At 62.2% G+C, this 55,342-nt stretch carries 58 protein-coding genes, 1 tRNA gene and 1 pseudogene (1 of these 60 only partly in view); 30 read left to right on the top strand and 30 right to left on the bottom strand.

The window, feature by feature from the left end:
- Window positions 1–4,016 carry the 3' portion of a magnesium chelatase subunit H gene (locus tag WH5701_RS01760; RefSeq protein WP_006170174.1) on the top strand. Its footprint begins 7 nt before the window's first position, so the window shows 4,016 of its 4,023 coding nt (coding positions 8–4,023); the start codon falls outside the window, past its left edge; it ends in the stop codon at window positions 4,014–4,016.
- A 4-nt stretch (window positions 4,017–4,020) separates the two neighbouring features.
- Here WH5701_RS01760 and WH5701_RS01755 read toward each other — a convergent pair whose 3' ends face one another.
- The gene (locus WH5701_RS01755) at window positions 4,021–4,974 is read right to left on the bottom strand and encodes a glutathione S-transferase family protein (protein WP_006170173.1); all 954 of its coding nucleotides are present in this window, start codon (window positions 4,972–4,974) and stop codon (window positions 4,021–4,023) included.
- Window positions 4,975–5,053: 79 nt separating this feature from the next.
- Here WH5701_RS01755 and WH5701_RS01750 point away from each other — a divergent pair, with 79 nt between their 5' ends.
- The 3 genes from WH5701_RS01750 (at window position 5,054) to katG (ending at window position 8,920) form a co-directional block, all read left to right on the top strand.
- Window positions 5,054–5,659 carry a nitroreductase family protein gene (locus tag WH5701_RS01750; protein ID WP_006170172.1) on the top strand — a complete coding sequence of 202 codons (606 nt, stop codon included), beginning with the start codon at window positions 5,054–5,056 and terminating at the stop codon, window positions 5,657–5,659.
- A gap of 39 nt (window positions 5,660–5,698) precedes the next feature.
- Window positions 5,699–6,529 carry an SDR family NAD(P)-dependent oxidoreductase gene (locus WH5701_RS16525; RefSeq protein ID WP_083781798.1) on the top strand — a complete coding sequence of 277 codons (831 nt, stop codon included), beginning with the start codon at window positions 5,699–5,701 and terminating at the stop codon, window positions 6,527–6,529.
- 186 nt (window positions 6,530–6,715) lie between these two features.
- Window positions 6,716–8,920, top strand: coding sequence for a catalase/peroxidase HPI (gene katG, locus WH5701_RS01745; protein ID WP_006170170.1), 2,205 nt, complete (start codon window positions 6,716–6,718; stop codon window positions 8,918–8,920).
- A gap of 75 nt (window positions 8,921–8,995) precedes the next feature.
- Here katG and WH5701_RS17910 read toward each other — a convergent pair whose 3' ends face one another.
- Both WH5701_RS17910 and folP read right to left on the bottom strand, forming a co-directional pair.
- The gene (locus tag WH5701_RS17910; RefSeq protein ID WP_006170169.1) at window positions 8,996–9,454 is read right to left on the bottom strand and encodes a hypothetical protein; all 459 of its coding nucleotides are present in this window, start codon (window positions 9,452–9,454) and stop codon (window positions 8,996–8,998) included.
- 277 nt (window positions 9,455–9,731) lie between these two features.
- Entirely contained in the window at window positions 9,732–10,559 is an 828-nt protein-coding gene (gene folP, locus WH5701_RS01735) for a dihydropteroate synthase (RefSeq protein ID WP_006170168.1), read from the bottom strand.
- A 231-nt stretch (window positions 10,560–10,790) separates the two neighbouring features.
- On the opposite strand from folP, the gene WH5701_RS01725 reads away from it, so the two are divergent.
- The 4 genes from WH5701_RS01725 (at window position 10,791) to WH5701_RS01710 (ending at window position 13,191) form a co-directional block, all read left to right on the top strand.
- Window positions 10,791–11,255, top strand: a complete 465-nt coding sequence (locus WH5701_RS01725) for a hypothetical protein (protein ID WP_006170166.1) — start codon at window positions 10,791–10,793, stop codon at window positions 11,253–11,255.
- 85 nt (window positions 11,256–11,340) lie between these two features.
- Window positions 11,341–11,425, top strand: a tRNA-Ser gene (locus WH5701_RS01720).
- An 83-nt stretch (window positions 11,426–11,508) separates the two neighbouring features.
- Window positions 11,509–12,672, top strand: coding sequence for a glycoside hydrolase family 10 protein (locus WH5701_RS01715; RefSeq protein ID WP_006170165.1), 1,164 nt, complete (start codon window positions 11,509–11,511; stop codon window positions 12,670–12,672).
- Between the two features lie 84 nt (window positions 12,673–12,756).
- Window positions 12,757–13,191, top strand: coding sequence for an Rrf2 family transcriptional regulator (locus WH5701_RS01710; protein ID WP_006170164.1), 435 nt, complete (start codon window positions 12,757–12,759; stop codon window positions 13,189–13,191).
- 7 nt (window positions 13,192–13,198) lie between these two features.
- Here the strand turns inward: WH5701_RS01710 and WH5701_RS01705 are convergent, their stop codons facing one another.
- The 5 genes and pseudogenes from WH5701_RS01705 to WH5701_RS01690 all read right to left on the bottom strand — a co-directional run bounded on the left by WH5701_RS01705 (window position 13,199) and on the right by WH5701_RS01690 (window position 15,615).
- The gene (locus tag WH5701_RS01705; protein ID WP_232201829.1) at window positions 13,199–14,173 is read right to left on the bottom strand and encodes a cation diffusion facilitator family transporter; all 975 of its coding nucleotides are present in this window, start codon (window positions 14,171–14,173) and stop codon (window positions 13,199–13,201) included.
- A 72-nt stretch (window positions 14,174–14,245) separates the two neighbouring features.
- Window positions 14,246–14,465, bottom strand: a pseudogene (locus tag WH5701_RS18295) (IS5/IS1182 family transposase); the annotation flags it as partial.
- Window positions 14,466–14,813: 348 nt separating this feature from the next.
- Entirely contained in the window at window positions 14,814–15,140 is a 327-nt protein-coding gene (locus WH5701_RS18750) for a CsbD family protein (protein ID WP_006170162.1), read from the bottom strand.
- 114 nt (window positions 15,141–15,254) lie between these two features.
- Window positions 15,255–15,419: a DUF1328 domain-containing protein gene (locus WH5701_RS16520; RefSeq protein WP_006170161.1), complete on the bottom strand. Its 165-nt coding sequence runs from the start codon at window positions 15,417–15,419 to the stop codon at window positions 15,255–15,257.
- Between the two features lie 10 nt (window positions 15,420–15,429).
- Complete coding sequence (locus tag WH5701_RS01690) at window positions 15,430–15,615, bottom strand: CsbD family protein (protein WP_006170160.1); 186 nt, start codon at window positions 15,613–15,615, stop codon at window positions 15,430–15,432.
- Between the two features lie 389 nt (window positions 15,616–16,004).
- Here WH5701_RS01690 and WH5701_RS01685 point away from each other — a divergent pair, with 389 nt between their 5' ends.
- Entirely contained in the window at window positions 16,005–17,084 is a 1,080-nt protein-coding gene (locus tag WH5701_RS01685; RefSeq protein WP_037979394.1) for a glycosyltransferase family 4 protein, read from the top strand.
- Window positions 17,074–19,194: a glycogen debranching N-terminal domain-containing protein gene (locus WH5701_RS01680; protein ID WP_006170158.1), complete on the top strand. Its 2,121-nt coding sequence runs from the start codon at window positions 17,074–17,076 to the stop codon at window positions 19,192–19,194. Before WH5701_RS01685 ends, WH5701_RS01680 begins: the two co-directional genes overlap by 11 nt.
- Before the next feature lie 496 nt (window positions 19,195–19,690).
- Here WH5701_RS01680 and WH5701_RS18745 read toward each other — a convergent pair whose 3' ends face one another.
- Both WH5701_RS18745 and WH5701_RS01675 read right to left on the bottom strand, forming a co-directional pair.
- On the bottom strand, window positions 19,691–20,095 hold the full coding sequence (locus tag WH5701_RS18745) for a sigma factor-like helix-turn-helix DNA-binding protein (protein WP_367279707.1): 405 nt from the start codon (window positions 20,093–20,095) through the stop codon (window positions 19,691–19,693).
- A gap of 13 nt (window positions 20,096–20,108) precedes the next feature.
- The gene (locus tag WH5701_RS01675; protein ID WP_006170153.1) at window positions 20,109–21,089 is read right to left on the bottom strand and encodes an IS5 family transposase; all 981 of its coding nucleotides are present in this window, start codon (window positions 21,087–21,089) and stop codon (window positions 20,109–20,111) included.
- Between the two features lie 129 nt (window positions 21,090–21,218).
- Here WH5701_RS01675 and WH5701_RS01670 point away from each other — a divergent pair, with 129 nt between their 5' ends.
- The 10 genes from WH5701_RS01670 (at window position 21,219) to WH5701_RS01625 (ending at window position 35,626) form a co-directional block, all read left to right on the top strand.
- Window positions 21,219–22,202, top strand: coding sequence for an IS5 family transposase (locus WH5701_RS01670; protein WP_006170118.1), 984 nt, complete (start codon window positions 21,219–21,221; stop codon window positions 22,200–22,202).
- Window positions 22,203–22,375: 173 nt separating this feature from the next.
- Window positions 22,376–24,481, top strand: coding sequence for a site-specific DNA-methyltransferase (locus WH5701_RS16510; RefSeq protein ID WP_071934176.1), 2,106 nt, complete (start codon window positions 22,376–22,378; stop codon window positions 24,479–24,481).
- A 2-nt stretch (window positions 24,482–24,483) separates the two neighbouring features.
- Window positions 24,484–26,409 (top strand): ATP-dependent helicase, encoded by a 1,926-nt coding sequence (locus tag WH5701_RS01660; protein ID WP_006170156.1) that lies wholly within the window; start codon window positions 24,484–24,486, stop codon window positions 26,407–26,409.
- 105 nt (window positions 26,410–26,514) lie between these two features.
- Window positions 26,515–27,276: a 3'-5' exonuclease gene (locus WH5701_RS16505; RefSeq protein ID WP_156776491.1), complete on the top strand. Its 762-nt coding sequence runs from the start codon at window positions 26,515–26,517 to the stop codon at window positions 27,274–27,276.
- A gap of 52 nt (window positions 27,277–27,328) precedes the next feature.
- Window positions 27,329–29,404: a 3'-5' exonuclease gene (locus tag WH5701_RS01655; RefSeq protein WP_006170154.1), complete on the top strand. Its 2,076-nt coding sequence runs from the start codon at window positions 27,329–27,331 to the stop codon at window positions 29,402–29,404.
- Window positions 29,405–29,577: 173 nt separating this feature from the next.
- Window positions 29,578–30,558 carry an IS5 family transposase gene (locus tag WH5701_RS01650; RefSeq protein ID WP_006170153.1) on the top strand — a complete coding sequence of 327 codons (981 nt, stop codon included), beginning with the start codon at window positions 29,578–29,580 and terminating at the stop codon, window positions 30,556–30,558.
- A 13-nt stretch (window positions 30,559–30,571) separates the two neighbouring features.
- A complete protein-coding gene (locus tag WH5701_RS01645; RefSeq protein WP_232201762.1) occupies window positions 30,572–32,410 on the top strand; it encodes a hypothetical protein in 1,839 nt (612 codons plus the stop codon).
- 828 nt (window positions 32,411–33,238) lie between these two features.
- Window positions 33,239–34,255, top strand: coding sequence for an ArdC family protein (locus WH5701_RS01635; RefSeq protein ID WP_232201761.1), 1,017 nt, complete (start codon window positions 33,239–33,241; stop codon window positions 34,253–34,255).
- Between the two features lie 59 nt (window positions 34,256–34,314).
- Window positions 34,315–34,635: a hypothetical protein gene (locus WH5701_RS01630; protein ID WP_232201760.1), complete on the top strand. Its 321-nt coding sequence runs from the start codon at window positions 34,315–34,317 to the stop codon at window positions 34,633–34,635.
- Between the two features lie 307 nt (window positions 34,636–34,942).
- Window positions 34,943–35,626: a sigma-70 family RNA polymerase sigma factor gene (locus tag WH5701_RS01625; protein WP_156776489.1), complete on the top strand. Its 684-nt coding sequence runs from the start codon at window positions 34,943–34,945 to the stop codon at window positions 35,624–35,626.
- 11 nt (window positions 35,627–35,637) lie between these two features.
- Here WH5701_RS01625 and WH5701_RS01620 read toward each other — a convergent pair whose 3' ends face one another.
- The 7 genes from WH5701_RS01620 to WH5701_RS01590 all read right to left on the bottom strand — a co-directional run bounded on the left by WH5701_RS01620 (window position 35,638) and on the right by WH5701_RS01590 (window position 40,009).
- The gene (locus WH5701_RS01620) at window positions 35,638–35,832 is read right to left on the bottom strand and encodes a hypothetical protein (RefSeq protein ID WP_006170147.1); all 195 of its coding nucleotides are present in this window, start codon (window positions 35,830–35,832) and stop codon (window positions 35,638–35,640) included.
- 3 nt (window positions 35,833–35,835) lie between these two features.
- Window positions 35,836–36,885: a hypothetical protein gene (locus WH5701_RS01615; protein ID WP_006170146.1), complete on the bottom strand. Its 1,050-nt coding sequence runs from the start codon at window positions 36,883–36,885 to the stop codon at window positions 35,836–35,838.
- 12 nt (window positions 36,886–36,897) lie between these two features.
- Entirely contained in the window at window positions 36,898–37,575 is a 678-nt protein-coding gene (locus WH5701_RS01610) for a hypothetical protein (protein ID WP_006170145.1), read from the bottom strand.
- Window positions 37,576–37,615: 40 nt separating this feature from the next.
- A complete protein-coding gene (locus WH5701_RS01605) occupies window positions 37,616–37,858 on the bottom strand; it encodes a hypothetical protein (RefSeq protein ID WP_006170144.1) in 243 nt (80 codons plus the stop codon).
- 77 nt (window positions 37,859–37,935) lie between these two features.
- Window positions 37,936–38,622, bottom strand: coding sequence for a hypothetical protein (locus WH5701_RS01600; RefSeq protein ID WP_006170143.1), 687 nt, complete (start codon window positions 38,620–38,622; stop codon window positions 37,936–37,938).
- 10 nt (window positions 38,623–38,632) lie between these two features.
- Window positions 38,633–39,067, bottom strand: coding sequence for a hypothetical protein (locus tag WH5701_RS01595; protein WP_006170142.1), 435 nt, complete (start codon window positions 39,065–39,067; stop codon window positions 38,633–38,635).
- Window positions 39,068–39,100: 33 nt separating this feature from the next.
- Window positions 39,101–40,009, bottom strand: coding sequence for a major capsid protein (locus WH5701_RS01590; protein WP_037980005.1), 909 nt, complete (start codon window positions 40,007–40,009; stop codon window positions 39,101–39,103).
- Between the two features lie 103 nt (window positions 40,010–40,112).
- Here WH5701_RS01590 and WH5701_RS01585 point away from each other — a divergent pair, with 103 nt between their 5' ends.
- Window positions 40,113–40,331, top strand: coding sequence for a DUF433 domain-containing protein (locus WH5701_RS01585; RefSeq protein ID WP_037979383.1), 219 nt, complete (start codon window positions 40,113–40,115; stop codon window positions 40,329–40,331).
- Window positions 40,328–40,684: a DUF5615 family PIN-like protein gene (locus tag WH5701_RS01580; protein WP_006170139.1), complete on the top strand. Its 357-nt coding sequence runs from the start codon at window positions 40,328–40,330 to the stop codon at window positions 40,682–40,684. Before WH5701_RS01585 ends, WH5701_RS01580 begins: the two co-directional genes overlap by 4 nt.
- A 121-nt stretch (window positions 40,685–40,805) precedes the next feature.
- On the opposite strand, the gene WH5701_RS01575 is transcribed toward WH5701_RS01580, so the two are convergent.
- Entirely contained in the window at window positions 40,806–41,969 is a 1,164-nt protein-coding gene (locus WH5701_RS01575; RefSeq protein WP_037980002.1) for a Fic family protein, read from the bottom strand.
- Between the two features lie 288 nt (window positions 41,970–42,257).
- Here WH5701_RS01575 and WH5701_RS01570 point away from each other — a divergent pair, with 288 nt between their 5' ends.
- From WH5701_RS01570 to WH5701_RS18285, 5 genes are all read left to right on the top strand, one after another.
- The gene (locus WH5701_RS01570; protein WP_006170137.1) at window positions 42,258–42,455 is read left to right on the top strand and encodes a hypothetical protein; all 198 of its coding nucleotides are present in this window, start codon (window positions 42,258–42,260) and stop codon (window positions 42,453–42,455) included.
- Window positions 42,456–42,550: 95 nt separating this feature from the next.
- Window positions 42,551–43,294, top strand: a complete 744-nt coding sequence (locus tag WH5701_RS01565; protein ID WP_006170136.1) for a L,D-transpeptidase — start codon at window positions 42,551–42,553, stop codon at window positions 43,292–43,294.
- Entirely contained in the window at window positions 43,291–43,572 is a 282-nt protein-coding gene (locus WH5701_RS01560; RefSeq protein ID WP_006170135.1) for a hypothetical protein, read from the top strand. Before WH5701_RS01565 ends, WH5701_RS01560 begins: the two co-directional genes overlap by 4 nt.
- 114 nt (window positions 43,573–43,686) lie before the next feature.
- Window positions 43,687–44,022 (top strand): hypothetical protein, encoded by a 336-nt coding sequence (locus WH5701_RS15575; RefSeq protein ID WP_006170134.1) that lies wholly within the window; start codon window positions 43,687–43,689, stop codon window positions 44,020–44,022.
- A 91-nt stretch (window positions 44,023–44,113) separates the two neighbouring features.
- Window positions 44,114–44,515 (top strand): hypothetical protein, encoded by a 402-nt coding sequence (locus WH5701_RS18285; protein ID WP_006170133.1) that lies wholly within the window; start codon window positions 44,114–44,116, stop codon window positions 44,513–44,515.
- A 9-nt stretch (window positions 44,516–44,524) separates the two neighbouring features.
- Here WH5701_RS18285 and WH5701_RS17900 read toward each other — a convergent pair whose 3' ends face one another.
- The 5 genes from WH5701_RS17900 to WH5701_RS01525 all read right to left on the bottom strand — a co-directional run bounded on the left by WH5701_RS17900 (window position 44,525) and on the right by WH5701_RS01525 (window position 49,578).
- Complete coding sequence (locus tag WH5701_RS17900) at window positions 44,525–44,722, bottom strand: hypothetical protein (RefSeq protein WP_006170132.1); 198 nt, start codon at window positions 44,720–44,722, stop codon at window positions 44,525–44,527.
- 338 nt (window positions 44,723–45,060) lie between these two features.
- Window positions 45,061–46,197 (bottom strand): IS5 family transposase, encoded by a 1,137-nt coding sequence (locus WH5701_RS01540; protein WP_006170130.1) that lies wholly within the window; start codon window positions 46,195–46,197, stop codon window positions 45,061–45,063.
- 57 nt (window positions 46,198–46,254) lie between these two features.
- Entirely contained in the window at window positions 46,255–47,862 is a 1,608-nt protein-coding gene (locus WH5701_RS01535; RefSeq protein WP_037979994.1) for an FAD-dependent oxidoreductase, read from the bottom strand.
- A 468-nt stretch (window positions 47,863–48,330) separates the two neighbouring features.
- Window positions 48,331–48,606 carry a hypothetical protein gene (locus tag WH5701_RS01530; RefSeq protein ID WP_006170128.1) on the bottom strand — a complete coding sequence of 92 codons (276 nt, stop codon included), beginning with the start codon at window positions 48,604–48,606 and terminating at the stop codon, window positions 48,331–48,333.
- 18 nt (window positions 48,607–48,624) lie between these two features.
- Entirely contained in the window at window positions 48,625–49,578 is a 954-nt protein-coding gene (locus WH5701_RS01525) for a hypothetical protein (protein ID WP_006170127.1), read from the bottom strand.
- Window positions 49,579–49,657: 79 nt separating this feature from the next.
- Here WH5701_RS01525 and WH5701_RS01520 point away from each other — a divergent pair, with 79 nt between their 5' ends.
- Window positions 49,658–49,963, top strand: a complete 306-nt coding sequence (locus WH5701_RS01520; RefSeq protein ID WP_006170126.1) for a cupin domain-containing protein — start codon at window positions 49,658–49,660, stop codon at window positions 49,961–49,963.
- Between the two features lie 23 nt (window positions 49,964–49,986).
- Window positions 49,987–50,223 (top strand): hypothetical protein, encoded by a 237-nt coding sequence (locus WH5701_RS01515; protein WP_037979377.1) that lies wholly within the window; start codon window positions 49,987–49,989, stop codon window positions 50,221–50,223.
- On the opposite strand, the gene WH5701_RS01510 is transcribed toward WH5701_RS01515, so the two are convergent.
- The 6 genes from WH5701_RS01510 to WH5701_RS01485 form a co-directional block, all read right to left on the bottom strand.
- Window positions 50,207–50,431, bottom strand: coding sequence for a hypothetical protein (locus WH5701_RS01510; protein ID WP_006170124.1), 225 nt, complete (start codon window positions 50,429–50,431; stop codon window positions 50,207–50,209). The genes WH5701_RS01515 and WH5701_RS01510 overlap by 17 nt on opposite strands.
- Before the next feature lie 78 nt (window positions 50,432–50,509).
- On the bottom strand, window positions 50,510–50,746 hold the full coding sequence (locus tag WH5701_RS01505) for a chlorophyll a/b-binding protein (RefSeq protein ID WP_006170123.1): 237 nt from the start codon (window positions 50,744–50,746) through the stop codon (window positions 50,510–50,512).
- A gap of 247 nt (window positions 50,747–50,993) precedes the next feature.
- Window positions 50,994–51,137, bottom strand: coding sequence for a chlorophyll a/b-binding protein (locus WH5701_RS01500; RefSeq protein ID WP_006170121.1), 144 nt, complete (start codon window positions 51,135–51,137; stop codon window positions 50,994–50,996).
- A 103-nt stretch (window positions 51,138–51,240) separates the two neighbouring features.
- Window positions 51,241–52,425 (bottom strand): LysM peptidoglycan-binding domain-containing protein, encoded by a 1,185-nt coding sequence (locus tag WH5701_RS01495; protein ID WP_006170120.1) that lies wholly within the window; start codon window positions 52,423–52,425, stop codon window positions 51,241–51,243.
- Window positions 52,426–52,428: 3 nt separating this feature from the next.
- Window positions 52,429–52,926: a hypothetical protein gene (locus WH5701_RS01490; RefSeq protein WP_006170119.1), complete on the bottom strand. Its 498-nt coding sequence runs from the start codon at window positions 52,924–52,926 to the stop codon at window positions 52,429–52,431.
- A 296-nt stretch (window positions 52,927–53,222) separates the two neighbouring features.
- Window positions 53,223–54,206, bottom strand: coding sequence for an IS5 family transposase (locus WH5701_RS01485; protein ID WP_006170118.1), 984 nt, complete (start codon window positions 54,204–54,206; stop codon window positions 53,223–53,225).
- Between the two features lie 223 nt (window positions 54,207–54,429).
- On the opposite strand from WH5701_RS01485, the gene WH5701_RS17380 reads away from it, so the two are divergent.
- Window positions 54,430–55,056, top strand: coding sequence for a hypothetical protein (locus WH5701_RS17380; protein WP_156776488.1), 627 nt, complete (start codon window positions 54,430–54,432; stop codon window positions 55,054–55,056).
- Between the two features lie 51 nt (window positions 55,057–55,107).
- Here WH5701_RS17380 and WH5701_RS18275 read toward each other — a convergent pair.
- Window positions 55,108–55,342 (bottom strand): transposase (locus WH5701_RS18275; RefSeq protein WP_037979374.1); only part of this gene is annotated, 235 nt, incomplete at its 5' end.

Raw genomic sequence — 55,342 nt, 5'->3', positions numbered from 1 at the left:
CGCAGGTCCGCTCCGCCAACCGCCGGGTCAGCCCTGGCAAAGGCGAGGCCCCAGCCGGCAGTGAAGGTCGGGCGGTGATGCGTGCGGTGTACGTGGTGCTCGAGCCCCAGTACCAGAACGCGCTCACCCAGGCGGCCACCAGCCTCAACGCCACCAACCCCGCCCTGGCTGTTGATCTGAGCGGCTACCTGATCGAGGAGCTGCGCGATCCGGAGAACTACGCCGCCTTCTGCGCCGATGTGGCCGAAGCCGATGTGTTCATCGCCTCGTTGATCTTCATTGAAGACCTGGCCCAGAAGGTGGTGGAGGCGGTGGCGCCCCACCGCGACCGCCTCAAGGCCGCCGTGGTGTTCCCCTCCATGCCGGAGGTGATGCGGCTCAACAAGCTCGGCACGTTCTCGATGGCCCAGCTGGGCCAGAGCAAGAGCGCCATCGCCAGCTTCATGAAGAAGCGGAAGGAGGCCAATGGCGCCGGCTTCCAGGACGCCATGTTGAAACTGCTCAACACCCTGCCCACGGTTCTCAAATATCTGCCGGTGGAGAAGGCACAGGACGCCCGCTCCTTCATGCTCAGCTTCCAGTACTGGCTGGGGGGTACGCCGGACAACCTGCGCAACTTCCTGTTGATGCTGGCCGATAAGTACGTGTTCCCCCGGGGCGACACCGGCCGGCCCGAGCTCGAGGTGGCCGAACCGGTGGTGTTCCCGGATCTGGGCCTCTGGCACCCCCTGGCGCCGGGGATGTTCGAAGACCTCAAGGAATACCTGAACTGGAACGCCAGCCGCGCCGACCTGAGCGAGAAAGCCCGCAGTGGTCCGGTGATCGGCCTGGTGCTGCAGCGCAGCCACATCGTCACCGGCGACGAGGCCCACTACGTGGCTGTGATCCAGGAACTGGAATACCGGGGCGCCACGGTGATCCCGGTGTTCTGCGGCGGGCTTGATTTCTCCAAGCCCGTGAAGGCCTTCTTCTACGACCCACTCAATCCCGAGCAGCCGATCGTGGATGGGGTGGTGAGCCTCACCGGCTTCGCCTTGATCGGCGGCCCGGCCCGCCAGGACCACCCCCGCGCCATCGAGGCGCTCTCGAAGCTGAACCGGCCCTACATGGTGGCCCTGCCGCTGGTGTTCCAGACCACCCAGGAGTGGGAGGAGAGCGACCTGGGTCTGCACCCCGTGCAGGTGGCCCTGCAGATCGCCATCCCCGAACTCGATGGCGCCATCGAGCCGATCGTGCTCAGCGGGCGCGACGACGCCACCGGCAAGGCCCACACCCTGCAGGACCGGGTGGAAGCGATCGCCGAGCGGGTGATCCGCTGGGCCTCCCTGCGCACCAAGCCCCGCCTCGACAAGAAGCTGGCGATCACAGTGTTCAGCTTCCCGCCCGACAAGGGCAACGTGGGCACCGCCGCCTACCTCGATGTCTTCGGCTCCATCCACCGGGTGCTGGAGGAGATGAAGCGCAAGGGCTACGACGTGCAGAACCTGCCGCGTGATTCCAAAGCGCTAATGGAAGCGGTGATCAACGATCCCGAGGCCCTGCAGGGTGCACCGGAGCTGGCGATCGCCCACCGCATGAGCGTCGAGGAGTACGAGCGGCTCACCCCCTATTCCGAGCGGCTGGAGGAGAACTGGGGCAAGCCTCCCGGCAACCTCAACTCCGACGGCACCAACCTGCTGATCTACGGACGCCACTTCGGCAATGTGTTTGTTGGCGTGCAGCCCACCTTCGGCTACGAAGGCGATCCGATGCGGCTGCTGTATTCCCGCAGCGCCAGCCCCCACCACGGCTTCGCTGCTTACTACACCTATCTCGAGAAGGTCTGGGGAGCCGACGCGGTGCTGCACTTCGGCACCCACGGCTCGCTGGAATTCATGCCCGGCAAGCAGATGGGCATGAGCGAAACCTGCTACCCGGATTCACTGATCGGCGCCCTACCGAATCTTTACTACTACGCGGCCAACAACCCCTCAGAAGCCACGATCGCCAAGCGGCGGGGCTACGCCGCCACGATCAGCTACCTCACCCCACCGGCCGAGAATGCCGGGCTCTACCGGGGCCTGAAGGAGCTGGGCGAGCTGGTGGGCTCCTACCAGCAGCTGCGCGAGAGCAGCCGCGGCGTGCAGATCGTCAATGCGATCGTCGAAACGGCCCGCCAGTGCAATCTCGACAAGGACGTGACTCTGCCGGAGGTGGATGCCAGCGAGCTCGACCTCGACGGCCGTGATGGCGTGGTGGGGGCGCTCTACAGCCAGCTGATGGAGATCGAGAGCCGGCTGCTGCCCTGCGGCCTGCACACCATCGGCAAGCCGCCCACCGCCGAGGAGGCGATCGCCACCCTGGTGAACATCGCCGCTCTGGAGCGGGAGGAGGAGGGCTACCGCAGCCTGCCGGCCCTGCTCGCCGAGAGCCTGGGCCGCACGATCGATGAGGTGTATCGCGGCAACGACGCCGGGGTGCTGGCGGATGTGGAGCTGAACCAACGGATCACCGAGGCCTGCCGCGGGGCGGTGGCCTCGATGGTGCGTGCAGTCACCGGAAGCGATGGCCGGGTGGATCTCAAGGGCCGCTTCGGCTGGTTCTTCGCCCTGCTGGAGCGCTTCGGTTATGAGCGGCCCAGCCCCTGGCTGAGCGCCTGCCGCGCCTCAGGCTTTGCGGCAGTGGAGCCCACCGAACTCGACAAACTGTTCGGCTACCTGCGCTTCTGCCTCGAGCAGATCTGCGCCGACATGGAGATGGAGAGCCTGCTGAGGGCCCTCGACGGCGAATACGTGATCCCCGGCCCCGGCGGCGATCCGATCCGCAACCCGGGCGTGCTGCCCAGCGGCAAGAACATCCACGCCCTCGACCCCCAGGCGATCCCCACCCGCGCCGCCATCGCCGCCGCCAAGGTGGTGGTGGACCGGCTGATCGAGCGCCAAAAGGCGGAGCAGGGCACCTGGCCGGAAACGATCGCCTGCGTGCTCTGGGGTACCGACAACATCAAGACCTACGGCGAATCCCTCGCCCAGATCCTCTGGTTCATCGGTGTGCGCCCCGTGCCCGATTCGCTCGGCCGGGTGAACAAGCTGGAGCTGATCTCCCTGGAGGAGCTGGGCCGCCCCCGCATCGACGTGGTGGTGAACTGCAGCGGCGTGTTCCGCGATCTGTTCATCAACCAGATGGGCCTGATCGATCAGGGCGTGAAGATGGCCGCAGAGGCCGATGAACCCCTGGAGCTGAACTTCGTGCGCAAGCACTCCCAGGAGCAGGCGGCGGCGCAGGGCATCAGCCTGCGCGAGGCCGCCACGCGGGTGTTCTCCAATGCCAGCGGCAGCTATTCATCGAATGTGAACCTGGCGGTGGAGAACAGCACCTGGGAAGAGGAGGGCGAACTGCAGGAGATGTACCTGTCCCGCAAAACTTTCGCCTTCAACGCTGACAACCCAGGCGAGATGAACCAGAACCGCGAGGTGTTCGAATCGGCGATGAAAACCGCCGATGTCACCTTCCAGAACCTGGATTCCGCCGAGATCTCGCTCACCGATGTGAGCCACTACTTCGACTCCGACCCCACCAAGCTGATTGCCGGCCTGCGCGATGACGGCAAAGCCCCCACCAGCTACATCGCCGACACCACCACCGCCAACGCCCAGGTGCGCTCCTTGAGCGAAACGATCCGCCTCGATTCCCGCACCAAGCTGCTCAATCCCAAGTGGTACGAGGGCATGCTCAATTCCGGCTACGAAGGGGTGCGCGAAGTGGCCAAGCGGCTCAACTTCACCCTGGGCTGGAGCGCCACCAGCGGTGCAGTAGACAACTTCGTGTATGAAGAGGCCAATGACACCTTCATCAACGACGCTGAGATGCGCAAACGACTGATGGAACTCAACCCCCACAGCTTCCGCCGCATCGTGGGCACTCTGCTGGAAGTGAATGGTCGTGGCTACTGGGAGACCAGCGAGGAAAACATCGCCCAGCTCCAGGAGATCTACCAAGAGATCGAAGACCGGATCGAGGGAGTCACAACTCCCTGAACGGCTACGGCCAGTCGATCAGCGGGCCAGCCGGGACCACACCGGAAGGATTGATGCTGGGATGGCTTTGGTAGTAGTGGCCCTTGATGTGCTGCATGTTCACGGTCTCAGCCACTCCTGGGAAGAGATAGAGCTCACGCACATAGCGCCAGAGGTTGGGGTAATCGACGACGCGGCGCAGGTTGCACTTGAAATGGCCCACATAGACAGCATCGAAGCGCACCAAGGTGGTGAACAGCCGCCAGTCTGCTTCGGTGAGGCGCCTTCCGAACAGGTAGGGCTGATCCGCTAGGCGCTGCTCCAGCAGGTCGAGGGTGGCAAACAGTGGTTGGATGGCCTCGTCGTAGGCCTCCTGGCTGGTGGCGAAGCCGCAACGGTACACACCATTGTTCACCGTGTCATAAATCAGCTGATTGAGCCGATCAATCTCATCCCAGAGAATCTCGGGATAATAGTCGCCAGGGGCAGCACCGAGGCCATCGAAAGCGCTGTTGAACATGCGAATGATCTCCGAGGATTCGTTGTTCACGATCTGCCCCGTCGCTTTGTCCCAGAGCACTGGCACCGTGACCCGTCCGCTGTAGTTCGGGTCGGAGTTCGTGTAGATCGTATGCAGGACCTCGGCGTGGTGGATCGGGTCAGGGATCACCCCTTCCCCCGGCTGAAACGTCCAACCCTCGTTCCCCATCAACCAGTGGACCACCGACACCGACACCATCGAGGCCAGACCCTTGATGCTGCGGAAGATGGCCGTGCGATGGGCCCAGGGGCAGGCGTGGGAGATGTAGAGGTGGTAGCGATCCGCTTCGGCGCCAAAGCCCCCTTCGCCGCTGGGACCGGGGCGGCCGTCTGGCGTGACCCAGTGGCGGAACTGCGAGGCGGAGCGAATGAACCGTCCGCCGCTGCTGCTGGTGTCGTACCACCGGTCGTGCCAGACCCCGTCAACGAGCAGTCCCACGCCAGAGCCCCAGAGGCGCCCACCGTAACCAGCGTGAGCCGATAGGGTCGGCCCCAAGATCCCCTGCCGCTCCCTTGCCATGGACGTGATCGACGCCATCTACGCCAGGCGGGCGGTGAAGCACTTCGACCCCAGCCACCGCCTTACGGCAGAAGAGGAGCGGCGACTGCTGGAGGCCACCATTCAGGCGCCCACCAGCTTCAATATCCAGCACTGGCGGTTTGTGATCCTGCGCGATCCCGACCTGCGGGCCACGATCCGCCAGGACTACGGCAACGACCAGGCCCAGATCACCGACGCCTCCCTGCTGGTTCTCTTCACCGCCGACATGAAGGCCTGGAGCAAGCAGCCCGAGCGCTACTGGGTGAATGCTCCGCAGCCTGTCGCTGAACTGCTGGTGGGCTGGATGGGCCCCTTTCATGAGGGCAGGGAGTGGCTGCAGCGCGATGAGGCCCAGCGCTCCATCGGCCTGGCCATGCAGACCCTGATGCTGGCAGCCACCGGCATGGGCTACCAGAGCTGCCCGATGATCGGCTTCGAGATCGAGAAGCTCTCTGAGCTGATCCGCCTGCCGGCAGACCACGTGATGGGTCCGATGGTGGCGATTGGCAAAGGCACCCAGGACCCCTGGCCCAAACCGGGGCAGCTGGCGCTCGAGGACCTGGTGGTCGAGAACGGATTCTGATCCTGGGGGGGTTCAGAGCCTTGAGCCGAATCCGCTTCGATGGCCCAGAACCCAGTGGTGACAGGAGCTGAAGCCAAAGGTGATGTGGAGGCACTGGCAATGAAAGATTTTCGACTGGATGGCAAAAGGGCTTTGATTTCCGGAGGCTCAAAAGGCCTCGGTGCCGCAATCGCGGAAAGATTCTCCGAGGCTGGAGCAGACATCGGTGTGATCGGCAGGGACAGGGAGGGACTGGGCAGGATCCAAGGGATTGTCGAGAACAATCATCGCAACTGCTGGGTGATCGAAGAAGACGTGTCGTCGATCGAGGGAGCCAGGCGAGCCGGCGACAAAGCACTGGCCCTTGATCCAGAATGGGATGTCCTTGTCAACAATGCCGGCATTGCCAGAGTTCAGTCGATCCTTGAAACCACCCAGGACAACTGGAATGATATATTTTCAGTCAATCTTCGCTCAGCCTTGCTTCTTTCTCAAGCAATTGTCCCCCAGATGATCAAGAGGGGACATGGAAAGGTGGTCAACATCTCTTCGATTGGGGCCTTCATCGGCACCCCAGGATTAGGGGCCTATGCGGCATCAAAAGCAGCCCTCAATCAACTGACCAGGACCATGGCCGTTGAATGGGGTCCGCACAATGTTCAAGTGAATGCCCTCTGCCCCACTGTTATTCTAACCCAAATGGGTCATGATATCTGGGACAGCCCATCCATGGAAGAGCCCAGAAAAGAAAAAGAAAAAAGAATTCCCCTGCATCGCTTTGGAGAGCCAACAGAAGTAGCCAATGTGGCCTTATTTCTGGCCAGCCCTGCATCCAATTTTGTTCATGGAGTTTCGCTGCCTTTGGATGGAGGCATGTCAATAGCTCCGTAGACACCAACGGAGGCCAAGGATGGCCGGTCATTCGCTGCAAACGCTGATTGTGTCGTCACCGATCGAGAAGGCCTGGCCATCAACGCAGCCGCTACGGATTGTGTTGGGAGCCTCCTCCACCCCGGAGGTGCTGCATACGGTCGAGAGGGATGACTCCAGCCCACGTCGCTTGCCAGGAGACAGTCGATGACCGCCATCAGCCAGTGCCCATTTGCGGGCCGCTCCGGGGCGCCCACCACAGCCGGGGATCAGTCGAACCGCCACTGGTGGCCCCACCAGCTCAACCTGGCCATCCTTCACCAGCATGCGCCGGCCTCCAACCCGCTCGGGGCAGCGTTCAACTACGCCGAGGCGTTCAACGAGCTGGATCTCGCCGCCGTGAAGCGGGATCTCCATGCCCTGATGACCGACTCCCAGGACTGGTGGCCGGCTGACTGGGGGCACTACGGCGGTCTGTTCATCCGCATGGCCTGGCACAGCGCCGGCACCTACCGCACCTCCGATGGCCGAGGGGGCGGCGGTACAGGCAACCAGCGCTTCGCTCCGATCAACAGCTGGCCCGATAACGGCAATCTCGACAAGGCCCGTCGCCTGCTCTGGCCCATCAAGCAGAAGTACGGCAACCGATTGTCCTGGGCCGATCTGATCATCCTGACCGGCAACTGCGCCCTGGAATCGATGGGCTTCCCCACCTTCGGCTTCGGTGGCGGCCGCGCCGACATCTGGCAGCCCGAGGAGGACATCTACTGGGGCAAGGAGACAACCTGGCTCGGCGATGAGCGCTACAGCGGTGATCGGGAACTGGAGCAGCCCCTGGGGGCCGTGCAGATGGGCCTGATCTACGTGAATCCCGAAGGCCCCAACGGTGAGCCCGACCCTGTGGCCTCCGGTCGGGACGTCCGCGAAACCTTCGCCCGCATGGCCATGAACGACGAGGAGACCGTCGCTCTGGTGGCCGGTGGTCACACCTTCGGCAAGGCCCACGGCGCCGGCTCAGCTGATCTGATGGGTCCAGAACCGGAGGGGGCCCCGATCGAGGAGCAGGGGCTGGGCTGGCACAGCCGGTTCGGCAGCGGTAAGGGCGCTGATGCCACCACCAGCGGCATCGAAGGAGCCTGGAAGCCCAACCCCACCACCTGGGACCGGGGCTATTTCGAGATGCTGTTCGGCTACGAGTGGGAACTGGAGAAAAGCCCCTACGGCGCCTGGCAGTGGCGGGCGAAGGATGTGCGTGAGGAGCACCTGATCCCCGACGCCCACGACCCGGCGAAACGGCACCGGCCGATGATGACCACCGCCGATCTGTCGCTGCGCTTCGATCCGATCTACGAGCCGATCGCCCGCCGCTTCCACCAGGATCAGCAAGCCTTCGCTGACACCTTCGCCCGAGCCTGGTTCAAGCTCACCCACCGCGACATGGGCCCGAAGGTGCTCTACCTCGGCCCCGAAGTTCCCGCCGAAGACCTGATCTGGCAGGACCCGATCCCTGCCGTCGACCATCCCCTGATCGGCGCCGCCGCCATCACCGAACTCAAGGCCAAGGTGCTCGATTCGGGGCTCACGGTGCCGGAGCTGGTGGCCACCGCCTGGGCGTCGGCCTCCACCTATCGCGGCTCCGACAAGCGCGGCGGCGCCAACGGTGCCCGCCTGCGCCTGGCCCCCCAGAAGGACTGGGACGTGAACCAGCCCGAGCAGCTGGCCCGGGTGCTGGCGGTGCTTGAAGGGATCCAGCGGAACTTCAACGCTGCTCAGGCAGGCGACACCCGGGTGTCGCTGGCGGACCTGATCGTGCTGGCGGGATGCGCCGCGGTGGAAGCGGCGGCCCGTGCCGCCGGCCACACGGTGGAGGTGCCCTTCACCCCAGGCCGCAGCGATGCCTCCCAGGAGCAAACGGATGCCGCCTCCTTCGCGGTGCTGGAGCCCCAGGCCGACGGCTTCCGCAATTACCAGAAGCGGGCCTATGCGGTGCGGGCCGAGGAACTGTTGATCGACCGGGCCCAGCTGCTCAGCCTGAGCGCGCCGGAATTGACCGTACTGGTGGGGGGCCTGCGGGTGCTGGGGGCCAATGCCGCCGGTTCAGCCCATGGCGTGTTCACCCACCGGGTGGGCACCCTCAGCACCGACTTCTTCGTGAACCTGCTTGACATGGCCACGGTGTGGACACCCAGCTCTGAAGCCGCGGACACCTTCGAAGGGCGTGACCGCCACAGCGGCGAACTGCGCTGGCGTGGCACCCGCGTCGACCTGGTGTTCGGCTCCAACTCCCAGCTGCGGGCCCTGGCTGAGGTGTACGCCCAGAACGATGGGCCCGCCAGATTCGTGGCGGATTTCGTGGCGGCCTGGAGCAAGGTGATGAACCTGGATCGCTTCGATCTCCGCGCCGGGGATTAACGCAGTCCAGCCAACAACAACGCCAGGACCAGAACGAAAGGGAGCATCAGCAGACCAAACCCTGGCTTGAACGCTTCAGTCGTTGGGATTGTTGCTACAGGAAAGATGCAAGGAACCCGGCCCTCCGCCACCAGCCCAGAAGCAGGGGTTGACGATCGTGGAGGTCAGTGTCTTCCATTTATCATTCCTACGCTTGTGGGCCTTCAACCTGAATTTATAGGTCGTGTTCGCCAGAATCGTTTGATTCTGCGCATCGAACTGCACCTCGGGCAATGTACTCACAACGCTGTCGTAGTCGCAGGGGTCTTTGCCATCCTCGGTATTGCTTTTCTGGCGCCAGCACAGTCGATACCTGTCGTAGTCGTCAGCGTTGCTGCTGCTCCACCAGAAGGTGATGTCGCTGTATCCCGTGGAACCTCCTCCAGGGTAAAAGGGTCCGTCGGTAATGCCTCCGTACCAGAAGTAGCTCGCCTGGGCTGGCAGGGCGAACGCAGTGAGGCCGACGACCAGCAGACTCAGGGCCAGGGCGATCATCGGCAGAGGGCGGAGCAGGAACCTGAGCCTGGAGGTCCGTGCTGGTGTCCTGCCATCCGGTTGATCTGTCCTTGGGTTCATCGGGAGCTCGGCAAAGTCTGGTCACCTGGGGGCGCCGTCGTTGGGCAGCGCTCTCCTTCGGTTGCTGGAAGCCGGGGACTTCTGGAGGTAGGTCGTCCGGATCATCCGCACGTCTTCTAGCCCTGCCGTCCTGCATCTCGTTAAATCCAGAAACCCAGCGACACATAATCCTGCCCGCCAGATCGCCAGCGTTCGTTCAGCTGCGCCGGATCGCGTCCACCATCCGGGCCGTCTGCACGATCGGGCCCACATCGTGAACCCGCAGCACATCGGCACCTGCCGCGATCGCTTCACTGCACACAGCCGCTGTTCCCCAGAGCCGCGCCCTTGGCCTGGGTTCGTTGAGCACCGCACCAATGAACCGCTTGCGCGAGGGACCCACCAACAGGGGAAAGCCCTCGCGCCGCAGCGCCGCCAACCCCCGGAGCAGAGCCAGGTTGTGTTCGGTGGTCTTGGCGAAGCCCAGGCCCGGATCCCAGATCAGCTGCCGGGCGCACACACCGGCCGCCAGGGCTGTTTCGGTGGAACGGAGCAACTCCTCACGCACCTCGGCCAACACATCGGTGTAAGTGGCCAGATCATCCATGCTGCCGCTGTCGCCGCGGCTGTGCATCAGCACATAGGGACAGCCGAAGTCGGCCACCACCGAGAGGATCTCGGGATCGCGGCGGCCCGCACTCACATCGTTGATCCAGTGGGCACCGGCCGCCAGGGCGGCTGCCGCCACCGGCGCGCGAAAGGTGTCGATCGAGAACAGGGGGCTGGCGACATCGGCGCAGGCGGAGCGGATCAGGGCCAGAGCCGGCAGCACCCGCGCCTGTTCTTCTTCAGCGTCGATCTCCACCGCCCCCGGCCGGGTGCTCTGGCCGCCGAGATCGAGCAGATCCGCCCCCTGGCGGAGCATCCGCCGGGCCTGGCGCAGCGCCGCCTCGGGCCGCTCAAAGCGACCGCCGTCGCTGAAGGAATCGGGCGTGACATTGATCACGCCCATCACATAGGTGCGCGCGCCCCAGCTCAGGGCCATCTCAGGCGGGGCCGGGCAGATCGGTGAGGTCAATCAGGATCTGCTGGAGGTCATGGTCAGCGCTGGATCCTGCTCCAGCCGTTGCATCAGGGCCTCCACCGCTGAGTCGGGGGCTGATCCCATGGCATCCGAACTGGCTCCCAAGAACGTACAGCGATCCAAGCCTGGCTCCGCCCGCCGATCCGACATCGCCATGGCCGCTGTGGGCACGCTTCTGGCAGCAACCCCGCGGTGATCTTCCCCACCATCAGCGCGATCCGCCGGCGCGGGTATCTCAACTGCGGCGTGGAAGGGACCATGCCCGGCTTCAGCCTGGTGGAACCGTCGGGCCGCTGCAGCGGCTTTGCCCTGGATCTCTGCCACGCGTTGGCGGCTCCAATGGTCTGTGCTTCGCGCCGATCGTCGTTCACGACGGCCAGGGCCTTCTGGTGGCAGCCGCCAGCGGCTACGGCGATCTCGCTCAACTGCGCGGTCGCTCGATCTGCGTGGTCAGCGGCACCACCACGGAGCTCACCTGGCCGCCTGGACAACCTCGACACCTGGGTCCGCACGGCCCCCGGGGCGATCCGCGCCGGGGGCCACGTCGGGGAGATCTACGAGCGCAACCTCGGACCCGGTTCGCCGCTGCGGCTGGAGCGGGGCCGCAACCGGCTCCGGCACGCCGGCGGACTGCTGTGGTCACCACCCTTTCGCTGAGCCCGTCCCAACGGCAGCGGCCACGGCCAGGGTTCCATGGGAAACTGTCGATGCCAGCGGCCCTATGGGCTGATGGCAGGCCCCTGGAGGGGTGGTCGAGTGGTTGATGGCTCCGGTCTTGAAAACCGGCGAAGGGAAACCTTCCGCGGGTTCGAATCCCGCCCCCTCCGTTCCCTGAACGCCCCCAGCACGGTCGCTGGAGCCCTTCGGAAACCACCGCTAGGGTCGGGCTGCCTCTGATCCGACCGCCGCCATGAAACGAACGCGTTGGCTGCTGCCGGTTCTGATGCTCTGCAGCTTGCTGCTGGTCATGGTTCCCGCGCTGAACGCGCCGAGTGCCGCCCAGGGCGCCCGCGCCGAGATCCGGGGGGTCTGGATGACCACCAATGACATGACCACCATGCGCGATCGCACCAAGTTGCGAGCGGCGATGGACCAGTTGAAGGACATGCACTTCAACACCGTCTATCCGGTGGTCTGGAATTCCGGCTACGCCATTCACACCAGTGAGGTGACCCGCGCGCGCAAGATTCAGTCGTTTTCATACAAGGGACTGGAAGGCCAGGACATCGTGGCGGACGTCATCAGCGAGGGACATGCCAAAGGCATGCTCGTGATCCCCTGGTTCGAATTTGGCTTCATGGCGCCACCGTTTTCGGAGCTGGCTCTGCAACACCCCAGCTGGCTCACCGAGCGGCAGGACGGCAGCCGCACCTCGATCAGCGCTGCCGGAGAAGTGGTCTGGCTCAATCCATTCAGACCGGAGGTGCAGCAATTCATCACCGAGCTGGTGCTGGAGGTGGTGGGCAACTACGACGGTGATGGCATCCAATTCGATGACCACATGAGTCTGCCCAATGAGTTTGGCTACGACAGCTACACCAAAGCGCTGTACGCCAAGGAGACAGGGCGTGCCGTGCCGAGCAATCCGATGGATCAGTCCTGGATCAAGTGGCGCGCCGACAAGATCACGGCCTTCATGGCTCAACTGCACAAGGCCGTGAACGCCAGAAAACCGAAGTCGATCTTTTCCGTCTCCCCCAACTACTACGACTTCGCCTACAAGCTGCAACTGCAGGACTGGCTGGGCTGGGTGCGTCGCGGCATCGTTGATGAACTGATCGTGCAGCTCTACCGGCCGGATGTGGCCAGCTTCGCGGCCGAGGTGGCGCGCCCCGAGCTGGCGGAAACGCGCAAGAAGATCCCCACCGCGATCGGGGTGATGACGGGGCTGCGCACCAAGCCCGCGCCGATGCAGCTGATTCAGGCTCAGGTGCAGACCGCCCGCCAGAAAGGGATGGGGGTGACGTTCTTCTATTTCGAATCGCTCTGGAATGCCACCGCCGAGGCGGAAGACCTGCGCCGCGAGGGATTCCTCTCCCTGTTCCCCAGCCCAGCGCCGCGCACGCCGCTGTGAGCCCCCAGGTGCCAACGCCTCCCGCAAACCCCACGCAGAAACCGTGGATCCCTTGTCACAATGGATCCAGGCATCCGGTGATCCGTGAGTTTCAGCACCAAAACGGAGTACGGACTGGTGGCCCTGATCGAGCTGGCCGAGGTGTATTCAGGAGGCGGCGTGCTCCAGGCCGGTGAAATCGCCCGCCGCCAGGGGATTCCCGAGCGTTATCTCGAGCAGATGCTCACCAGCCTGCGGCGCAGCGGACTGGTGCACAGCCTGCGTGGTCCCCGCGGCGGCTACCAGCTGGCCAGATCACCGGAACTGATTACGGTGGCGGAGGTGCTTGCCTGCCTGGAGGGCAAGGCAGGGGGAGCGTGTCCCGATGGCAAGCGTTCCACCACGGCCTTCCTGGTTCTCACGGCCCTGGAGCAGAAACTGGAGCAGGCCCGCGCCAGAGTCCTGGCGGCCCTGACCCTGAAGCAGCTGCTGGAGGACACCAGGGCCAGGAACCAACCGACCCTGATGTATCACATCTGAGCGCACGTCAGGGCGGTGGCTCCAGCTGCAGGGTGCTGTGGGAGATCCCGATCTGCGCCAGGCGGCGCTTGGCCTCATGCAGCAGTTCCATGTCATCCGCGGCGCCAGGCTCTCGGATGACATGGGCGGTGAGGGCGTTCTGGGAGGTACTCATCGCCCAGACGTGCAGATGATGCACATCCACCACCTGGGGCAGGGAACGCAGGGCGCCATCCACCTGGGCGATGTCGATGCCGCGCGGCACCGCATCGAGGGCCACCACCAGGGCCTCGCGCAACAACTCCCAGCCACTCCAGGCCACCACAAGGCCCACACCGAGTGCGGTGAGCGGATCCAGCCAGGGCCAGCCGGTGATCCCCACCAGCACGGCGCTGATCAGCACCGCCGCCGACACGGCCGCGTCCGTGAGCAGATGCACCACCGCGGCGCGGCGGTTGAGGTCATGGCTGTGGTCGTCGCCGAACAGGCGCGCCGAAAGCAGGTTCACGACGATTCCCGCCGCCGCTGCCCAGGCCACCGGCGTGCTCGCCACCGCCACCGGATGAAGAAGCCGCTGGAAACCCTCCACGATCACCACAGCGGCCGCCATCAGAATCAGCACCGCATTCACCAGCGACGCCAGCTGGGTGCTGCGCCCGAAGCCATAGGTGAAGCGGAGCGTGGCCGGCCGGGAGCTCAACCGCTCAGCACCCCAGCCGAACAGCAGCCCGGCCACATCACCGATGTTGTGTACGGCGTCACCGATCAGCGCCAAAGAGCCGAAGGCCACACCGATCACCAGCTGCAGGCCTGAGAGAGCACTGTTGAGGATCACGCTCCAGCGGAAGGCGGCGGCCGAGCCGGGCCGATGCTCGTGCTGGCGCCGGTGAGGCTGGCGTTGAATCCCGACTGCCGGGTGCTGGGAGTCTCCGGAATCGGAAGGGGCGGGGGGCATGGTCTGATCGAGGTCTGCGGCCATCGCCAGCGTGGCGCCGATCAGCACCGTTGACGACGAACAGAGTCCAGAATCAAGCAGCGGGAGGCCTGGACCAAACCGCTTGCTGAATGTGTCGTCACGTTCGGCCGAAAGGCCAAACGAGGGCAGCAGCAACTGCTTTGGTGGCACGGACGATCGGCCATCTGAGGCGTACAGCTCACCAATGGTGGGATCGAGTCGATCGGGGGCCTGATTCGCCAGCTTCTGGAACCTGCGCAACGGGTGGAGGGCCGGGATACCCTCCTCGAATCGGCACGCAGGAGTACAGAGAGCCGCTGCGCTCCTGTTGACCTCGTATCACGACTGGGGCGTCGTCCCATTTTCGCAGAGGCGGTCTGGTTGTTCAGTGAACTCCTTAGGCGCCGCCAGTAAGAGGTTTCAAGACCAGCTACTTGTTTTGGCCTGGAGCATGACCACTGTTGCCAGGCCTACCGCTCTCGCCGTGATTTTGGCTACTGGGGTGATGCTTGCGATAGTAGGGAAGGTAGGTGTTGGCGTCCCAGCTGTCTCGAACAAAATACACCAGCGAGGGCTGGAATGGCGAGAGCGAAACTGGCCAGAACTGTGGACACGGTCCTGGGGAGAACACAACTCATCGAAAACCAAAGCCAATAATGGCTTCTAGATGGAAGCGGCGCGGCCTGGCTCAGCCCATTCCGGCCTTGTCCTTGACGTCTTCGACGGCATTCCGGACTTTGGCCTCGGCTTGCTTCGCCTTGCCGGCAAGGCGATCTCCCTGGTTGCCAGTGATGTTGCCAATCGATTCCTGGGTCTTGCCCTCGAAGTCCTTGGCGCCGGCCTTGACGCGGCCTGCGGTGGCGGCCAGGGGCAAGCGGGAGGTGCTGAGCGTGAAGGCTCCTGAGGCCTGGGCGGGAGCGCTCAAGGCCGGCGTGGCGATCAACACGAGCAGGCTGAAGGCCAGGCCAAGGCAAGTGGCGGCCAGTTGGCGCAGAAAACGAAGTTGGTGATTCATGGTGACGATGGCGAGGGGGAAACGAGGTTTAGCGATAAAAAACTATGGCAATCCATGCAGCATGCCCAATGTTGCTCAATAATCCGGTCAGAACATCGTGATTCACGCAGCCATTCATATCGAACTGCGCCGGCCGGTGAGGAAAGAGATCACGGCAAGCACGAGAAACACAAGAAACAGGATCTGGGCGATGCTCGCAGCTGATCCGGCGATACCACTGAAGCCGAGGACGGCAGCGACGATCGCAATGACCAAAAAGGTTATGGCGTAGTTCAGCACGACAGAGCTCCTAAGGAGTGTTGATCAGCTGGGTGATCTCTTCTTGGCTCTTGCCAAGCTTCTTCTGCAGATGGCCAAGCAATTCCTCTTCCTGACCCTCGGTGTAGGCCAAGTCGTCATCGGTGAGATCGGCGAACTTCTGCCTGAGCTTCCCTTTCAATTCATGCCATTCACCTTTGAACTGGAGATTGTTCATGATCAGGTCCGCAAGGGTGTGAGATCAATGCCAGAGCCTATGGAACGGCCAGATTGCTGCCAGAGCAAATCCGTTCGCATGTCACGCCATAGCCCCTCTCCTTTCACTATGGGCCTGAAACTGTTGTTTGACTGCTGCAGATGTGCCCCTTATCTACGGCAACATAACGGTCAACGCTGTAGCTAGCTCAACTGTGCTGCCCTGATCCCGTGAGCTTGTGTTCTGTGTCAGTAATTCACCTTTCTCGACGCATCGCCACTGTTTCCTGCCTACGTTTCAAATAAGAGCAGATTGCTGCCAACCCCTGCTGCGCCACCTCGGTGACCGCAGATGTGCATTCTGGGCGCCCATAGGGGTGGGCTGCCAGTTAATCCTTTAAGAGCAAACCGATGCGTATTGCCCAGATATCACCACTTTTTGAAAGCGTACCGCCGCTGCGATATGGCGGAACGGAGCGAGTTGTTCACTATCTCACAGAAGAATTCGTCAACCGTGGTCATGAGGTCGTGCTGTTTGCCAGCGGTGACTCCCTCACCAGCGCCGAGCTCTTCCCCTGCGTGCCACGAGCCCTCAGGCCGGCCGGCTATCGGGGAGATCCACGGGTGCCAGAGGGTCGCCAGCTTGATCAGGTGATCGCTCAGCTCGATCGCTTCGACATTGTCCATTTCCATACCGGCCATGGCCTCCACCCCGGCATCGCCCGCCTGCCGGTGGCGCAGCTCCACACCCTGCACGGGCCCCTGACGGGCCCGGAAATGGCCCAACTCCAATGGGATTTCAATCCGGTGCCCCTGGTGTCGATCTCGGAATCCCAGCGGGGGCCTCTGCCTGGGGCTCACTGGCTCGGCACCATTCACCATGGTCTGCCCACAGATCTGTACCGCTTCCAGCCGTCACCCTCTGAATACCTGGCCTTCGTGGGGCGGATTTCACCCGAGAAGCGTCTTGACCGTGCCATCGCCATCGCCACCGCTCTGGGCCTGCCCCTCAAGGTAGCCGCCAAGATCGATGCCGTTGATCTGGACTATTTCCACGCCACCATTGAACCTCTGTTGCGTGAAAATCCACTGGTCGAGTTCATTGGGGAGGTCGATGATGCCGGCAAGCAGGAGCTGCTCGGCAACGCCCTGGCTCTGCTGTTCCCGATCGACTGGCCCGAACCCTTCGGCTTGGTGATGATCGAAGCCAACGCCTGCGGTACGCCCGTGATTGCCTGGCGCAACGGCTCCACCCCCGAGGTGATTCGGCCCGGCCTCAACGGCCTGCTGGTGGAAACGATCGAGGAGGCCGTGACGGCGGTACGGGGGATCGAGCGACTGGATCGCCGGCGGGTTCGCCATGATTTCGAGCAGCGTTTCACAGTCGCCCGGCAGGCGGCCGACTACGAACGTCTCTTCCAGCGCCAGATCGAGGCCCGTCGCAGCCCCTCCCCGGCCAGGCTCCTTGCAGCGTGTTCTCATGCCGCATGATCTGCTCCCCCCGTTCGTTCTCAAGAATGGGGAAACCTTTGCGATGCTCGATCGCCGGGGTGAAATCTGCCCCGAGACCCATCCCGATTCCGGCATCTTTCACCGCGGCGCTCGCCATGTGAGCCGCCTGGAACTCCTGCTCTGGGATCAGTCCCCGATCGTGCTGAGCTCCGCCGAGAGTGAGGAGATGGGGCTTCACATGAGCCATCTCAGCAACGACATCGACGGGCCCGGTGCGCCCCCGCCCGGGTCCGTGCACCTGAAGCGCAGCACTGTTCTGACCCCCACGAGCTGTTTGCAGGCCCTCGATTTCACCAGTTATCTGAACGGTGCGGTCTTGCTGCCGTTGACCCTGCGCTTCGACGCCGATTTTCGCGACATCTTCGAGATCCGCGGACACCAACGTTCGCGGCGCGGGCGCACGGTCCGCCAGCACACCCAGGACGTCCTGGAAGTGGCTTACGGCGGGCTCGACGGGGAGGATCGCCGCACGCTCCTGCGGGTGGGAGGTGTGGCGGCGGAGGTGGGTGAAACCCACATCAATCTGATCCTGCAACTGGAACCTCGCTGCACCCGTCGCGTCCATCTCCTGCTGGATTTCCATCCCGCCGACGATCGTGTTGCGGTTGAAGAGGCCTTCGATGCCGCACTCGCGGCGACGAACGAGCGTTTGCGCGACAGCCAGCGCCAGGCGGCCTCCATCGCCACCGACAACCAGGCGTTCAACTGCTGGGTGGCCCGCTCCATGTCGGATGTGCATCTGCTCTCCAGCCAGCTCGAGCACGGCCTCTACCCCTACGCCGGCGTTCCCTGGTTCAGCTGCCCCTTCGGCCGTGATGGGCTGATCACCGCCCGCCAGATGCTCCTGGTGGAACCGCGCCTGGCCCGCGGCGTGCTCGGCTACCTGGCGGACCATCAAGCCAGCCACATCGACCCAACGGTCGATGCCGAACCAGGAAAGATCCTGCATGAAGCCCGTCTGGGCGAAATGGCGGCCCTGGGGGAGGTGCCATTCGCCCGGTACTACGGCTCCGTGGATGCCACGCCCCTGTTCCTGATCCTGGCGGGCGACTATCTCCTGCGCAGCGATGACAAGTCGTTCATTGACCACCTGCGGCCGGCGCTGGAGCTGGCCCTGGCCTGGATCAGGGCCGCCGAAGCGCGTAGCCAGGACGGATTCCTGCGCTACCAGTGCGCCGCCCAGGGCGGCCTTCGCAACCAGGGGTGGAAGGATTCCGACGATGCCATCCACCACGCAGACGGTCGTCTGGCCGAGGGTTCGATTGCCCTTTGCGAGGTACAGGCCTATGCCTACGGGGCCCGCCGCGCCATGGCAGGCATTGAGCATCGCTTCGGACGTACCGCCCAAGCCGAGCAGTTGCGCGAGGAAGCCCATCAGCTGCGCCGCCGCTTCCATTCGGCTTTCTGGTGCGATGCCATCGGTACCTATGCCCTGGCACTCGACGGCGAGGGCACACCCTGTGCCGTGCGCACCTCCAACGCAGGCCACTGCCTCTGGACCGGCATCGCCAGTCGCGACGCGGCGGCGTCGGTGGCCCGCCAGCTGCTTGCGCCCACCAGCTTCAACGGCTGGGGCGTGCGCACTCTCGATGAACGAGAGGTCCGTTACAACCCGATGAGTTACCACAACGGCTCGGTCTGGCCCCACGACAACGCTTTGATCGCCATGGGCCTGGCCCGCTACGGCCACATGCCAGAGGCGATGCGAATCCTCACTGGCTTGTTCGACACGGCCCGGGCGCTGCCGCAGTACCGGCTGCCCGAGTTGTTCTGCGGATTCCCGCGTCGCGACGACGAAGACCCCACCCTCTACCCGGTGGCTTGCAGCCCCCAAGCCTGGGCCAGCGGCTCGGTGTTCGGTTTGCTGGAAGCGATCACCGGAATGGGCATCGGACGCGACGCCGAGACGGACCGGGTGGAGGTGCTGTTCCGGAAGCCGGTGCTCCCGAAGGGCATCAACCTGCTTGAAGTCAACGGGCTGCGGCTCGGCGAGGAGGAGATCGACCTGCAGCTGCATCGCAGCGAGCACGACACCGGCGTCATGGTGCGGCGGCGAACGCCCGGTGTTGATGTGATGATAACCAAGTGAAGAATGGGATCAGATACCATCTGAAGAACCCGCTAGAGTCCATCCAGTTCCAATACTGAGTCTGTATCGGATAGGCCGCCCCTTCCAGCAGGGATTTACGGACTACGTGCAGATTGATGCCGGAAGGAGATCGCGGCGGCCTGGCCTTGCTTGACTTCGTCCATGGCCGATTGAAGCTTGGCTTCAGCGTTCTTGGCCGTGGCTTTGATGGCTTAGCTCATGGTTCCGATTGGAATGGGGGGCAGGGAGGGGCCAGCAGAGAATGCCATTACCGGCGGCTGAACCATCAACAGCGCAGCAGTATGCCCAAGGAGAGCATGGATGTCTGAAGAGTTTCATGTCAGGCCTTCGTTAACGGTGCTGGCTGCAGCAGAGCCATACCCCTGTCTAGTCAGGCCATTGACAGATGCAAGCAACATGGTAGGCCGGATCGGCGGCAGATGTGCAGCACCCCTTTGCCTTGATCAATGGGTTCGGTGGATTGGCTGAATAGAGATCAAGCCCCACGAGGATTGAGCACGGGCGTGAGTCGACGTCGCAGCTTGCGCAGCGCTCGTCGTTCAAGGCTCTGCGCACACTCCTTGGTCATCCCCATGCAGCCGGCTACCTCTGAGTAAGAACGGTTCTTCTCCTCGCCATAACGTAGTTGAAGCAAGTGCCGCTCACGAGAGTCAAGAGCCTGAACTTGTTCATGCAGCCACGTGTAGTCGTCGTCTGGGGTCAGAACCTGCTCATCTGGGATTAAGGAGCCTCTGGGCAACGAGCCCTGAAAGAGGGGCCAAGGATGCAATTTGCTCGGAATGAACAATTTTTGGCGGATCTGAGGTTGGCTTGGCCTGATATCCCCCTTTCGGGTGCCAAAATGTGCCCATGTTGGCCGATTCTTTCCCTCGACAGGCACACTGATCCCCTGATCACGTACTGCATAGCAACCTGCGACGTGCCATGAACAGGTTCGAGAGGGCTACCAGCACATTCACTTTGCAGCGGTTCTTGAGCATTCCCCGCAGCCGGGTCTTCTGAAAGCCGAACTGCTGTTTGATCACCCGAAACGGATGCTCTCCTTTGGCGCGGATATGCGCTTTGGCAGTTTCGACCAGATCATCCAGTCGACCCTCCGGCGTATCCGGCAGCACTCGGCGCCTTCCGGGTCGCATGGCGACGCGGAAGCCGATCCCGCGGCCTTGCATCTCGTCTCGCTTCTCGATTCCCTGGTAGCCGGCATCTGCATAGACCAGGGTCTCCTCGCCGTGCAGGAGATCAGAGGCTGGGGTTAGGTCGTGCACATTGGCAGCTGTGGTTTCCACTGAGTGGATGAGGCCGTTCTCGCTATCCACGCCGATGTGGACTTTCATCCCGAAGTACCACTGCTTGCCCTTGCAGGTCTGGTGCATCTCCGGATCCCTCTCCTTCTTCTTATTTTTGGTGGAGCTGGGCGCCGCGATCAAAGTGGCATCAATGATCGTGCCCTGCTTCATCGCCATGCCGTTGGCCTTGAGGTGGGCTTTGACCACCTCAAAGATCTGTTTGCCGAGATCGTTCTTCTCCAGCAAGTGCCGGAACGCGAGAATGGTGGTCTCATCAGGGATCCGGTCGCTGATCATGTCGATCCCTGCAAACCGGCGCATCGTCGGCACCTCGATCAGCGTATCCTCCATCGCTGGATCGCTGAGGTCGTACCACTGCTGCAGAAGATGGATTCGCAGCATGGTTGCCAGCGGATAGGGCGGGCGACCACCCTTGGGGCTGGTCTTGGGGTAGTAGGGCTCGATCAGATCAATCAGCGCTTTCCACGGCACCACCTTCTCCATTTCGGCCAAAAAACGCTCGCGCCTCGTGCGCTTCTTGGCCGTGGTCTGCTCGTAATCACCGAATCCGAGCTGCTTGCTGCCCATGAACCCAGTCCGCGCCTGCGATTACAGGGATATTTTCGCGCGGATGGCTCGGGTTTTCCAGAGTCTCCTTAAGGAACCCCTGAAAAACCCGCTAAAATCAGTCCAGATCCAAGACTGAGACTGGAACGGATGGCCGACCCTCTCCAGCTGGGCTTCACGGACTACGAGCAGATCTACGCCAAAAAGAGGACGCGCCGCCAGCGCTTCTTGGATGAGATGGAGGCCACGGTTCCCTGGGAAGCGTTTCTGGCCTTGATTGAGCCCGTGTATCACAAGCCCTCCAGCAAAGGAGGTCGTCCGCCGATTCCTTTGGAGGTGATGCTGCGGATCCATCTGCTGCAGCAGTGGTTCACGCTTTCAGATCCATTGATGGAGGAGATGCTGATCGATACGCCCTGCTTCCGCCGCTTCGCAGGGATCGAGACGATGGATGGCCGGATCCCTGATGAGACGACGATTCTCAACTTTCGCCATCTGCTGGAAGAGCACCGGATCGCGGAGCAGATTCTTGAGGGTGTGAACCAGATGCTTAGCGAGAGAGGAGTGATGCTGAGGGAAGGAACGATCCTTGATGCCACGATAATCAATGCCCCCAGCTCCACCAAGAACAAGGCCAAGGAGAGGGATCCTGACATGCACTCAGTGGCCAAGGGCAAGCAGTGGTTCTTTGGAATGCGCTGCCACATCGGAGTTGATGCCGCATCTGGCCTGGTCCACTCTGTTGAGAGCACCGCCGCCAATGTTCATGAGCTGAACACAGCAGCTGAACGGCTCCATGGGGATGAACGCCTCATCTACGGCGATGCCGGCCACATCGGCATCGAGAAACGAAACGACTTCCAGGACTGCGAGGCTGAGTTCAGGATTGCGATGAAGCCCGGCCAGCGCAGAGTGCTTCCAGAGACACCTGAGGGCAGGCTTCTTGATCTGATTGAGACGGCGAAAGCCCACTTCCGCGCCAAAGTGGAACATCCCTTTCGAATCATCAAATGTCAGTTCGGCTTCCGGAAGGTCTTCTACAGAGGTATCCGCAAGAACGACCTCAAGCTGAAGTTGCTCTTTGCCCTGGCAAACCTCTGGATGGTACGGGAACGGATACCTGATTCAGCGTAAAGCAAGGGTATAGTGTGTCTAAAGACCGATAATCATCCAGAAATCAAGCCAAAACGAATGGTGGGAACTGCCTGAAGTCTTTTCAAGGGCTTCTCTGAGCGAAAAGTGGGCTAAATCTGCTCAGTATCGTCTCATTGATGAGAATGAGACTAGATTATTCGGATTAAGGCGTCTTGATCAGAGGTTCCCTAAGGGACAGGTTAGTCGCGGCTCGGGACCTCCTTTCCGACTCGGGCTCTATCTTCCTCCAGATCGGGGATGAAAACGTTCATCGTGCCAGAGCCTTGATGGACGAAGTGTTTGGATATCAAAACATTGTTTGCGAGATTGTTATCCAGAAAACAGGTGGTCAAAGCGCGCGTTATTTGTCCAGTGTGGCTGACATTTGCCTTTGGTATGCAAAGTCTGTTCAAGATCTAAAATATAGGCAGCCTTATCGCGATAAGGCTGCCGGAATCGGACATGGTTCCGGGGCTCGCTACGACCAAAAGGACGAAGATGGACGGAATTATCAATGGACGTCACTTGTCTCTAATCGGCCTCCTGGTTCATTTCCGGTAGTATTTCAGGGGAAGGAGTGGAAGCCTAGGTCTGGCTACTGGAAAACAGGGGAAGAGGGGTTCGCCAGGCTCATTAAATCGCTTCGTGTAGGGGCGGGGAAGGCAACTCTCCGATACAAGCGTTTTCTTGATGACTTTCCGGCCTATGAAGTGTCAAACCTTTGGACTGATGTTGCTGGTAGCCCTGACAAAGTCTATGTAGTTCAAACCGCTCCAGCCGTTATCCAGAGATGCATTCTTATGGCATCTGATCCAGGCGATCTTATACTAGATCCCACATGTGGATCTGGCACCACTGCAACTGTTGCAGAGCAATGGGGACGACGATGGATCACGATTGACACATCTCGTGTCGCACTTGCATTGGCTCGTGCGCGAATCATGGGTGCTCGTTATCCTTACTATCTGTTGGCCGATTCTTCAGAAGGAAAGCTGAAGGAAGCTGAGTTGACTTGCTCAATGCCAAGTGCTGATCCTGTATCGCGTAACATCCGCCAAGGTTTTGTTTATGAGCGTGTTCCCCACATCACGCTGAAATCAATCGCCAATAACACCGAGATCGACACGATCTGGGAGAAGTGGAAATCGACGCTAGAGCCCCTGCGCGAACAACTAAACACGGCACTTGGCACGGTCTGGCAGGAGTGGGAGATCCCCCGCGAGACCCAGTCCACCTGGTCTGATCAGGCCATCACCCTTCATGCCAACTGGTGGGATGCCCGTATCGCACGGCAAAAGGAGATTGATGCCTCCATCGCCGCGAAAGCCGATTCCGAATACCTCTACGACAAACCTTACGAAGATAAATCGAAGGTCCGCGTCGCTGGTCCATTCACGGTGGAGAGCCTGAGCCCCCACCGCACGATGATCGTCAATGATGACGACACCATCACAGACCCCCTGAAGCATGGGGCCACAGCCGAGGGGGCCACGGACTTTGCCCAAATGATCCTCAACACCCTGCGTGTGGCCGGGGTGCAACAGGCCCACAAGCAAGACCGCATCAGCTTCGAATCCCTGGATGGATGGCCCGGCGAATTGCTTGCTGGCAAGGGCAGCTACCGCGATGCCGATGGCACCCTCAAAACCGCCGGCATCTTCATCGGTCCAGAGTTCGGCACTGTCACGCGTGTGGATCTGGTGGAGGCTGCTCGGGAGTGCGCTGATGCCGGCTTCAACGTGTTGATCAGCTGCGCCTTCAACTACGAAGCCCAGTCCACCGAGTTCGACAAGCTCGGCCCGATTCCCGTGCTCAAGGCCCGCATGAACGCCGATCTGCACATGCAGCAGGATCTAGCCAACAGCGGCAAGGGCAATCTGTTCGTTATCTTCGGCGAACCCGACATCGATATTCTCGATGCACCTGATGACCAGATCCAGGTGAAGATCAACGGCGTGGACGTCTTCGATCCCTCCACCGGTGAAGTTCGTAGCGACGAACCAGACAACATCGCCTGCTGGTTCATTGACAGCGACTACAACGGCGAGAGCTTCTTCGTGCGCCAAGCCTATTTCCTTGGTCAGAATGATCCCTACAAGAGCCTCAAAACTTCCCTCAAGGCCGAGATCGATCAGGAAGCCTGGGAGTCACTCAACAGCGACACCTCCGTTCCTTTCGCCAAGCCCACAACCGGCCGCATTGCTGTGAAGGTGATCAACCACCTCGGGGATGAGGTGATGAAGGTGTATCGGGTAGGTGATCGATCAAATCGGGTCTGATCATGCAGAACTACAAGGAGGGACTTAATCCGGAGCAGTTGGCAGCTGTCACATCAACTGCGCCACATCTCGTCGTCGTTGCAGGGGCAGGCACGGGCAAAACCAAAACGATGGTCGCACGGATCTGCCATCTGCTCGAAAATGGCACTCCACCTGAGCGCATTCTGGCTATCACGTTTACGCGCAAGGCTGCTGCTGAACTTGTGAGCCGTATTGCTTTCTATGCAGGCAGCGATATCGGGAAACGGGTCAATGCATCCACATTCCACTCATGGTGTTCGAGGATTATTTCGAATGACGCTGATGGGTCATACACGATCATTGACCCTGAAGATCAGAAGGACATGATGAGCATGTTCCGTGGCAAGAGGCCTAAGGAATTTCCCAAGGCGCCAGAGCTGCGCTCTATTTACTCCTTCTGCCGAAACTCGTCCAAGAAGCTTGGTGATTACCTTGATCAATATCTACCGAAGCACAAGCCCTTTTACGAGCAGATCAAGCAGATCTTCATTGACTACCAGGCGGCGAAACGTCGCCAAAACCTTTTGGATCTAGATGACGTTCTAGATGTTGTTGCAAGAAATCTAGAGAATCCAGCAGTAGCCAGTACTATTGGGAACTCTTATGATGCCGTTCTGGTTGATGAGATGCAGGACACAAACCCGCTCCAGTGGAGGCTGCTGCAGCCGTTAGTAAAGCATACCAGTCTTTTCTGTGTAGGTGATGATGCCCAAGCAATCTACGCTTTTCGTGGTTCAGACTACCGTTTCATTCACGACTTCACTGAGCTTGTACCAAATTCAGAGAAGCTGACTCTGACTCAGAACTATCGCTCTCCTAGTGAGTTTTTGGGTATCTCCAACTGGCTCCTTAAGGACAGTTCAATCAACTATGACAAGGAGCTCTGGTCTGAGCTGGAGGGTGGCAAGCCCAACATGCGGATTTTCTCAGATCCTTTTGAAGAAGCTGAATTTATTGCAGATAAGATTTCGGAGGATCACGGGAGAGGGATTCCATACCGCAGCAACCTCATTATGTTTCGATCGTCAGTCTGGCGCAAGGCTCTAGATTCGGCTTTGGCCAAGAGAAAGATTCCCGTAACCTACTATGGCGGCTTCTCGTTTTTGCAAGCGCGACATGTCCGCGATATTGTCTCAACTCTTCGGATTCTGCATAATCCTGTAGATGATATCGCTTGGCTGCGCTACCTTCAGGTATTTCCAGGAATTGGCGGCGAAGGCGCATCAGAAATAGTTAACAGGTTTGCTGATCTAAATGCTCTAGCCGAACGAATCGACCTGCTTAAGGCATCTGATCCGAAGTTCCGTCGGCCAGCTTCTGCTATGCAAACGATTGCACAGAAGATCTCAGCTAATATGGCAAATCTTATTGGCGAAATCACGGCTATTCTCGAAGACGAGTTCAGCAAACTCTATCGTGATGAATGGCCCAGCAGAAAAGCTGATGTGCCGATTCTTCAAGCCCTCGCTGAACGCGAAGATAGCATATCCACATTTCTCGAGAGCTATGCATTGAACCCATTTACTGAGGGCTTTCAGCGTGGTGGTGATTCAAATACTGATTATGTGATTGTATCGACCATCCATTCAGCAAAAGGGCTTGAGTCAGATATCGTTTATGTTCCAGCTCTGCAGGTAGGTCACTATCCGCCGTCCTACACCAAAAGTCAAGACGAGTTCGAAGAGGAGAGGCGGTGTCTCTACGTCGCTCTCACGAGGGCTAAGACCGAACTCAATCTCTCTAAAGCCCTCATTGCCACCTATCAGCGGATACCGAAGGGCTCTGCTTATTTTCTTCAAGAAATGCCGGAGCAACTTGTCGATCTCGAAATCAAGCATGTTGAATCCGTAAACGCACCCTCTCTCTCGCTTGAGATTGACTCCAGCAGTTTTGGGATTGAGTTTTAGTCTGGTCATCAAGAATATGCCACTGCCATCCTGTCAGCCTCTATCAGCTTCGCCTCGACAGCCACTCTTTTCCTTACTTCTTCTCAGCTCTGCCACACTCGGGATATGACGGAACCTCATTCAGAAGAGGTCAAGCGATTGCAGTCTCATGGCTGGTCAGCATCGGATGTCAGTCAGTTTCTTGCTCTGCGTGAATACAAGCAACGCTGGGGTGGCGCCAATCTGGACAGAGAGGAACGGCTCTTTCTGAGAAGAGCTGAATCTGTATTGCTCCAGGCTGGTTTGGACCCAAACCGTCAGGAAGTGGGAAGGTCCTCTCCACGGCGATCATCGGGAACGACAGCAAGTCAGTTACCAGCAATCTCGAATTCTAGCTCATTTGTCGCGCTGGATTTTGAAACTGCCAACTATTCTCGTGATAGTGTCTGCTCACTTGCGATCATTCGCGTCGAATCACTCAAAGTCGTCTCTCGTACGTACCGACTTATCAGGCCCCCTTCGCCCCACTTTATGTTTACAGATATACATGGCATCACCTGGGGTGACGTGAAGAGCGAGCCGACATTCAAGGAGCTGTGGCATGAATTCAGGCCGCTTTTCGAAGGGATCAGCTTCATCGCTGCCCACAACGCAAGTTTTGACAGCAGTGTCATGAGGGCCTGCTGTGATACCTACAGAATTGTGCCACCAGGTGCGCCCTACCTTTGTACGGTCAAGCTTGCTCGGCAGACTTGGCAGTTGAGACCAGCCAATCTGCCCAGCGTCTGTGCCTACCTTGGCTTGCACCTCGAGCATCACAACGCACTTTCAGATGCCGAGGCCTGTGCGAACATTGTACGGGCAGCGGCTGGTTGCAAGGTCAAATGAACATTCATCTGTACGCGGTACTTTCTTTATGTTGACTCCGAGGAAGTCTTAAATGTCTTTTCTGCTCGCCGACTCATTTCAGGCAAGTCTTGACAGACTCGGCGGTGATGAACAAAAGGCGGCCAAGCTCGCCGCTTTCGAACTGCAGATCAACCCTGCCAATCCAGGCTTGCAGTGCCATCGTCTCGACAACATCAAAGACAAGAACTTCTGGTCTGCCCGTGCCAGCCGAGACATCCGGTTGATCTTCCACAGGGTCGAGAGCAGCGTGATGCTCTGCTACGTCGACCATCACGACCCTGCCTACGACTGGGCTTCCCGGCGCAAGATCGAAACCCATCCCGTCACCGGCGCAGCTCAGATCGTCGAGATCCGCGAAACGGTTCGCGAGATCCAGATCCGCGTCCATGTCCCTGCCGAGCCAGCAGCGCCACCTGAGCCCAAGCGGCCGCTTTCCAACCTCACGGAAGAAGACCTGCTCAGCTACGGGGTTCCCGCGGAATGGATCCCTGATGTCCGCACAGCGGACGACGACATGCTGCTGGTGATCGCCTCCCATCTCCCTGGTGAGGCTGCCGAAGCGATCATTGATCTTGCGACTGGCACCACACCCACAAAGCCAGAGGTCAGGCAGCCAGACCAAAGCAATCCCTTCGAGCATCCCGATGCCCAGCGCCGCTTCCGGGTGCTCACCGGAACTGAAGAACTCGCCAGGGCGTTGGACTACCCATGGGAGCGGTGGATCGTCTTCCTCCACCCCAGCCAGGCCGACTGGGTGAGCCGCTCGTTCAATGGCCCCACTCGCGTGCAGGGTTCTGCCGGCACCGGAAAAACTGTGGTGGCCCTGCACCGGGCGGTGCACCTGGCTCGCAGCAACCCTGAAGTGCGAGTGTTGCTCACCACCTTCTCTGATCCACTGGCGGCCCTGCTGCAGGACAAGCTCCATCGCCTCATTCAGGGGGAGCCACATCTGCTCGAGCGGCTGGATGTGATGGCCATGCAGGAGCTGGGCGAGCGGATGCACACCGCCCAGCTCGGCCAACCGCGGCTCATCGCGCCCGAGGACCTTCGCGCCTTGATTCACAGGCACGCGCCGGCGGAGATCTGCCGCGTCTATGGCGAGGGCTTCGTGGTGGAGGAGTTCAACGAGATCGTTGATTCTTTCGGTCTGCGCGACTGGGACAGCTACCGCGATGTGCGCCGCCTCGGCCGCAAGAGCCGCCTCAACGAGGCCAAGCGCCGCCTGCTCTGGGATGGTTTTGCCGCTGTCCTCCAGGAGCTGGAGAGCTCAGGCCAGGTCACACCCCATCAGGTCTTCCATCGCACCGCAGAGCAGCTCCATCGCAGTGGCGGCCGCCCCTATCAGCACATCGTGGTTGACGAATGCCAGGACATCACCGCCGCCCAGCTCCGTCTCCTGGCAGCCCTGGCGGGGACCGGCACAGATGCCCTGTTCTTCGCGGGGGATCTGGGCCAGCGCATCTTCCAGCAGCCCTTCTCCTGGACCCAGTACGGCGTTGATATCCGAGGCCGCTCGCGCACGCTGCGCATCAACTACCGCACCTCTCACCAGATCCGCAGCCAAGCCGATCAGCTGCTCGATCCGGAGTCCCGCGACGTGGATGGCAACGTGCAGGACCGACGCGGTGCCATTTCCGTGTTTAACGGTCCGGAGCCCGACATCCGGGAATGCGAGGACATCGACAGCGAAACCGAGCAGGTGGCGGCCTGGATCGAGCAGCGCCGCAGCGAAGGCCTCACCCCCAGGGAGTTCGGCATCTTCGTGCGCAGCGAGGCTGAGATCCCCCGCGCCGAAGCGGCTCTACAGCTAGCCGAGTTGCCCTATGAGCGACTGCAGCCCGCGGCCATACGCCTCGGGAGCAAGGCCACCCTCTCCACCATGCACCTGGCCAAAGGGCTGGAGTTCCGCGCCGTGATCGTTATGGCCTGCGATGAAGACGTGATCCCCAACGCCGAGCGCATCAAGGCCATCACCGATGACAGCGACCTCGATGAGGTGGTGGCCACCGAACGCCACCTGCTCTACGTGGCCTGCACCCGCGCCCGGGATTGTCTGTTGATCACTAGCGGCACTACCTGCTCGGAGTTTGTGGAGGACCTGTCATGAAAATCCCGTTCCAGCAGAGGATACCAGAAGTTAATGAAGCAGAAAGTACTGAGGAGTGGCACAAGGGTCTTTCGCTATCAACGCGGAATACATGCATTGCTCTAGGGAGACTCTGGAAAACCCGAGCCATCCGCGCGAAAATATCCCTGTAATCGCAGGCGCGGACTGGGTTCATGGGCAGCAAGCAGCTCGGATTCGGTGATTACGAGCAGACCACGGCCAAGAAGCGCACGAGGCGCGAGCGTTTTTTGGCCGAAATGGAGAAGGTGGTGCCGTGGAAAGCGCTGATTGATCTGATCGAGCCCTACTACCCCAAGACCAGCCCCAAGGGTGGTCGCCCGCCCTATCCGCTGGCAACCATGCTGCGAATCCATCTTCTGCAGCAGTGGTACGACCTCAGCGATCCAGCGATGGAGGATACGCTGATCGAGGTGCCGACGATGCGCCGGTTTGCAGGGATCGACATGATCAGCGACCGGATCCCTGATGAGACCACCATTCTCGCGTTCCGGCACTTGCTGGAGAAGAACGATCTCGGCAAACAGATCTTTGAGGTGGTCAAAGCCCACCTCAAGGCCAACGGCATGGCGATGAAGCAGGGCACGATCATTGATGCCACCTTGATCGCGGCGCCCAGCTCCACCAAAAATAAGAAGAAGGAGAGGGATCCGGAGATGCACCAGACCTGCAAGGGCAAGCAGTGGTACTTCGGGATGAAAGTCCACATCGGCGTGGATAGCGAGAACGGCCTCATCCACTCAGTGGAAACCACAGCTGCCAATGTGCACGACCTAACCCCAGCCTCTGATCTCCTGCACGGCGAGGAGACCCTGGTCTATGCAGATGCCGGCTACCAGGGAATCGAGAAGCGAGACGAGATGCAAGGCCGCGGGATCGGCTTCCGCGTCGCCATGCGACCCGGAAGGCGCCGAGTGCTGCCGGATACGCCGGAGGGTCGACTGGATGATCTGGTCGAAACTGCCAAAGCGCATATCCGCGCCAAAGGAGAGCATCCGTTTCGGGTGATCAAACAGCAGTTCGGCTTTCAGAAGACCCGGCTGCGGGGAATGCTCAAGAACCGCTGCAAAGTGAATGTGCTGGTAGCCCTCTCGAACCTGTTCATGGCACGTCGCAGGTTGCTATGCAGTACGTGATCAGGGGATCAGTGTGCCTGTCGAGGGAAAGAATCGGCCAACATGGGCACATTTTGGCACCCGAAAGGGGGATATCAGGCCAAGCCAACCTCAGATCCGCCAAAAATTGTTCATTCCGAGCAAATTGCATCCTTGGCCCCTCTTTCAGGGCTCGTTGCCCAGAGGCTCCCTAGAAGAGTTTCTAGAAAGCGACACGATTCAAGTGCTGGAGCTCAAAGGAGATTGGGGCGTCGGCAAAACCTACTACTTCCAGAACTTTCTTGCATGGGCCAAGCATAATGATAAGCTGGGTAAGATCAAGGCCTACTCATATGTGTCTCTCTTTGGTTGTGCTTCTGTCTCTTCCTTGGAAGCATCTATCTTTGCCTCTCACGAGCCTTTAAGTGACAAGGCTGGAGCCAGGCTTACTTCGGCATCTAAACCAATCAAGAGCTTCCTTGACAAGGTCGGGCAAGCAACGATGGAGCTTGGTGGCGCCAGGTTTGCCTTTGGCACGGCGTCTGCATTGATCGATGGATTGATTCGGAAGTACTACATCAAAGACTTTCTGATCTGTTTCGATGACATTGAGCGTATGAGTCAGCAAATGTCACCTTCGGCGTTTCTCGGGCTTGTGAGTTCACTCAAAGAACAGCAGAACTGCAAGATATTGTTGATCTACAATTATGACAAGCTCGGTGAAAGCAATCAGATCCTGCGGCAGACCATTGAGGAGTATCGCGAAAAAATCATCGACAGGGAGGTCTCTCTTAGGCCCACTGTAGAGGAAAATATGGCCATCGCATGGCCCTCTAAAATGGGGCGACCATCATCTTTTGAGCACGTTTTTAAGATCTCTACGTGTGCAAATATTCGAGTGATGCGGAAGGCTCGGTGGGCTGTCGATTATTTTTCGAGAATTCTAGGCGATCAATGGCCGAATATTCGCGAATCGTTCCAACTTGCTGTTTCTTCGCTGACAGTAATCTACTACAGCAGAAAAGACCTCTTCCCAGATCCCTCGTCAATTCTTGCAGATGATTTTTTCAAGCATCTAGCCGCCGAGTCTCAGATGCATAGAGCTCAGTACGAATCCATCTCAAGGCTGGGATATACTCCTGCGCCGCACCACAACATGATCCTGGACTTCTTCAGGCATGGCTCAGTTGACATAGATAGTTACAAAGGGCTTTTGCAGGCAAACGATATTAACGAGCGGCTCTCTGGATTCAACCAAAAGTGCGATAGAATCTTAAGCAATTTCGGATCAGGATTTTTTGTGCCGCATGATCAGCTTACTCGTGAGCTGCTTGAGTTTCTGCAGCTCCACAGTGGCGAAATTAGCATTGGTAAAGCATATGGTGCAATCGACTTCCTCGATCAGTGCGGGATTGAAGTAGATCCGATTCTTCTCGACCACGCGATCCTGTCGCATATGGAACGAGAACCACAGCTGGATTCTTACACATTGAATTTCTCAAGGCTCCCTGACGCAGTACGTGAAGATATACAGAGACGTTATGATGCTAAGGGCGCATCTCAATCGATTTCTCACCTGATGCAGAGCCTTGCTGGGAGCAACGGCTGGAATCCCGATGAGATAAGGCTGCTCCGCGGGCGAACTGAAAGTGAATGGCTCGAATGGATTAGCAGCTTCAACCCATCTCAGGAATCAACTGAGTCCGGAGAGTTCTATTCAGACATCTTTCACCTTGTGGCCACATTCCTTAAGCGATTTGAGTCTGTCACTGATGCAGACGATCAAGCCACTCTTGAGAAAATAAGGGGAGTCCTGGAACAGCTTCGTGCTCGGAGTCCTGTTGATAGATTGCGAGTCGAGATGCTGTTTAACTACATGGACCAGAATTCATAAGGCCGGTCTGTACTTCTATTGGAGGGATTAATTGCATGAGTCGGCCTACCCCAGAAGCGCTGCGAGTTGCCGAAACAGCTCGCACCATTGCGCTGCAAATGATGAGCGAGCGTGGTCGTGGCGCTGTGCTGGTGGGGGGAGCCCGAGTGGATGCGGCATTGGAAGCTCTGCTCAAATCAGCATTGGCTCCACCCTCTGGTCCGGAGACCCTCTTCCTCACCGATCGACCGCTGGGATCTTTTGGGGCCCGGATCGCACTGGCTCGGCGACTTGGCCTGATCGACAGGCAGCTTGAGCTGGCACTCCACACACTGCGCAGGGTGCGCAATGCGTTCGCCCACTCAACGGCCCAGGCTTCTCTATCAGAAGCGTGCCACCACCAGCCTCTCGCCGAGTGCTACCGGCAGGCTCGCTGCAACCCCCTGTGGGATCCCCTGGAACGCATCCTCGATGATCAGCTCAGATCGAATACCGGGTCTGCAGTCTCCACGGCTATAGAACCTGCCCTGCGGGACTACATCCTGCTGATCACAATCCTGGTGGTCTTCCTGGAAGCTACCTCCCAGCAACTATCACCTCTTCAGTCGGCTGTCTCGATGGGGTTTGCCGGTGTAAGCAGAAGCAGCTGTAACGCACCAGGTTCTTGAGTGCCCTCTATTGCTGAGGGGTGCGTCGCGCAGGAATCCTCAGCGTGCGCGACCGCGCAAGGGCTTCGCAAGCCGGCCCGCCACTGGCGATGAGACGCCGGTGGCACTGGGTTCACGGAGCGCTGTGGCCGGCCCTTGACGCTGGCCGCGCCTGCGCTTGCGGTCCTGCGCTTGCCCATCCGTGGCTGTTGCTTCACCATCCCGCTCCTCCCGATCACCCAAAGGAACTTCTGCTGTCAAGGTCTCGCCCGAGGAGAAGCTGGTGGCCTCCCTGGTCGCCCTGCTGGAGGCCGGCACCACCCCCTGGCGGCGGGAATGGGATGCAGCCTCCGGGGGGCACCACGTGAATCTGCTCTCGGGCCGCCGCTACCGCGGCGCCAATCCAGCACTGCTCACCCTGGGCATGCACCTAAGGGGTTCAGCCCTGCCCTATTGGTGCGGCATTTCCGAGGCCAAGGCGCTTGGGATCTTCCCCCGCAAGGGGAGCAAGGCCGTGCATGTGCTGCGGCCCCAGGTGCATCAGCGGGGAGAAGGCCGGCTGGCTGAGGCTGCTCCGGCCGATGCGGCTGGAACGGGCGGGAGTGGGGCTGCTGGCCAGGAAGCCGCTGGGGCTGGCCGACGCTGGGTGAGCTACCGGCCAGTGGCGGTCTTCAATGCCGCCGATCTGGAGGGCGAGGCGCTGGAGGGACTCATCCAGAAGCGCCTCCAGGCCGAGGGGGTGAGCCAGCGGCCCGAGCCCGAGCGGCTGGCGGCGGCTGAGGCCGTCCTCAGTTGCTGGCCGGTGCCGGTGCGCCATGGCGGCGATCGGGCCTGCTATCTGCCGGGGCCGGATCGCATCCAGCTGCCGGATCGCTCGGCCTTCCACTCGGCTGGGGCCCTCTATGCCACCTGGGCCCATGAGGCGATCCACTCCACGGGCCACAGCTCCCGGCTGGCCCGTGATCTCTCCGGCGGCATGGGCGAAGGAGGCGATGGCGGCCGGGCCTATGCCCGCGAGGAGCTGGTGGCCGAGCTAGGAGCTGTGCTGCTCGGTGATCGGCTGGAGATCGGCAGTGCCATGGCCAATCACGCCGCCTATCTGGGCCACTGGGTGGAGCTGCTCAAAGAATCGCCGCGGGTGCTGCTGCAGGTGCTCAGCGATGCCCGCAAAGCTGCCGATCTGGTCTCCCCGGAAGCACCTGAAGCGGATGGGGGTTGAGCCTGCTGATTGAGGTCAGGCCTGGGGCCTGGCGATCACGCCACCCGGCCTGCCCCGGCTTGCACACCGCGCAAGGGCTGACGCAAGTCGCTGTGCTGCGCTCAGCGACCCTTGCCCGGTGCTGGCAGCGCCGGGGCTCAGCGGCGGTGTCGTTCGCCAGCCCAGCCATGGCCGCCACTCCCCTCAGCCGCTCCTGCCCGATCCGCATCATCTCGGTGCATCTCCTCGATGCCGCAGGCCAGCTGCTGCGGGTGCTCTTCCTCGATCGCGAGGGCAACATCAGCGCCCAGCCGCACTACGTGCCCCGCGAGCAGGCCCTGATCCTGGCTGCCAATCAGCAGCGGGTGCTCGGTCCCCAGGCCGAGGTGCGGGTGCTCTGAGCACCCCGGTGCCGGAGGCACTCCGCCTCCGGCTTTCGGGTGTCGCCGCATCGTCCGTGGGCTTGGGCTTCCTGGAGCAATGGCTGCCTCCCTCCCCAGAGCGGGTGGACGCTGCAGGTTCCTCAGCGAGGCGGCTCACAGCAACGGCCTGACGGTTCGATTGGGCGGTCCCTGGGCTGGGCACCCTGGAGCGCCGGCAGTGGGGGAGGGGGTTGGTCACCGGACCGGCGCACACCCACCGCATCCCTCGGCCAGTCCTCACGCCGCGTCAAGGATCGGGCCAGGCGCCTTCCGATGTCGGGCGTCCTTGCCGCGGCGCTGCGGCCGGCCGGTGGTGATGGGGTTCTCCGCCGTCCTATCGATGGCTTCCCCCGTTTCCTCCCTCAGCCGCCGCCAGCAGTCCCCGGCTCTCAGCCGTTCTGCCCTGCGGGCCCGCGATGCCCTGGTGCTCGAGCACCTGCCCCTGGCTGATGCCCTGGCTGCCGCCGCCGCCCGGCGCCTGTTCCCGCTGGTGGAGCGGGAGGATCTGATCCAGGTGGCCCGGGAGGCCCTGGTCCGCTCCGCTCCCCGCTGCAGAGCCGATGAGCCGGCAGCTCCCTATCTGCGCCGTTGCATCACCGGTGCCCTGCAGCACCACCTGCGCGATCGGGTCCGGCTGGTGCGCATCTCCCGCCGGGAGCACGAGAAGGGCACCTGCCCGCTGGGGCACCTCAGCCTCGATGCCACATCCGATGGCGAGCCCTGCATGCTCGATCAACTGGCTGCTCCAGAAGCCGAGCCGGCCCTCGGCGAGGCCATGAATGGCCTGGCGCTGGAGCAGCTGGTGGATCAGCTGCCTGCCGCCCAGGCCACAGCGCTCCGGCTCACGATCCTTGAGGGCCTCTCGCTGCGAGCCGCTGCGGCGCAGCTTCAGATCAGCCCGATGGCCGTGCAGCGGGCCCAGAAGAAGGCCCTCGCCGCCCTGAGGCAGCAGCTGGTGGGGGCGGGCTGAGGCCCCTGCGCTCAGGCCTGCACGAACACCAACGTGGAGAGCGGCCACCAGCCGCTGCCGCCCTCGTCGTAGGCCAACTCCACCATCGGATCGTCCTCGGGAGTCTCGGCCGCAAGGCTGAGCACCGTTGCGCCGGTCTCTGGGCTGATCAGGTCGCGCCAGCAGCGCGAGCCAATCGCCGGCAGGGGTGTCGTGGTGTCAGGCATGGGTCACGGGCTCACCATCACCCGATTGCCAGCGCCGCTGTTGCTCACAGCTACGAACTGACGGCGCTGGGGCGACCAGCAGAGCGAGCGCCAGCCCAGATCAGCCGGGGAGCTGCGCACCGTCCAGCTCAGGCCATCGGCGCTGGTCATGATCCGGTTGCCGGTGCCGCTGCTGCTGACCGCCACCAGCAGCTCCCGCTCCGGCGACCAGCAGAGGGAGGTCCAGGCGTTGTCGGCCGCCGAGCTGCGGCTGCTCCAGCTGAGGCCATCCGGGGAGGTCATCACCCGGTTCCCCTTGCCGCTGCTGCTCACCGCCACAAGCAGACCCAGCTCCGCCGCCCAGCAGATCGCCGTCCAGCTGTTGGCTGCGGCGGCTGTGCGCAGCGTCCAGTTGCGGCCATTGGCTGAGGTCATTACCCGCTGGCTCCCGCCGGTGCTGCTCACCGCCACCAGCAGCCCCAGCTGTGGCGCCCAGCAGAGGGAACGCCACTCTTGATCCGCTGCAGCCGGACTGGCTGTCCAGGTGAGGCCATCGCTGCTGGTCATCACGCGGTTGCCCGTGCCGGTGCTGGCCACGGCCACCAACAAGCCCAGCTCGGGTGCCCAGCAGATCGAGGTCCAGCTGTTGTCGGCTGGCGTCGCGCGCAACGTCCAGCTGCGGCCATCGGTCGAGGTCATCACCCGCGTGCCCGATCCGCTGTCGCTGACGGCCACGAACAGCCCCAGCTCGGCGGCCCAGCAGAGCGCCACCCAGTTCTGATCGGCGACCGCCGGTTGGGTGCTCCAGCGGATGCCATCGCTGGAAGTCATCACCCGGTTTCCGCTGCCGCTGTTGGCGACGCAGGCGTAGAGCTGCAGCTCCGGCGACCAGCAGATCGCCTGCCAGCTGTTGTCCGCAGGCGAGCGCACGGTCGACCAGAGCACGCCGCTGATTCCCAGCACCGGCGGCGGGCTCAGGAGGTCTGCCATCGCCGCTGCCTGCAGCTGGTAGGTGCCGGCCTGGGGCCCAGCGGGGCGGGTGATCGCCAGCAGGTCGCCTGGTTGGAGGGTCATCAGCTGCGGTGCTCAGGGCAGGGCGGGCAGGGTGCTGAGGTCCAGCGGCATGTAGTCCCCGGCCGGCTGGGCAGTGGCTATCGCCGTCTGCAGCTGGGCCGCGTCCACCACCCGCCCGGGCGTGCCGTCCGCCAGCGCCAACGGATCAGCCAGCTGCACCACACCGGCAGCGGTGGTGGTTGCGGGCTCGACGCTCAGCAGCGGTTGGGCCGGGTCGCTCTCATCGACGATCAGCGGTGCGGCCACCTGGATGCGGATCACGCCGGTGCCATCGGGGCCCAGGGCGGCGTTGGCACTCCAGTTGCTGCCGTCAAACAGCAGCAGATCCCCCTGGGCGATCTCCGCTCCGGCGATGCCGCTCCAGCTGGCCAGGGCAGGGCCGGCGCTGCTGGCGAGGTACACATCTCCGGCCACAGCCCCAGCCGGGGCCTCGGTGGTGGTGGGATCGATCGCACCCCGGTAGGTGAGGGCACCGGAGATGGCGGCATGGAGAGTGCCATCCGCATCCACCGAGAGGTTGGTGCCGGGCTTGATCGCCCCGATCGCCGCCGCCGTGGCCGGGCAGAGCATGAACGCCTTGACCTCATCAGCAGTGGCCCGGTGGGGCGTGCTGCCGCGCTGCACCAGCAGCAGGTCGGTGGGCTGGGGCAGGGAACGGCCGGCAGTGCGGCTCTCGGTGGTGGTGGCCATGGCGATCAGTGCAGAAGGGGAAGGCGGTTGAGCGGAAAGATCAAGGAGGCAGGGGGCTGAGCAGGCGCAGGTCCAGCGCGATCACCACCACCCCATCGCCGGCGGCAGCACTCACCAGCGGCGCCAGGGCCTGCACGGCGCTGACACCCCCGGACGGGGGTGGTTCAGGGGTGCCGCCGTCCTGCAGCTGGGCCTGGCCCAGGAAGATCACCCCCTGCGGCCGACTGCTGGTGCGGCACTGGGCCGCCAGCTCGGCCAGCCCAGCCGGATCGGGAGTGGCCATCGGCGCCAGGGCAGTGCTGCTGAGCTGTTGCCAGGCCCCAGCCAGCGATGTGCCTGCTTGGTTGCCTTTTGCCGTGATCAGAGCAGGGCATCCCCCAGCTCCAGCGCCGCGAGATCTGCGGCATCGTTGATGCCCTCGTTGCTGCCGCTGGCAGTGCCCGATGCACTGGCCTGGGCCTCCAGCGCTATGGCCTGCTCCACCAGCTCCGCCTTGGTCTGGCTGCCATCGAGCTCCACGCCGTAGACGGTGGAGCAGAACTCGACGATCTGGGCCTTGGTCATCGCCTGGAAGTCGGTGGGCTGTGAGGCCAGCAGGGCCTCTCCAGCGCTGGTGGTGGTTTCCGTGGACTCCAGCGGTTCGCCGGTGGGCGTGGGCTCATCTGGTGCCGGGGCGGGCTCCTGCTCAGGGGTTTCTTGGCTGGAGTCCACTGCAGGCTCCGGCGCGTTGTCCCCGGCATTAACCGGGGCCGCGTCATCACCGCCGATGGTGCTGCTGAGCAGCTGCCAGCCCAGTGCCTGCCAGCCGGCCAGATGCACCGGCCAGATCGAGCGGGTCGCCCCGTCCTTGGCGATCAGCAGCTGGCTGGGCGGCAGCAGCGATACATCTCCCACACCAGGATCAAGGGTGACTCTGAGCCGCTGCTCTGGGCCCGAGAGGCGAACAGGCGTGGAGGAGGGGTTGTTGCTGTCGAGGGGCTGCAGCAGCTCCAGCGGCAGGGCATCAGCCTCCGCCGCCGCATTGAGGGTGTCGAGTGGGTTGCCCATGGCGCTCACCTCACAGCCCCTGGTTGGCGGTGAGCGCCACGGTCATCCCCACCGGCGTGGCGGGAGAGACCGTCGCCCGCGCCAATCGCAGGCAGGGCGGGGCGATCAGCGCGCTGTCGGCCGGGTTGATCAGCAGGGCGGCGCCGCTGATGATCGCCTCCACCTTGCCGCCTGCAGCGGGGATAGCGACGGCCGCGGCGGTGATCCAGCTGCCGGCGTTGCCATCGGCCAGCAGCGGCGCCAGCTCCAGGGTCACCGTCACCGCCTCGCTGTGGCCGGGGTGGGAGGCCACGAGCACAAAGGAGCTGGTGGCATCGAGGTCGGTACCGAGGTTGACGACATCACCGCTGCTGCGGGTGTGCTCGTAGCAGTCGGTGGCGGAATGGTTGATCCAGCCGACGAGCACCGTCTGGGCATCGAGCAGCCGGGTGGCTTGAGAGGTCATGGAAGGGTCTCCTGTGGGGATGGGATGAAGGGTTCAGGGCAGCACCAGCGGCATGGGCGCCACGTTGAACAGGCGCGCGGCGGCCTTGCGGTTGCACACGGCAAAGCCCACGTACCAATCGACCCGCGTGCGGAACACCGGCGCGTCATGCACCTCCCCGAAGTCGCGCACCGAGATGCCGTAGCGCCCCTCGAACGGCCCCTGCAGGCCGCAGACCGCCGCATCGCCCAGCACGCAGCAGTAGATGGAGGTGGTGTCTCCCGGTTCGTCGTAGCCGAGTACCGCGTTGCCCTCGGCGTCCTCCTCCACCAGCAGGATCTCGATCCCCTCGAAGTAGTGACGGCCGTCGATCACCTCATACAGATCGCCACCGGCCTGGCGGGAGGCGGTGCTGATCTGACGGCGGGCGGCCTTGCTGGCGATCAGCACCTTGTCGCCTCCGTAGCCGATCACGCTGTCGGTCAGCGCCTCCAGCGCCAGCAGGTTGAGCGTGCTGCCGCCGTTGTCGATCGTCTGGTCCTCGCCCGGCACCAGGCGCTTGCTCAGCCCGTTGAAGGCACGCGGATCGAAGGTGTCGTCGCCGTTGATGATCGCCGCCTCAAGCGTCAGGCGCATGGAGCGCACCTTCATCTCGGTCTGGGCAGCTCGGGCCTCGGGGCCCTGCAGGTCCACGATCGAGCGGTCCACATCCAGGTCGCCGCCGAACAGGTGCACGAACTCCGAATCGGAGTTGATGACGCCATAGCTCTGGCGGTAGCCCTCGTTGACGGCCCGGAAACCGACGCGGGGCAGCTTGGTCTCCGCCGGGAAGCTCAGCGAGCCGCCCACGAGATTGCGGAAGGGCAGGCGGCGCAGCAGCTCCCCCTCCGCGAAGGTCTTGAGCACCGCCAGCTGTTCGGCGCGGCGGGCGTATTTCTGCGCCTCGATCAAGGTCAGGCCCAAGGGCACGCTCCAGGGGCCTGGCCCCAGTGACAACAGCAGCTGTTGCCAGGTCGTTGCCCTGGTGGCGTGATCAGCAGCCAAAGAAGCCGCTTAGCCTGAGCCCATGGCGCCATCCCGTATCACCCACAACCCGGAGCAGTGCGGCGGTAAGCCCTGCATCCGCGGCATGCGCATTCGCGTGCGGGATGTCCTGGAGCTCTATGCCGCTGGGCTGAGCAGCGAGCAGATCCTTGCCGACTACCCGGATCTGGAGCCGGAGGATCTCAGTGCGGCACTGGATTACGCAGCCCGGGAGATCGACCATCCAGTGTTGGTGGGATGAGGCTCTGGCTGGATGCCCAGCTGCCGCCAGCCGTGGCCCTCTGGATCGGTGCGCAGCCATGGGGAGTGGATGCCGTCCCTGTGCGGGAGATCGGGTTGCGGGATGCCAGCGATCCGGAGATCTTTCGCCAGGCACGGGCCGCTGAGGCGGTGGTGATGACCAAAGACCGGGACTTCATCCGCCTGCTGGATGAGCAGGGCCCTCCTCCCCAGGTGATCTGGCTGCGGCTGGGGAACAGCAGCAATGCCGCACTGCAGCAGGTGTTGAGCACGACCCTGCTGCCAGCGCTGGAGCTGTTGCGCAGCGGTGAACCCTGGGTGGAGATCCGGCCGCAGGCCAACGCAGAAGCCTGATGCCTGCAGCACGGTGGTGCAGTGGTCGCGTCCTGCCTGCCCGATCCGCCTTGTCTGCTTCCGCAGGCCGGATCTGCGCCTCCCTCTGGCTGAGCTCCCGCACCCTGGAGAGGTTCTCCGCTCACCCGCCATCCACTGGTAGCGGCGCGCCTGGCCAATGGATGTGATAGGCGCGGCTGCGGCCTTCGCCGATCGGCTCGATCGCTTGTTGCTCCACCAGCTCGGCCAGATCGCGCCAGGCCGTGGCGCGGCTCACCTTGGTGAGGCTGATGGCCTTGCGCAGGGTCATGCCGCCCGTGAACCCCTCCGGTTCGGCATCCAGCAAGCGATTGAGCAGCTTCTGCTGGCGGCTGTTGAAACCGCTGTGCCGGTGGCTCCACCAGAAGGCCGCCTTGCGCCGCACCGCATCGATCACGGCGCCATTGGTGGCCGCTGCTGCCGTGAGCTGCTCCAGGAACCAGCTCAGCCAGCCCGTGACATCGAGATATCCCCGCTGGCAGCGCTCCAGCACCGTGTAGTACCTCTCCCGCTCCCGCAGGATCTGGGCGGAGATGCCCAGGGCTCGGCCAGACAACTCCTGGTGGGCCTGGGCCCTGCAGTCCTGGGCCAGAAGCCGGTCGGTGATGGCACGGGCCAGGCGGCCATTGCCGTCTTCATAGGGGTGGAGGGTGAGAAACCAGAGGTGGGCCAGGCCGGCGCGCAACAGCCCGTCCAGCTGCGCTGGCGGGGAGGCGATCCAGTCCAGGAAGGCCTCCAGCTGCCTCTCGAGCTGATCACGGGGCGGCGCTTCAAAGTGCAGGCGCTCACGGCCGATGGCGACGGAGAGCACCTGCATCGGGGCTTCATCGCGCAGTTCACCGATCCGAATGGCGCGCAGGTCATCGGGGCCAGCGGCAAACAGGCGCCGATGCCAGTGGTTCAGCGTGGCCAGGGTGAGGGGAGCCTCCAGGCTGCTGGTGGCTTCCAGCAACACATCCAGCAGGCCCTCCACCTGGGCGCTGGTGGCCGGCTGCCCCTCGGCCAGGGGAAGGCGCAGTCGGCGCGCGATTGAGGAGCGCACCTGGCCGGGATCCAGCAGCTCGCCTTCGATGGCGGCCGTGCCCAGGCTCTCCCGGCCCAGCAAGGCGGAGATCGCCTCGCGATCGAGCGGGGGCTCCAGCGTCTCCAACCGGCTCAGCAGCTCCTGGCGTGCAGCGCGGGCCTGCTCCAGCAGCGGCTCCAGAGCGGAGCCCTTCCAGCGGAACTGGGGCCAGTCCGGCTGCTGCCAGATCCAGGATGAAACCATCACCACAGCCTAATCGCTTCATCCAATGAAGCGGTTAGTGGCAGGTAATCGCTTCATGGCCGCCGCCGCGGTGGCTGGGGGCATGCGCTCGAATCGCTCGGCAGGGTGCAGATCTTCCCCACCGGCGCTCAGTGGATCGGCTACGCGCAGCCCTCCTCATGGTCCGGGCGGCCTCAAGGGCTGCGCGAGTCCGCCGACTTGTTCGATGGCCTCGCTGCGCTCCGCATTGCAGCGGTGGCTGCCCCTTGACCCCGCCCGGCGTGCTTCGGGGTCTTCGCTACGCCTGCCATGGCTTCCGCATCCCGGATCCGCGCCTTCCAGCTCCTGAGCTCCCGCACCCTGGAGCTTCTCTGGGAAGAGGCATCGGCCCACCGCCCTGCTCCTCTGGAGCGGCTGGAGCGGCTCTGCGCTGATCTGCTCTTTGAGCGCCAGCTCCTCAATCCTCACCGGGTGAGCTCCTTCCCCGAAAGCGAGCTGCCCTTCTGAGGGGGCGGCCCCGGCTGCGGCTGGGGCGCTCTCTTTTGACTGCCGCCGGCGGCCCAAAGCCAGCACTGGCAACAGGGCTCAGCAGCACCACGCCCATGGCCAGCCCCATGACCCCCGAGCGGTTCCAGGACCGCTTTGAAGCCTTTCGCGGTGAACCCCAGCAGGTCTCCGGCGTCTGGACCCTTCATGCCGCGATCGCTGCACTGCCCGGCAGCGAGGCCGTCCTCGATGAGCACGCCCCCTGGGCGCTCACCTTCAGCCAGAAACCTGCCGCGCCCCCGGCGCCGGCAGTCCCCAGCGGCGGCCTCGATCCCCGCGGTTCAGAGGAAGCCGGCATGGCCGGCCCGCAGCTGGCAGCCCCCGTCCAGCCCGGGGATTCCTACCTGCTGGTGAATGACCGGGATGAGGACATGGAGGCCTACGACCACACCGGCCAGTTCCTCTGGAAGATCCCCTGCCTGGCCCGCGGCCAGGGGGCGGATACCGACTGGAGCCGCGCCAATACCGACACCCCGCCCGGCCTTTACAAGCTCGGCCAGCTCTACGCGGACTACGAGCAGAACCCCAACCCGCCCTGCTCCGACACAGCCATGGCCTACGGCTGGTACTCCTTCGACATGGAGGAGCTGGAGGGCCAGGAGGTGTCCCATGGCCGGGCCGGGATCATGCTCCACGGCGGTGGATCGGCCTGCGGCTGGCCCGGGGCCTGGGCAGCGCAGCAGCCCCTGCACCCCACCCTCGGTTGCGTACGCCTGCACAACGCCGATCTGCGCGACAAGGTGCTGCCCCTCTACCGGCAGGGCACCGTCTATGTGGGGGTGTTCCAGGAAAAAAAGTGACGACGAGGCTGGTGCTGCCACCGGCTGGGGGCCGACCGCCCAAGCCGCCGTTCGACCGTGAGCGGTTTGTGTTCAAGATCCTGGCGGTGGTGATCGGCACCCAGCTGCTGATCTATTCCCTCGCCGCTGGGGTCTGCGGCCAGCGGGCGCTGGAAGGGCGATCGATCGGGCAGATCTGCCCCGGCACGCTGGAGCAGCTGCAGGGCGGCTTTGATTCCACCCTCAAGCTGCTGCTGGCTTTGCTGGGTGGAGCAGCGCTCACGCGCATGGACCGGTAACGCCTGGGAGCGGGAGGAGGGCTTGCTCCGGGCCTCTCCAGTCTGAGGCCCTCCTGCGGTCGGGCCTCCGCTGGGATCGGTCCCATCGCTGCGCCACACCTGGCGCCGATCGTCATGGCCACGCTCTCTGCAGGCAGTTCCGCTGCCACCTCCCCGTTCTGCAGGCCAGAAGAAGATCCGTTCCTGCTGCTCGAATCCACGCTGCGCTCGGTGGAGGAGATCCTGCTGCGTCGTCGTGGGCTGCCGCTGCGCCGCACCTGGATCGAGCAGCCCTATGGAGAAGAGGAAATCACCCTGCTGGAGGAGGAGGTGATCCCCGCGATCCAACAGTGTCTGGCGCGAGTGGATGAGCTGGATGAGCGGCTCCTGGCCGAGCAGGAGCTGATGCAGCGCTGTGAGCTCGAGCTGCAGCGCCAGCCACTGTCTGTGCAGAAGCTGCAGATGGCCTGAGCGCCATGGGTTGGGGGCTGCAGCTGCGGCCCCCTTGCCTGTGTCTCGATCCCAGGGTTGGCGGAGCAGCTCCACTGCTCGGGCGCGGTGGATGCTCAGCACGGATCTGCAGCAGGGCCAGTTGGGCGTGGCTGGCTGGGCGAAGCGAAACCCCTCCGCAGCATGCCCCTCCGGCTTGCGCTGGCCAGGGCTGACGCGAGGCTCGCTGGGCTCGCCCCTGGCCAGCACTGCGCCTGCGGGGCGTCTGGTCGGTGTTCTCTGCTCCACCCCAGCCATGGCCACTCCCCAAGGCCCCGTCTGCGAAGTCCGCCTGCTTGTGGTTCACCGCCATCAGCCAGGAGTCCAGAAGCTCGGCTCCACCCCCTGTGAGGTCGCGTTCTTGGGCCGCCGCGGCAAGCCCGTCAAGAAGATGCGGCTGATCCCTGCCGAGAAGGCGTTCGCCTTTGCCCGCAAGCTCCAGGGCACCCCCGGCTGCACCGTCTCGGTCTGCTGAGCCGTTGGGCTAAGGCCCGGCTGCCGGTTGGTGGCCGGGCCTTTGCAGCAGGGCTGGCAAGAGCCGCAGTAAGCCCAGTGAGGCCATGGCCACCAGAACCAGCCGCCGCACGCGCAAGAGCAGCACCGGCAAAACCAGCACCGCCAGAACCCGGAACACCGCAAGCCGCAGCACCGACTCCGTGCCCGAGTTGCCGGGAATCAGCACTGTCAGACGACAGTGCGCTCAACTTCACCTTGCTGGTGTGGACACGGGAACCCTGGCGGCAATACATGATTGTGAGTGACCTCAACTTCCGCATCGAGCCGCTGCTGCACGAGCGGGGCACCCCCAGCGAGAGGGCCCTGAATGAGGTCAGCCGTCAGTCCAGCACTCGTTAGGAGTTTGCGGAAAAACCAGCGCGGCAAGCGCGTTTTCCCCAGCCAAAAGCTGATTTCTTGTTGATCTGGCGCTCAGGACGATTCAGAGGGCTGGATGACGCCCTTTTGGACTGTTTTCGAGGCTTTTGACCTGCCAAACGGGCACACCTCTGGGGAACCAGCCGTTCATGCCACCTCCAGTGCCGGCTTGAACAGGTTGCCCAGGCGGATCAGGTTGTAGGCGATCACGTGCAGACCGAATACAGCGCTCACGTTTTCCTGGCCGCGCAGTTTGAACTGGCGCAGCCCGCCGAACGCCTTGATCCAGCCAAATACCTTCTCGATGCCGCGGCGGGCATTGATCGACTTGGCGTACCCCACGTGGCGGGTGGTGCGGGCATCGATCGCTGAGCCACCGCTGCGGGCGGTGTTCTGCGCCACGTGGGGCGTCACGCCCAGTCGCCGCATCTCGGCCACGAAACCTTTCGTGTCGTAGTTCTTGTCGGCGCCGATGGTCTTCTGGTGAGCACCGGCACTGTCTGCTGCCATCCCCTGGGCGGCATCCCGCTCACCGGTGCCCGTGGCCTTGGTGACGCGGCAATCGACGATCAGGTCGTGGCGGTTCTCCATGAGCACATGACCGCGATAGCTCAACTGCGCTGGATGGGCATTGGACTTCCGGGCCAGCAAGGCCTCTGGATCCGTGCTGGAGCGGTGGGTCTCGTTGCTGAGCTTGATGCCGCGAAAGTCGCCCTTGGCTCGCTTCCTTCCCTCCTTGGGGGCACCGAATCCTTCGCCAGGACCTGTTGGCGGAGGCGGAGGGTCCTCCTGCCCATCGATCCGCTTCAGGGAGGCGTGTGACGCCCAGGCCTGTAGCAACGTGCCGTCCACGGAGAAGTGGTCGTCACTGAGCAGCGGTTTGACCTCCGGAGCTCCCATCAGCTTCTCCAGAAACAGCCCCATGACGTCGTCATTGAGCAGCCGATCACGGTTTTTGGTGAATGTGGTCGGGTGCCAGATTGGATCGTCGGGGCTGAGGCCCACAAACCAGCGGAACAGCAGGTTGTAGTGGAGCTGCTCCAGCAGCAGCCTCTCGGAGCGGATCCCATAGAACGCCTGCAGCAGCGAGGCCAGCAGCAGTTGCTCCGGCGGCACCGATGGGCGTCCTTCTGAGGCGTACAGCCTGCAGAAAGTGGGATTGAGCCGATCAAGAGCCTGGTCCGCCAGCTTGCGGATCCGCCGTAGTGGATGGCTGCTCGGGATCCGTTCCTCAATCGAGACGTAGGAGAACAAGGAGCCGCTGCGCTCCTGTTGGCCTCGCATCACTACTGGTGCAGTTGCCCCATTTTCGCAGAGGCGGCGGGGTTTTTCAGCGAACTCTTAGGAGTTGAACCACGGCAGTTTCAGACCAAGGGCTTCGATTGGATCCATCACGAGCTTGTTGAGAGCACGGCCTAGAACGACTTGTGGCTCGTCCGCCCGAATAGGGAGAACGGGATGCGCGTGATCGGCACCGTTGACAATCTTGCGCCTGATCAGGGAGTTTCCTGCCTCCAGCCCGCACACATAGGCTCGTTCCTGACACAAACCCTTGGCTCCATGTTCTTTGTCGCCCATCCGCACCCAGTCGCCAGCGCAGACGATCGATTCCACTGAGGTTTCCAAGGGTGGCCGTTTTCTGAAACTGCCCGGAGAAAAGAGCGACACCGAGCCTGGATAGCGCCGCACCTCGGAATCAACCACCCTGGCATTGGTGAATTCTGGATGAGCGATGGGGAGCAGGTCACGCGTGAGCCGATCGATGATCTCTTGATCACTCATCGCTGCGATAGCCGATGCGTTGTAGAAGTCGCTGGCGACCACCGAGCCCTGGGGCTGCTCATCACCCCAGAGAGCCTGTTGCGCATCCTTGTGCAGCTGATCCAGCATGAAAAAAGTGCCCCCAGAGCCCTTCAGTGATTCGAAGCGGGAAAACACGTTGGCTGGGTAAGCGATTGGAACATAACGATCCAGCCATAGACGTACTGACACGACATCGATGGAACCAAGCGAAGCAGCGCCAACAAGCTCTGGCGCTGCCTTGCTGAGTTCAGGAGATTGAGCCATCAGAGACTTGAGCCCTTTTGCACCAACGGCCAAGACCACAGCATCCACCTCGTCAATCACCTGAACTGATTTGGTCGCCACGTTCATAAGCTCAACCGAGCTGACGCGCTGCGAGTCAGACGACATAGTCACCCGTCTCACCAACGTTCCCCCAAGGACCTGCAGATGATGGCGGGAGATCAGCCTTCGACTCAGAGGCGCAAACAGATGTTCGGCGATGCTTTTCGACTTGATCCAACGGACATCAAATGAGTCTTGATGGGCCAAGGCGTAGTAATAGAGGAGCTCCATAGTGACCGCGGCCGAAAGCTCTTCGGGCGGCTTGAACAAGCCAACCAGCAAGGTGGGGCGCAAGAACTCATTGATGAGCCGATCGCTAATGCCGAGCTTGACAAAGAGTGATTGCGCATCGAGATCGTCGTACTGCTGGAAAATCTTGTCGCTGCGATAAAGGTCAAGCATCGTATAGAGAAGCCCTGCGATGCTGAGCCGGTCTTGAATGGGTAGTCGTGTGAAGTTGGTGATTGTTGCCACCATCTGGCCAAGCGGACTTGGCCATTGGGGTGCGTCTCCAAAAACAGGCGCTGTTGCTTCTAACCCATCGGGCGACCAGAAGGCACTGGTTGTGAAGTCAGTGAAGATATCGCCAGCGCCGAGTTCATTGGTTAGGGCATTGATGTTGGGATAGTCTTTCCAAAAACCTCTGGTGCCTGCCTCGAAAGGTTTACCGCTTTTGGTTGTGATTGGTTGACTGCCTGTTGGATCGGGCATCCCATCAATCAAGGTGACGCGAATACCGGCTTCACAGAGTGCCTTGGCTGCGCCCCAACCAGCCCATCCGGCTCCGATGACGACGACATGGGATGGTCTTCCGCCGGTCATGGCCTCGTGTGGCATGGCTGCTACGAACGTCTGCTCATCTTTTGCAAGTTACTCAAAGAGTGATGGAGCTCGCCGCTCCGTCGTACCGCTTCTGATCTGGAGCGTTGGGCGAGGCACGACGGATGCCGTTGCTACTGGAGCGGGACTGTTCTCAGGCGAACAATTCAATCTCCAGAATTTGGGAGATTTCGTAAGCACGTTGGCCGCGTTTTAGCGATTTCACCCTATATCTCCCCCTTTTTTGAACACAGTTTGATTGTTCTTTTGTTCGATTGATTTCACTGGGTTCGGGTGGGCTCGACTGACAGCTGACTGCGAAGCATGCAACCGGTAGCCCTGCAGCAGCCAGGGGAACGACCGCCCGCTGCGCTCGCTTCTCCAGCCGCAGCGCCCGCTCCGCTGGTGGATCGCGCGGGTAGGGACGGTCGCCCGTGCTGCTGGCCTACAGCCGGGGCTTGCAGCCGTGAGCTACAGCCAGGAGCGGTAGCGGCTGCGGTGGCGCCGTGCCGCAGCCTTATGGCCGCTGCTGCCGAACTGGGGGCTGGAGCCATCTCGCCGCCGCCGCACCCAGACGCCGCGGCGAATCAGACGAGAGTCCTCTGAATTGGCGCGGCGTGCGGCCACGATCACCCCATAGCCCTTCTTGTGTCGGTGCTGGGCACGGGAGCGGGCCTGGCTGGCGCTGGCGGCCGGCACCACCGTGGCGGTGGAGCGGTTGCGCCAGAACACCAGATACCAGGCCATCGCTCTGCGGCGGGGTGATCAGCGCCGTGGCGCAGCCGCCCTGGGCGTTGTGCCCTTGACGGCCTCCAGATAGAGCTCGGCGGTGCTCAGCGTCTGCAGGTTCACCGCTCCGCCGTGCTCATGGCCCGTTTCAGGCACCGCAGCGGAATACAGGCCACTGCGCTGCTGGAACAGGAAGCTGTACACCGGGTGGCGGCGCAGCTCCTCCATGTAGTCGCCATCGCTCAGGGCCACCCCGTCGGCGGTGAGGGGCTGGCCCTTGCCGTCCACCGGCAGCAGCCGCTCGCGGCCATCCACCTCCCCCAGCTGGAAGTGGCCGCCGCACAGCGTCACGAAGGTGTCAAAGAAGGTGCCCCGCTCATCGCCGCCGACGCGGCCCTCGGCCTCGGAGAAGAGGCGCTCCATCAAGCGCTCCTTGCGCAGATTTTGAACCTGGGAGCGAGCCTCATCCCGTTCCTTTTCGACGCTGCGCACGCGGCGCAGGTTGGCCTCATTGAGCTGGCGTTCACGCTCGCCCACCTGGCGCTCGAACTCCTCCCGCTTGCGCTCGGCGTCCTGCAGGCGGGCGTACTCATCGGGGTTGATCTCCGAGAACCGCGACAGCTGGGCACGGGCCTTGCGCAGCTCCTTCTCCAGCTGGTTGCTGCGGCGTCGCTCGGCGCGCAGGGGGTCAGCACTGCTGGGAGCAGCGGCAGGGGGGTCGTCGTTGTCGCGGCTGCCGTTGACACCTGGGTCCTGGGGCAGGGAGAGGTCGAGGGCGTCGTCGCCGTCGGCAGCATCCAGACCAGCGTCAGCGGCGCCGTCGCTGTCGAGCAGGTCAGGGTCGGTGGCAGGCGGGGCTGAGCCGGCAGGGGCCTGGTTGGGCTGCTGCTGGTGCTGGCTGTAGACCTGCCATGGGCCGACAGGGGCCAGGGGAGCTGGAGCGTTGCCGCTGCTGGTGCGGCTGAAGTCAGAGAAGAAGGAAGAGGGCATCACCCATCACGGCTGTGGTGCTGCGGGCGCCCCGTCCGGGCTGCGCTCGCAGTTCCTGTTGCCAGGCTGGGAGCAGACCATGGCCCTGGTTCTCAAGCAGACAGCCATGGCCTCCGGCATCACGGTCACGTCCAACCCGGATCCCGCTCAGCTGGTCAGCCTGGGTGTGTCCAACTGGCCGACCTGGGGCTGTGAGGTCAGCACCTTCCCCTGGACCTACGACGAGCAGGAGACCTGTTTGCTGTTGGAGGGGGATGTGACGGTAACCCCCGATGGCGGTAAGCCGGTGCGCTTTGGCGCCGGAGACCTGGTGGTGTTTGACGCCGGGCTGAGCTGCACCTGGGACGTGCACGCCCCGGTGCAAAAGCACTACCGCTTTGGCTGAGCACTCCGGCCAGAGTGGAGCCCATGCAGCTACCACCCCAGCCTACGCCGCGCGAAACCACCGAGGCGATGGTGCGGAACATCGGCCTGGAGCTGGCAGAGGTCCAGCAGGCGATGGTTCGTTGTCGCGGTGACGCCGTCGCTGAACCCAGGCTGGCGGGAACATGGATGGCGCACCTGTTGATCAGCAGCAACGAGCTGCTGATCAACCTTCTGATCGACACGGCCCGCCGGCCGCAGCGGATCAGCGGTCCGGGGTAGCGGACCGCGTCCAACGCCGGTAGAGCCAGGCCCCGCAGCTGCCCCAAAGCACGCTCCAGAGGATGAAGGTGGCGAGCGTCCCCAGCTGGGACCCCTCCAGCGAATAGACCCCGGCGTTGATCAGGCCGGCATCGATCAGCGAGCCGCCGATCCCCCAGCCCAGAACCCAGGTGAACAGGAAGCCAATGGCCTGGAGGTTGCCCGTCATGGGAGTGGGAGTTCAGCGGTGGCCATCAAAAACCCCCGGGTGTGCCGGGGGTGGTGGGTCAACGAGCCGGACGGAGACTCAGAAGCAGAAGGGCAGGAACTGGGTGCGGCAGGCCGCATAGCCATCCACCAGAGCGCCGAGGCCGATCTGGTGGGCGATGCCGAAACCGGTGAGGCCTTCCACCACGATGCCGATCACGATGCCGAGCATGGCGGCGCGACCGTTGAACAGTTCAGCGCGCTTGAGCTGCTCCATGTGGATCAGCTGTTCGGCGCTGTTCTGCAACCACTGGTCGTTGGCGGGGGTGTTGGTCATGAGAGCTCTGGTGTGGTGGATGGGAAGCGTTGGTCGTGAGCGAAGGGCTCAGTCGGCCTATCAGGGCTGGAGCAGGGCACTCGTGGTCCATGCGCCGATCAGCAGGAGAGCAACAACGCCGGTCATCGCTGGGGGGTCTGGGCGAGGTCGCTGGGGCGGGTCAGCACAAAAGCAGTAACGCCGGAGAGCAGCACCACCAGGGCGACGACGGCGGTGATGGCGGCGGAGTAGTCGGTGCTCATCGCGATCAACCGAGCCCGATCTGCTGGAGGATGCCCTGGCCGGTGAGCAGCTCGGTGGCGAGGCCGATCACGAAACCGAGCATGGCCAGGCGACCGTTCCAGGTCTCGGCGAATGCGACAAACCCGAAGCGGGGAGCGGGATCAGCCATGCGTGTTTCAGTTCGTTACGGGAATTGTAACGACATGTGAAGTGGGTGGGACATGGCGGTTTCCCGCATGGCTGCCGGAGTGGTGGTGGAGCTGCGCCAGCCGTCAGCCCAGGGACTCCACTCCCTCCTCAACAGCAGGCGCCGTACGCCGGGCCGGCAGGTAGATCCACTCCCCTTCTGGCAGTGGAGTGGAAGGCATGTACCCCGGCACCAGCAGCTGCATCCCCGAGGGAATGGGAGTGGTGGAGCGGTAGACGGGCAGCTGCAGCGTGGTGCCAGTGGGCAGCGGTTCCTCGCTGGGCCAACTGCTCAGCTCTGGGTTGAACTGGCGGAGCAGGGAGAGGGTCAGGTTCTGCTCCGCCGCCACGCTGCTGAGCGTGTCGCCTTCGACGCTGATGTAGGTCTCGCTCTGCTGCAGCACCGGGTTGAGGCTGCGCAGCTTGCTTTCGGTGGTCCCGTGCCGTCCGGCCAGCACCGCCAGCGAATCGCCCTCCACGGCTGTGATTGTCTGGGTGCTTTCCAGCTGGGGGTTGATGCGCCGCAACGTGGCCACGGTGGTGCCGTAGCGCTCAGCGATCAGGTTCAGCGTGTCGCCATCCCTGAGCACCAGCACGCTGTGGGGCCTGAGCACCAGCTGGATCGACTCCCCCAGCAGCGGCTGCACCAGCAGGCCGATGCCACCGGGGCCGTAGTCCGCCCCGAAGTGCATCACCTGGCAACCCGCGAACTGGGCCCGCCCGCCACTGGGCAGTCCGCCCTGAGACGAGAGGTGGGCCAGGTCCCCCAGCCACATCACCCCCTGGCAGGGCGCCTGCACCGTGCCCAACAGCGTTGGGTCCCAGGGCAGTGGTGCCTCGTCGCGGTAGCCAGGGGTGGCCCAGTCCAGCTCGGCCGCCAACCAGTCGAACGTGTTGCTGGTGCTCACCGGCAGGATCGCCGCCCGGCAGAGGTAGCCGCGCAGCAGCACATCGCCGGGGTCGGTGAGGGCGGTGTCGTTGTAGCCGCTGACGATGCCGCTCTGCTCCAGGAAGCAGTCGATCACGTGCCGGCGAATGGGGACCGGGTTGCGGCTCTCGGGTCGGTCCACCTCAAACAGGCAGAGGCGGGCATTGGCGTAGGGCTGCAGCGCCAGCCACAGGGGCGAGGCCCCAGGGGGCGCAGCTGCGGGCTGGGCCACCCGGCTGTCGATCCCCGGGGTGGCTGCAGGCAGAGACACCAGCTGGCCCCACAGCGGCGCACCCCGCAGGGGGTTGAGGCCCTGGTTGAGTGGCGAGAGAGGTTGCTCCATCGCTCAGCCCCGCACCAGCGATCCCCGGAAGGGGTCGGGGTTGCACTGGCGCCAGTTCTGCAGCCGCGGCAGCAGCAGCGCCAGCTGGCCGATGTGCTGGCTGCGCTGCTTACCCAGCACCACCGCCGGTGAGGGGCCCGCGGGGTTCCACTCGCTCTCGGTGTCCTCCAGCAGCAGCTCGGTGGCGTACTCCACCACCGCCAACTTGCTCAGCGGCAGCGGGTTGGGCACCACGCCACCGGCCACGCCCTTGCGCCGGCTGCGCACCGGGCTGTTCACCTCCGCCGGCGTCAGTGCCGCCAGCTGCTCATTCAGCCCTGCGATGGCATCGAGGTGGCCCTGGGCGGTGCACACCCCCGTGGGGTAGTGGGTCTGCAGCTGAGCCATCTCCCGATTCAAGGCCGCAACGGCAGAACTGGTGACCGGGATGGAGAGGGCGATGCGCAGGGCCTCGGCATCGCCGGGGCGCCAGCTGCAGGTGGGTGGGGAGGACTGGGTCATGCCGTCGTTTGCCAGGCTTGAAATTTGAATGGCTGAGGTGCCAACTGGAAAAGCAAGAAGACCACATCGAAGTGTTATTGCAACTCAATCGCATTACAAAAGAGCTAGGGAACCTCTGATCAAGACGCCTTAATTCGAATAATCTAGTCTCATTCTCATCAATGAGACGATACTGAGCAGATTTAGCCCACTTTTCGCTCAGAGAAGCCCTTGAAAAGACTTCAGGCAGTTCCCACCATTCGTTTTGGCTTGATTTCTGGATGATTATCGGTCTTTAGACACACTATACCCTTGCTTTACGCTGAATCAGGTATCCGTTCCCGTACCATCCAGAGGTTTGCCAGGGCAAAGAGCAACTTCAGCTTGAGGTCGTTCTTGCGGATACCTCTGTAGAAGACCTTCCGGAAGCCGAACTGACATTTGATGATTCGAAAGGGATGTTCCACTTTGGCGCGGAAGTGGGCTTTCGCCGTCTCAATCAGATCAAGAAGCCTGCCCTCAGGTGTCTCTGGAAGCACTCTGCGCTGGCCGGGCTTCATCGCAATCCTGAACTCAGCCTCGCAGTCCTGGAAGTCGTTTCGTTTCTCGATGCCGATGTGGCCGGCATCGCCGTAGATGAGGCGTTCATCCCCATGGAGCCGTTCAGCTGCTGTGTTCAGCTCATGAACATTGGCGGCGGTGCTCTCAACAGAGTGGACCAGGCCAGATGCGGCATCAACTCCGATGTGGCAGCGCATTCCAAAGAACCACTGCTTGCCCTTGGCCACTGAGTGCATGTCAGGATCCCTCTCCTTGGCCTTGTTCTTGGTGGAGCTGGGGGCATTGATTATCGTGGCATCAAGGATCGTTCCTTCCCTCAGCATCACTCCTCTCTCGCTAAGCATCTGGTTCACACCCTCAAGAATCTGCTCCGCGATCCGGTGCTCTTCCAGCAGATGGCGAAAGTTGAGAATCGTCGTCTCATCAGGGATCCGGCCATCCATCGTCTCGATCCCTGCGAAGCGGCGGAAGCAGGGCGTATCGATCAGCATCTCCTCCATCAATGGATCTGAAAGCGTGAACCACTGCTGCAGCAGATGGATCCGCAGCATCACCTCCAAAGGAATCGGCGGACGACCTCCTTTGCTGGAGGGCTTGTGATACACGGGCTCAATCAAGGCCAGAAACGCTTCCCAGGGAACCGTGGCCTCCATCTCATCCAAGAAGCGCTGGCGGCGCGTCCTCTTTTTGGCGTAGATCTGCTCGTAGTCCGTGAAGCCCAGCTGGAGAGGGTCGGCCATCCGTTCCAGTCTCAGTCTTGGATCTGGACTGATTTTAGCGGGTTTTTCAGGGGTTCCCTAGAAGTGCCGAAACCCGAAACCCGAGACCCGAAACCCGAAGCAGCGGGCAGCGAGGAAGGAACGCCACTCCAAGTCATCCCCAGTGTGTGCAGTTGTGACAAGCCTGGCATATCACATAAATCCTGCTCAGAATTAATCTGAACAGACAGCAGGAGGCAAAGCAATGAGCATCTCACATCCATACTTTACTGTTGAGAGTAGAGAGCCGAGCTATCTTTCTAATTATGGACCCGGCTACGTAGGTTTTACGCATTCAGATCCAAACTTTGTCTCAAGAGGGATTGCATATTTCACTCGCTGGTCAAGACTTAGTGAAATCAAGGCATCACATGCGCTAATCGTAAGCGGCGAAGACGAGTGCATTGAGGCGCATGTTCAAAGCGGTGTTCGAAGAGCCAAACTCAGTGATTATTTCAACAATCCCCAGTGTCAAATATTTTTCCGAAAACCAGTTGACTTAGACAAAGCAGTAGCCGATGCCATTGTTGACTCTGCAGCACAAGAAATCGGATGTAAATATGATATATCGCTAATCCTAGGGCAAGCTGCAGCCAAGAGCCATATAGGCAAGCTTATTAGAGAGATATTTCAGGGAAACGCCAAAAGTCTTGCATGCAAGATCATGAACAATGATACGCGGTGGATATGCAGCGAGCTTGTGGCACACTGCCTTGATCAACAGCCGCAGTACAAAGGCAAAGGCGTCTTAAGGGCACCTCGAAATATTGCCACTACCCAGGCTGCCTTGAGAAGCAAAATGCTCATCCTCTGCACGTGCAGATCCGCCTGATGACTGACATTCATGACTTAAATGCGGGATAATTATCCCGTTGCCGAATGATCAGACAGCCAGCATTGCCTTTGAGTTGCAATGCAGGTATCGAAGAAAGTTGTAAGTCAGATTACGCAGTCCCCACCAAGCTTTCGTTCTGGCCAGTCCAATCCGCCTTGTCAGCTTGCCGCGCATGCAGGTTGTGATTGCACCAAAGACATGCTCAACCCTGGCCCGTACAGTTGATCGGACCTTGTTCCGTTCCTTGGCCTCCTCGCTCAAGGGATGGCAGCGTGAGCCCTTT

Origin of the sequence: Synechococcus sp. WH 5701 (assembly GCF_000153045.1) — a bacterium.
GTDB lineage: Bacteria > Cyanobacteriota > Cyanobacteriia > PCC-6307 > Cyanobiaceae > Regnicoccus_A > Regnicoccus_A antarcticus.
This window is presented reverse-complemented; position numbering and strand designations above follow the sequence as displayed.

Excerpts from the sequence above, each read along its gene's own strand:
- WH5701_RS01750 (WP_006170172.1), top strand. The coding sequence starts at position 5,054 with ATGGACGTGATCGACGCCATCTACGCCAGGCGGGCGGTGAAGCACTTC.
- WH5701_RS16525 (WP_083781798.1), top strand. The coding sequence starts at position 5,699 with ATGGCCCAGAACCCAGTGGTGACAGGAGCTGAAGCCAAAGGTGATGTG.
- katG (WP_006170170.1), top strand. The coding sequence starts at position 6,716 with ATGACCGCCATCAGCCAGTGCCCATTTGCGGGCCGCTCCGGGGCGCCC.
- WH5701_RS17910 (WP_006170169.1), bottom strand. The coding sequence starts at position 9,454 with ATGATCGCCCTGGCCCTGAGTCTGCTGGTCGTCGGCCTCACTGCGTTC.
- folP (WP_006170168.1), bottom strand. The coding sequence starts at position 10,559 with ATGGCCCTGAGCTGGGGCGCGCGCACCTATGTGATGGGCGTGATCAAT.
- WH5701_RS01715 (WP_006170165.1), top strand. The coding sequence starts at position 11,509 with ATGAAACGAACGCGTTGGCTGCTGCCGGTTCTGATGCTCTGCAGCTTG.
- WH5701_RS18750 (WP_006170162.1), bottom strand. The coding sequence starts at position 15,140 with ATGAATCACCAACTTCGTTTTCTGCGCCAACTGGCCGCCACTTGCCTT.
- WH5701_RS01690 (WP_006170160.1), bottom strand. The coding sequence starts at position 15,615 with ATGAACAATCTCCAGTTCAAAGGTGAATGGCATGAATTGAAAGGGAAG.
- WH5701_RS01685 (WP_037979394.1), top strand. The coding sequence starts at position 16,005 with ATGCGTATTGCCCAGATATCACCACTTTTTGAAAGCGTACCGCCGCTG.
- WH5701_RS01680 (WP_006170158.1), top strand. The coding sequence starts at position 17,074 with ATGCCGCATGATCTGCTCCCCCCGTTCGTTCTCAAGAATGGGGAAACC.
- WH5701_RS01675 (WP_006170153.1), bottom strand. The coding sequence starts at position 21,089 with ATGGGCAGCAAGCAGCTCGGATTCGGTGATTACGAGCAGACCACGGCC.
- WH5701_RS01670 (WP_006170118.1), top strand. The coding sequence starts at position 21,219 with ATGGCCGACCCTCTCCAGCTGGGCTTCACGGACTACGAGCAGATCTAC.
- WH5701_RS01660 (WP_006170156.1), top strand. The coding sequence starts at position 24,484 with ATGCAGAACTACAAGGAGGGACTTAATCCGGAGCAGTTGGCAGCTGTC.
- WH5701_RS16505 (WP_156776491.1), top strand. The coding sequence starts at position 26,515 with ATGACGGAACCTCATTCAGAAGAGGTCAAGCGATTGCAGTCTCATGGC.
- WH5701_RS01655 (WP_006170154.1), top strand. The coding sequence starts at position 27,329 with ATGTCTTTTCTGCTCGCCGACTCATTTCAGGCAAGTCTTGACAGACTC.
- WH5701_RS01650 (WP_006170153.1), top strand. The coding sequence starts at position 29,578 with ATGGGCAGCAAGCAGCTCGGATTCGGTGATTACGAGCAGACCACGGCC.
- WH5701_RS01620 (WP_006170147.1), bottom strand. The coding sequence starts at position 35,832 with ATGCCTGACACCACGACACCCCTGCCGGCGATTGGCTCGCGCTGCTGG.
- WH5701_RS01615 (WP_006170146.1), bottom strand. The coding sequence starts at position 36,885 with ATGACCCTCCAACCAGGCGACCTGCTGGCGATCACCCGCCCCGCTGGG.
- WH5701_RS01610 (WP_006170145.1), bottom strand. The coding sequence starts at position 37,575 with ATGGCCACCACCACCGAGAGCCGCACTGCCGGCCGTTCCCTGCCCCAG.
- WH5701_RS01605 (WP_006170144.1), bottom strand. The coding sequence starts at position 37,858 with ATGGCCACTCCCGATCCGGCTGGGCTGGCCGAGCTGGCGGCCCAGTGC.
- WH5701_RS01600 (WP_006170143.1), bottom strand. The coding sequence starts at position 38,622 with ATGGGCAACCCACTCGACACCCTCAATGCGGCGGCGGAGGCTGATGCC.
- WH5701_RS01595 (WP_006170142.1), bottom strand. The coding sequence starts at position 39,067 with ATGACCTCTCAAGCCACCCGGCTGCTCGATGCCCAGACGGTGCTCGTC.
- WH5701_RS01585 (WP_037979383.1), top strand. The coding sequence starts at position 40,113 with ATGGCGCCATCCCGTATCACCCACAACCCGGAGCAGTGCGGCGGTAAG.
- WH5701_RS01580 (WP_006170139.1), top strand. The coding sequence starts at position 40,328 with ATGAGGCTCTGGCTGGATGCCCAGCTGCCGCCAGCCGTGGCCCTCTGG.
- WH5701_RS01575 (WP_037980002.1), bottom strand. The coding sequence starts at position 41,969 with ATGGTTTCATCCTGGATCTGGCAGCAGCCGGACTGGCCCCAGTTCCGC.
- WH5701_RS01570 (WP_006170137.1), top strand. The coding sequence starts at position 42,258 with ATGGCTTCCGCATCCCGGATCCGCGCCTTCCAGCTCCTGAGCTCCCGC.
- WH5701_RS01565 (WP_006170136.1), top strand. The coding sequence starts at position 42,551 with ATGGCCAGCCCCATGACCCCCGAGCGGTTCCAGGACCGCTTTGAAGCC.
- WH5701_RS15575 (WP_006170134.1), top strand. The coding sequence starts at position 43,687 with ATGGCCACGCTCTCTGCAGGCAGTTCCGCTGCCACCTCCCCGTTCTGC.
- WH5701_RS18285 (WP_006170133.1), top strand. The coding sequence starts at position 44,114 with ATGCTCAGCACGGATCTGCAGCAGGGCCAGTTGGGCGTGGCTGGCTGG.
- WH5701_RS01540 (WP_006170130.1), bottom strand. The coding sequence starts at position 46,197 with ATGCGAGGCCAACAGGAGCGCAGCGGCTCCTTGTTCTCCTACGTCTCG.
- WH5701_RS01535 (WP_037979994.1), bottom strand. The coding sequence starts at position 47,862 with ATGACCGGCGGAAGACCATCCCATGTCGTCGTCATCGGAGCCGGATGG.
- WH5701_RS01530 (WP_006170128.1), bottom strand. The coding sequence starts at position 48,606 with ATGGCCTGGTATCTGGTGTTCTGGCGCAACCGCTCCACCGCCACGGTG.
- WH5701_RS01525 (WP_006170127.1), bottom strand. The coding sequence starts at position 49,578 with ATGCCCTCTTCCTTCTTCTCTGACTTCAGCCGCACCAGCAGCGGCAAC.
- WH5701_RS01520 (WP_006170126.1), top strand. The coding sequence starts at position 49,658 with ATGGCCCTGGTTCTCAAGCAGACAGCCATGGCCTCCGGCATCACGGTC.
- WH5701_RS01515 (WP_037979377.1), top strand. The coding sequence starts at position 49,987 with ATGCAGCTACCACCCCAGCCTACGCCGCGCGAAACCACCGAGGCGATG.
- WH5701_RS01510 (WP_006170124.1), bottom strand. The coding sequence starts at position 50,431 with ATGACGGGCAACCTCCAGGCCATTGGCTTCCTGTTCACCTGGGTTCTG.
- WH5701_RS01505 (WP_006170123.1), bottom strand. The coding sequence starts at position 50,746 with ATGACCAACACCCCCGCCAACGACCAGTGGTTGCAGAACAGCGCCGAA.
- WH5701_RS01500 (WP_006170121.1), bottom strand. The coding sequence starts at position 51,137 with ATGGCTGATCCCGCTCCCCGCTTCGGGTTTGTCGCATTCGCCGAGACC.
- WH5701_RS01495 (WP_006170120.1), bottom strand. The coding sequence starts at position 52,425 with ATGGAGCAACCTCTCTCGCCACTCAACCAGGGCCTCAACCCCCTGCGG.
- WH5701_RS01490 (WP_006170119.1), bottom strand. The coding sequence starts at position 52,926 with ATGACCCAGTCCTCCCCACCCACCTGCAGCTGGCGCCCCGGCGATGCC.
- WH5701_RS01485 (WP_006170118.1), bottom strand. The coding sequence starts at position 54,206 with ATGGCCGACCCTCTCCAGCTGGGCTTCACGGACTACGAGCAGATCTAC.
- WH5701_RS17380 (WP_156776488.1), top strand. The coding sequence starts at position 54,430 with ATGAGCATCTCACATCCATACTTTACTGTTGAGAGTAGAGAGCCGAGC.